Source organism: Mycobacterium shunyiense (genome assembly GCF_058270075.1).
Map to the genome: position 1 here is coordinate 1 of NZ_JBZDPU010000027.1, position 57,671 is coordinate 57,671.

44 protein-coding genes, 2 tRNA genes and 2 pseudogenes (1 of these 48 running past the window's edge) are annotated in these 57,671 nt (G+C 65.2%); 20 read left to right on the top strand and 28 right to left on the bottom strand.

Going from position 1 to position 57,671, the window contains the following annotated elements:
- The coding region (locus tag AC4ELH_RS27205) for an IS110 family transposase (RefSeq protein ID WP_498887898.1) at positions 1-169 on the bottom strand (169 nt) is incomplete at its 3' end.
- A 307-nt stretch (positions 170-476) separates the two neighbouring features.
- Between AC4ELH_RS27205 and AC4ELH_RS27210 the strand changes: the two genes are divergently transcribed.
- Positions 477-815 carry an HNH endonuclease gene (locus tag AC4ELH_RS27210; RefSeq protein WP_064885557.1) on the top strand — a complete coding sequence of 113 codons (339 nt, stop codon included), beginning with the start codon at positions 477-479 and terminating at the stop codon, positions 813-815.
- A gap of 86 nt (positions 816-901) precedes the next feature.
- Here AC4ELH_RS27210 and AC4ELH_RS27215 read toward each other — a convergent pair whose 3' ends face one another.
- Genes AC4ELH_RS27215 through AC4ELH_RS27225 form a run of 3 tightly spaced genes read right to left on the bottom strand, consistent with a single transcriptional unit; the run spans position 902 to position 2,296 of the window.
- Entirely contained in the window at positions 902-1,372 is a 471-nt protein-coding gene (locus AC4ELH_RS27215; protein ID WP_055115660.1) for a DUF5130 domain-containing protein, read from the bottom strand.
- Positions 1,359-1,592 carry an aa3-type cytochrome oxidase subunit CtaJ gene (gene ctaJ / locus AC4ELH_RS27220; RefSeq protein ID WP_055115662.1) on the bottom strand — a complete coding sequence of 78 codons (234 nt, stop codon included), beginning with the start codon at positions 1,590-1,592 and terminating at the stop codon, positions 1,359-1,361. The genes AC4ELH_RS27215 and ctaJ overlap by 14 nt, the downstream gene beginning before the upstream one ends.
- 59 nt (positions 1,593-1,651) lie before the next feature.
- The gene (locus tag AC4ELH_RS27225) at positions 1,652-2,296 is read right to left on the bottom strand and encodes an HNH endonuclease (RefSeq protein WP_064930599.1); all 645 of its coding nucleotides are present in this window, start codon (positions 2,294-2,296) and stop codon (positions 1,652-1,654) included.
- A gap of 162 nt (positions 2,297-2,458) precedes the next feature.
- On the opposite strand from AC4ELH_RS27225, the gene AC4ELH_RS27230 reads away from it, so the two are divergent.
- The 4 genes and pseudogenes from AC4ELH_RS27230 (at position 2,459) to AC4ELH_RS27245 (ending at position 5,377) form a co-directional block, all read left to right on the top strand.
- The gene (locus AC4ELH_RS27230) at positions 2,459-2,845 is read left to right on the top strand and encodes a globin (RefSeq protein ID WP_169618815.1); all 387 of its coding nucleotides are present in this window, start codon (positions 2,459-2,461) and stop codon (positions 2,843-2,845) included.
- A 1-nt stretch (position 2,846) separates the two neighbouring features.
- Positions 2,847-4,407 (top strand): annotated as a pseudogene (locus tag AC4ELH_RS27235) (glycoside hydrolase family 13 protein).
- A gap of 98 nt (positions 4,408-4,505) precedes the next feature.
- On the top strand, positions 4,506-4,850 hold the full coding sequence (locus AC4ELH_RS27240) for a hypothetical protein (RefSeq protein WP_064880412.1): 345 nt from the start codon (positions 4,506-4,508) through the stop codon (positions 4,848-4,850).
- Positions 4,851-4,906: 56 nt separating this feature from the next.
- Entirely contained in the window at positions 4,907-5,377 is a 471-nt protein-coding gene (locus AC4ELH_RS27245) for an AbfB domain-containing protein (RefSeq protein WP_064880414.1), read from the top strand.
- Positions 5,378-5,384: 7 nt separating this feature from the next.
- Here the strand turns inward: AC4ELH_RS27245 and AC4ELH_RS27250 are convergent, their stop codons facing one another.
- The 9 genes from AC4ELH_RS27250 to AC4ELH_RS27290 form a co-directional block, all read right to left on the bottom strand.
- Complete coding sequence (locus tag AC4ELH_RS27250) at positions 5,385-6,044, bottom strand: DUF8185 domain-containing protein (protein ID WP_498887829.1); 660 nt, start codon at positions 6,042-6,044, stop codon at positions 5,385-5,387.
- Positions 6,041-6,448: an acyl-CoA thioesterase gene (locus AC4ELH_RS27255; RefSeq protein ID WP_082449025.1), complete on the bottom strand. Its 408-nt coding sequence runs from the start codon at positions 6,446-6,448 to the stop codon at positions 6,041-6,043. The genes AC4ELH_RS27250 and AC4ELH_RS27255 overlap by 4 nt, the downstream gene beginning before the upstream one ends.
- Positions 6,445-11,286, bottom strand: a complete 4,842-nt coding sequence (locus AC4ELH_RS27260; protein WP_448448268.1) for an NAD-glutamate dehydrogenase — start codon at positions 11,284-11,286, stop codon at positions 6,445-6,447. The genes AC4ELH_RS27255 and AC4ELH_RS27260 overlap by 4 nt, the downstream gene beginning before the upstream one ends.
- 99 nt (positions 11,287-11,385) lie before the next feature.
- A complete protein-coding gene (ettA, locus tag AC4ELH_RS27265; protein WP_064880420.1) occupies positions 11,386-13,059 on the bottom strand; it encodes an energy-dependent translational throttle protein EttA in 1,674 nt (557 codons plus the stop codon).
- 110 nt (positions 13,060-13,169) lie between these two features.
- Positions 13,170-13,619, bottom strand: coding sequence for a single-stranded DNA-binding protein (locus AC4ELH_RS27270; RefSeq protein ID WP_064880422.1), 450 nt, complete (start codon positions 13,617-13,619; stop codon positions 13,170-13,172).
- A 164-nt stretch (positions 13,620-13,783) separates the two neighbouring features.
- The gene (locus tag AC4ELH_RS27275) at positions 13,784-15,820 is read right to left on the bottom strand and encodes a bifunctional copper resistance protein CopD/cytochrome c oxidase assembly protein (RefSeq protein ID WP_064957430.1); all 2,037 of its coding nucleotides are present in this window, start codon (positions 15,818-15,820) and stop codon (positions 13,784-13,786) included.
- A gap of 64 nt (positions 15,821-15,884) precedes the next feature.
- Positions 15,885-18,260: a glycerol-3-phosphate 1-O-acyltransferase gene (locus tag AC4ELH_RS27280; protein ID WP_498887833.1), complete on the bottom strand. Its 2,376-nt coding sequence runs from the start codon at positions 18,258-18,260 to the stop codon at positions 15,885-15,887.
- The gene (locus AC4ELH_RS27285) at positions 18,257-19,888 is read right to left on the bottom strand and encodes an HAD-IB family hydrolase (RefSeq protein ID WP_498887900.1); all 1,632 of its coding nucleotides are present in this window, start codon (positions 19,886-19,888) and stop codon (positions 18,257-18,259) included. The genes AC4ELH_RS27280 and AC4ELH_RS27285 overlap by 4 nt, the downstream gene beginning before the upstream one ends.
- 41 nt (positions 19,889-19,929) lie before the next feature.
- Positions 19,930-21,399, bottom strand: coding sequence for a wax ester/triacylglycerol synthase family O-acyltransferase (locus AC4ELH_RS27290; RefSeq protein ID WP_498887835.1), 1,470 nt, complete (start codon positions 21,397-21,399; stop codon positions 19,930-19,932).
- Between the two features lie 136 nt (positions 21,400-21,535).
- Between AC4ELH_RS27290 and AC4ELH_RS27295 the strand changes: the two genes are divergently transcribed.
- Positions 21,536-21,609 (top strand) — tRNA-Arg (locus AC4ELH_RS27295).
- Positions 21,610-21,730: 121 nt separating this feature from the next.
- Positions 21,731-22,131 (top strand): annotated as a pseudogene (locus AC4ELH_RS27300) (helix-turn-helix domain-containing protein); the annotation flags it as partial.
- A gap of 49 nt (positions 22,132-22,180) precedes the next feature.
- On the opposite strand, the gene AC4ELH_RS27305 reads toward AC4ELH_RS27300, so the two are convergent.
- Entirely contained in the window at positions 22,181-26,380 is a 4,200-nt protein-coding gene (locus AC4ELH_RS27305) for an NACHT domain-containing protein (protein WP_418025014.1), read from the bottom strand.
- 281 nt (positions 26,381-26,661) lie between these two features.
- Entirely contained in the window at positions 26,662-27,807 is a 1,146-nt protein-coding gene (locus AC4ELH_RS27310) for a Fic family protein (protein WP_418010332.1), read from the bottom strand.
- 231 nt (positions 27,808-28,038) lie between these two features.
- Here AC4ELH_RS27310 and AC4ELH_RS27315 point away from each other — a divergent pair.
- Positions 28,039-28,113, top strand: a tRNA-Arg gene (locus tag AC4ELH_RS27315).
- Positions 28,114-28,253: 140 nt separating this feature from the next.
- Positions 28,254-28,742, top strand: a complete 489-nt coding sequence (locus AC4ELH_RS27320) for a universal stress protein (RefSeq protein WP_418010331.1) — start codon at positions 28,254-28,256, stop codon at positions 28,740-28,742.
- 10 nt (positions 28,743-28,752) lie between these two features.
- Here AC4ELH_RS27320 and AC4ELH_RS27325 read toward each other — a convergent pair whose 3' ends face one another.
- Positions 28,753-29,586 carry an MBL fold metallo-hydrolase gene (locus AC4ELH_RS27325; RefSeq protein WP_498887838.1) on the bottom strand — a complete coding sequence of 278 codons (834 nt, stop codon included), beginning with the start codon at positions 29,584-29,586 and terminating at the stop codon, positions 28,753-28,755.
- 83 nt (positions 29,587-29,669) lie between these two features.
- Here AC4ELH_RS27325 and AC4ELH_RS27330 point away from each other — a divergent pair, with 83 nt between their 5' ends.
- The 8 genes from AC4ELH_RS27330 (at position 29,670) to AC4ELH_RS27365 (ending at position 39,333) form a co-directional block, all read left to right on the top strand.
- A complete protein-coding gene (locus tag AC4ELH_RS27330) occupies positions 29,670-30,452 on the top strand; it encodes a FadR/GntR family transcriptional regulator (RefSeq protein WP_418025013.1) in 783 nt (260 codons plus the stop codon).
- A 57-nt stretch (positions 30,453-30,509) separates the two neighbouring features.
- Positions 30,510-32,108: a class I adenylate-forming enzyme family protein gene (locus tag AC4ELH_RS27335; protein WP_498887840.1), complete on the top strand. Its 1,599-nt coding sequence runs from the start codon at positions 30,510-30,512 to the stop codon at positions 32,106-32,108.
- Positions 32,095-32,868 (top strand): class II aldolase/adducin family protein, encoded by a 774-nt coding sequence (locus AC4ELH_RS27340; RefSeq protein ID WP_498887842.1) that lies wholly within the window; start codon positions 32,095-32,097, stop codon positions 32,866-32,868. Before AC4ELH_RS27335 ends, AC4ELH_RS27340 begins: the two co-directional genes overlap by 14 nt.
- Before the next feature lie 21 nt (positions 32,869-32,889).
- Positions 32,890-34,158, top strand: coding sequence for an amidohydrolase family protein (locus AC4ELH_RS27345; RefSeq protein WP_498887844.1), 1,269 nt, complete (start codon positions 32,890-32,892; stop codon positions 34,156-34,158).
- 3 nt (positions 34,159-34,161) lie between these two features.
- On the top strand, positions 34,162-35,121 hold the full coding sequence (locus tag AC4ELH_RS27350; protein ID WP_498887846.1) for a D-2-hydroxyacid dehydrogenase family protein: 960 nt from the start codon (positions 34,162-34,164) through the stop codon (positions 35,119-35,121).
- 306 nt (positions 35,122-35,427) lie between these two features.
- Positions 35,428-35,868, top strand: a complete 441-nt coding sequence (locus AC4ELH_RS27355; RefSeq protein ID WP_498887848.1) for an MmpS family transport accessory protein — start codon at positions 35,428-35,430, stop codon at positions 35,866-35,868.
- Positions 35,868-38,744, top strand: a complete 2,877-nt coding sequence (locus tag AC4ELH_RS27360) for an MMPL/RND family transporter (protein WP_498887850.1) — start codon at positions 35,868-35,870, stop codon at positions 38,742-38,744. The genes AC4ELH_RS27355 and AC4ELH_RS27360 overlap by 1 nt, the downstream gene beginning before the upstream one ends.
- Before the next feature lie 22 nt (positions 38,745-38,766).
- The gene (locus AC4ELH_RS27365) at positions 38,767-39,333 is read left to right on the top strand and encodes a TetR/AcrR family transcriptional regulator (protein WP_082941552.1); all 567 of its coding nucleotides are present in this window, start codon (positions 38,767-38,769) and stop codon (positions 39,331-39,333) included.
- Between the two features lies 1 nt (position 39,334).
- Here the strand turns inward: AC4ELH_RS27365 and AC4ELH_RS27370 are convergent, their stop codons facing one another.
- The 11 genes from AC4ELH_RS27370 to prpD all read right to left on the bottom strand — a co-directional run bounded on the left by AC4ELH_RS27370 (position 39,335) and on the right by prpD (position 52,894).
- Complete coding sequence (locus AC4ELH_RS27370; RefSeq protein WP_448448265.1) at positions 39,335-40,198, bottom strand: alpha/beta fold hydrolase; 864 nt, start codon at positions 40,196-40,198, stop codon at positions 39,335-39,337.
- A gap of 100 nt (positions 40,199-40,298) precedes the next feature.
- On the bottom strand, positions 40,299-40,949 hold the full coding sequence (locus tag AC4ELH_RS27375; RefSeq protein WP_418010324.1) for a dihydrofolate reductase family protein: 651 nt from the start codon (positions 40,947-40,949) through the stop codon (positions 40,299-40,301).
- 78 nt (positions 40,950-41,027) lie between these two features.
- Complete coding sequence (mbtM, locus tag AC4ELH_RS27380) at positions 41,028-42,593, bottom strand: long-chain-fatty acid--ACP ligase MbtM (protein ID WP_448448264.1); 1,566 nt, start codon at positions 42,591-42,593, stop codon at positions 41,028-41,030.
- Entirely contained in the window at positions 42,590-42,889 is a 300-nt protein-coding gene (locus AC4ELH_RS27385; RefSeq protein ID WP_269085837.1) for an acyl carrier protein, read from the bottom strand. The genes mbtM and AC4ELH_RS27385 overlap by 4 nt, the downstream gene beginning before the upstream one ends.
- A 45-nt stretch (positions 42,890-42,934) precedes the next feature.
- Positions 42,935-43,558, bottom strand: a complete 624-nt coding sequence (locus tag AC4ELH_RS27390; RefSeq protein ID WP_418010969.1) for a GNAT family N-acetyltransferase — start codon at positions 43,556-43,558, stop codon at positions 42,935-42,937.
- 559 nt (positions 43,559-44,117) lie between these two features.
- Entirely contained in the window at positions 44,118-44,903 is a 786-nt protein-coding gene (gene folP / locus AC4ELH_RS27395; RefSeq protein ID WP_418010322.1) for a dihydropteroate synthase, read from the bottom strand.
- Between the two features lie 10 nt (positions 44,904-44,913).
- Positions 44,914-45,804 (bottom strand): mycobacterial-type methylenetetrahydrofolate reductase, encoded by an 891-nt coding sequence (locus AC4ELH_RS27400; RefSeq protein WP_413784896.1) that lies wholly within the window; start codon positions 45,802-45,804, stop codon positions 44,914-44,916.
- A gap of 12 nt (positions 45,805-45,816) precedes the next feature.
- On the bottom strand, positions 45,817-49,212 hold the full coding sequence (locus AC4ELH_RS27405) for a pyruvate carboxylase (RefSeq protein WP_448448263.1): 3,396 nt from the start codon (positions 49,210-49,212) through the stop codon (positions 45,817-45,819).
- A 93-nt stretch (positions 49,213-49,305) separates the two neighbouring features.
- Positions 49,306-50,439, bottom strand: coding sequence for a bifunctional 2-methylcitrate synthase/citrate synthase (locus AC4ELH_RS27410; protein WP_498887855.1), 1,134 nt, complete (start codon positions 50,437-50,439; stop codon positions 49,306-49,308).
- The gene (gene prpB, locus AC4ELH_RS27415; RefSeq protein WP_498887903.1) at positions 50,436-51,359 is read right to left on the bottom strand and encodes a methylisocitrate lyase; all 924 of its coding nucleotides are present in this window, start codon (positions 51,357-51,359) and stop codon (positions 50,436-50,438) included. Before prpB ends, AC4ELH_RS27410 begins: the two co-directional genes overlap by 4 nt.
- Positions 51,360-51,388: 29 nt before the next feature.
- The gene (gene prpD / locus AC4ELH_RS27420; RefSeq protein WP_064880029.1) at positions 51,389-52,894 is read right to left on the bottom strand and encodes a 2-methylcitrate dehydratase PrpD; all 1,506 of its coding nucleotides are present in this window, start codon (positions 52,892-52,894) and stop codon (positions 51,389-51,391) included.
- Between the two features lie 120 nt (positions 52,895-53,014).
- On the opposite strand from prpD, the gene AC4ELH_RS27425 reads away from it, so the two are divergent.
- Both AC4ELH_RS27425 and AC4ELH_RS27430 read left to right on the top strand, forming a co-directional pair.
- Positions 53,015-54,424: a short-chain fatty acyl-CoA regulator family protein gene (locus AC4ELH_RS27425; RefSeq protein ID WP_448448260.1), complete on the top strand. Its 1,410-nt coding sequence runs from the start codon at positions 53,015-53,017 to the stop codon at positions 54,422-54,424.
- Positions 54,425-54,508: 84 nt separating this feature from the next.
- Positions 54,509-55,207, top strand: coding sequence for a zf-HC2 domain-containing protein (locus tag AC4ELH_RS27430; RefSeq protein ID WP_498887858.1), 699 nt, complete (start codon positions 54,509-54,511; stop codon positions 55,205-55,207).
- Between the two features lie 5 nt (positions 55,208-55,212).
- On the opposite strand, the gene AC4ELH_RS27435 is transcribed toward AC4ELH_RS27430, so the two are convergent.
- Positions 55,213-55,851: a DUF5134 domain-containing protein gene (locus tag AC4ELH_RS27435; protein ID WP_498887859.1), complete on the bottom strand. Its 639-nt coding sequence runs from the start codon at positions 55,849-55,851 to the stop codon at positions 55,213-55,215.
- A gap of 171 nt (positions 55,852-56,022) precedes the next feature.
- On the opposite strand from AC4ELH_RS27435, the gene AC4ELH_RS27440 reads away from it, so the two are divergent.
- Positions 56,023-57,671: the 5' portion of a cytochrome c oxidase assembly protein gene (locus AC4ELH_RS27440; protein WP_498887861.1), read on the top strand. Its footprint extends 292 nt past the window's final position; the window shows 1,649 of its 1,941 coding nt (coding positions 1-1,649); it begins with the start codon at positions 56,023-56,025; the stop codon falls past the right edge of the window.

Below are 57,671 nucleotides of genomic sequence, written 5' to 3' on the forward strand. Positions count from 1 at the left end.
CGATGCCCCAGAGCAGGTCGTCGCCGAACTGACGGCGTGCCCACTGCAACGCTGTGTGGTGCCCGTCTGGGGTCGCGGGGACGACTTTTTCACCCAATTTGGCGCCCGCTTCGTTGACCGCAACGAAGGTGTGGGTGCGCTTGTGCACATCGGTGCCAACAATCACCATGGACAGTGCCTTCTTTCATCAAGAGGTGGATGAGTGAAGGTTGGGCCGGCCGGCGGACACATCTCAGTGGGGGCGGTGCCACGCTCCTATCAAGTCACGCCGGTCGGTCCTTCCCACCTGATGTCGGCAGAATGCTCGAATGCCAACCCACAGAGGTGGCAGTGCGTATCTGAGCCAAACACCAGGTGAAAAGAACCCAACCACCGCAACAGCGGCATCACCACATTCACACTGAGTGCGTGTCTGCTGCCCGACACACCGGGTCTGGACAGCATTCTGCGCACGCTCGCGGTCATACGCTGTGGCGATGGCGGTCAGTCGAACCCGCGCGGCACGGGCCGCCCGCAAACGCAAGCGACGGATGGACCTCGTCGAGCACGACCTCACCGACGAACAATGGGAAGCCATCAAGTCGGCGTGGGACGGGTGCGCCTACTGCCGCAGCACCACGGGCCCGTTCCAGAAGGACTGCGTCATGGCCATCTCACGTGGCGGGCGCTACACCGTGGACAACGTCGTGCCGGCGTGCGGTTCATGCAATGCCAGCAAGTGCAACTTCGAGGTCAGCACCTGGATGCGGCGCAAGCGGCTGGACGAGCGTGCGTTCCTGACGCGCTATGTGGAGATCCGTGCCGGTCTGACCTGACGCTCGCCAGTCCGCGACCGTGCGGAAAAAGCACACCGCGAGCGGCGTGTCCGACAGCAGACACGCACGCTCGCGGTGTGAAAGAACTAGGCGGGAGAAACGCCGGCCGACAGCACGCGTACGGCGCTGATCAGACCGTCGATCAAGTTGCCTTCCTTGAAGGAGGCGGCGGCCGCCGAGACGCCCAGCGGGGCAGCCTCTTCGATGCCACGGCCCTTGACGTCGGCGCCGTAGACCACCTCGATCGCATGCTGATCGGGTGAGACCGCGAGCAGCACCGCGTTGTCGGGGGTCGGCACCTTGGCCAGGATCGTGCGCGCCGTGGCCGCGGTGTCCGCGCCCAAGTCACCGATGTAGATCGCGAACCGGGCCTTGGCCGCCCGCGAACCGTACTTCAGCGCGTCGTCGAGGACGACGAGATCCATCGTCGGGAACGGGTAGTGCACCGACAGCTCACCGGGCTCGGTAACTCCCGAGATCCGACCGCTGTAGGTCAGGGCGTAGCCGTAGGGCAGGTCCAGGTCCTGCGTGGCAGTCGCCAGTTCACCACTTGCCACTTGCGCCGCCTCCGATCGTCACGCCGTGTGAATCATGCCCGCCGTGCCCGTGATCCTGTGGCTCCTCGGCAGCCCACAGGATCGGCTCGTGGGTCCACGGCTCGGACATCTTGTAGGTAGCCGGGTGCGGTCCCTTGCGGGTCATGAAGATCAACGCCAGGACCACGAACAACAACAGCGGAACCCCTCCGAGGAGGGAATGGGTAAGTGCTGTGCTCACGCGCAAACCGTATCAGCCGCGATGCGCCGGCGCGCCGAGTGTGCCCAGCAAGTCGGGCATCATGCCGCGCCCTCGCCGAGATAGCGCACCCAGGCCGGGTCCAGCTCCTTGATCGTCGACAGCAACCGCCAGTGCTGTCCCTTCGGCGGCATCGGCGCACACCGCAGTGACCAGCCCAGTTCGGCCAGCAGCCGGTCGGCCTTGCGGTGGTTGCACGGCCCGCAGGCCGCCACGCAGTTCTCCCAGGAGTGCTCGCCACCGCGACTGCGCGGGATGACGTGGTCGACCGTGTCGGCCCGGCCACCGCAGTACGCGCAGCGGAAGCGGTCGCGGTGCATGAGTGCCGCGCGGGTCATCGGGACGCGGGCCCGGTACGGCACCCGGACGAAGGTGCGCAGCCGGATCACCGAGGGCACCACGATGGTGCGGGTGGCCGAGTGAATGACGGGCCCCGAGGGGTCGTCGTGTACGACGTCGGCTTTGCCGCACATCACCATGATCACCGCGCGCCGCAGCGGAAGCGCGGTCAGCGGTTCATAGGTGGAGTTGAGGAGCAGGACGCGACGGCGGCCCCACAGGGACGCATCGGGCGCGGCGGAGGGAAGGACCTCGACGCTGTGGAGGGGGCGATTTGGCACATGGGGTCCCGATGGGCCGGGAATGTGGCCGGTCCGTCGTATATGGCCTTTTTTGCTGTGCGCCATGGAGCCTCCGAGGAGACAGTCCACCACGGATCCCGGCAATACGCACGAAAATTCTTCGGGTGTTCGCAGGTCAGTCCAATGAACATGAGGTGACCAGACCTCCGTGACCGGCCCCGACGGCCTCTCGGGTCACAATGGACCACAATGAGTGACGTGACGGCTGTGCAGCGATCTTTCTACGACGAAGTCGGGGGCCACGAGACATTCGCAGCGATCGTGTCGCGGTTCTACCAACTGGTGCGCGAGGACGAGATCCTGCTGCCGTTGTATCCCGAGGACGACATCGACGGCGCCGAGGAGCGGCTGCGGATGTTCCTTGAGCAGTACTGGGGCGGGCCAAGGACGTACTCCGACCAGCGCGGCCACCCCCGGCTACGGATGCGGCACGCCCCGTTCCGGATCGGGTACCTCGAGCGGGACGCCTGGCTGCGCTGCATGCACACCGCGGTGGCCTCGATCGATTCGGAGACGCTCGACGAACCGCACCGCCGCGCGCTGCTGGACTACTTGAACATGGCCGCTGACTCGATGGTCAATTCGGCGTTCTGACATGCGCCGGTGGTGGGCGGACGCGGTTTTCTACCAGGTCTATCCCCGCTCGTTCGCCGACAGCAATGGCGACGGGGTCGGCGATCTCGACGGGGTGAGCGCCGGGCTCGATTACCTCGCGGCACTCGGCGTCGACGCCCTGTGGCTCAACCCGGTCATGGTCTCGCCGATGGCCGACCATGGCTACGACGTCGCCGACCCGCGCGATGTCGACCCCCTGTTCGGTGGTCTCGATGCTTTGGACCGCCTGCTCGATGCCGCTCACGGCCGCGGCATCCGGGTCACCATGGACCTGGTGCCCAACCACACCAGCTCGGCGCACCCGTGGTTCGTCGAGGCGCTGGCGGATCCGCGGCGGCGCGAGCGCTACATCTTCCGCGACGGCCGCGGCCTCGGTGGTGACGCACCGCCCAACAACTGGGTGTCGGTGTTCGGCGGGCCGGCCTGGACCCGCGTCACCGAGCCCGACGGCACACCGGGTCAGTGGTATCTGCACCTGTTCGATCCGGCCCAGCCCGACCTGAACTGGAACCACCCCGAGGTGTTCGAGGATCTGGAGAAGACACTGCGGTTCTGGCTCGACCGCGGAGTCGACGGGTTCCGCATCGATGTGGCCCACGGCATGGCCAAACCACCCGAACTGCCCGACATGGCGGTCACCGACACAGCGCTACTACGCAACAGTGAGGACGACCCGCGATTCGACAACGACAGCGTGCATGACATCCACCGGTTCATCCGCACGGTGTTGGACGACTATCCCGACGCCGTGGCCATCGGCGAGGTGTGGGTGCACGGCAACGAACGCTTCGCCAGGTATCTGCGCCCCGATGAGTTGCACCTGGGCTTCAATTTCCGTCTGGTGCAAGCCGATTTCGACGCCCGCGACGTACACGACGCGATCGACAACGCGATGGCAGCGGCCAACCTCGCCGGGGCGACACCGACGTGGACACTGTCCAACCACGACGTCGAACGCGAGGTCACCCGATACGGCGGCGGTGCCCGCGGGTTGGCGCGGGTTGGCGCGGGCCCGGGCAATGGCCCTGGTGATGCTGGCCCTGCCGGGCGCGGTGTTCGTCTACAACGGCGAGGAACTCGGGCTGCCCAATGTCGATCTGCCCGATGACGTGCTCCAGGATCCGGTGTGGGAGCGCTCCGGTCACACCGAACGGGGACGTGACGGGTGCCGGGTGCCGATGCCGTGGTCGGGTGACACACCGCCGTTCGGGTTCTCCTCCAGCGCCGACACTTGGCTGCCGATGCCTGACGAGTGGACACCGTTGACGGTGGAGTGCCAGCAGGCCGATCCGGCGTCGACGCTGGAGTTCTACCGGCAGGCCATCCAATTACGTTCCAGCCGTGCGGAATTCACCGACGGAATCGGGCTGACTACCGCCGATGGCCTGCTGACATTGCGGCGCGAAGGTGGCTTGACATGCGTGCTCAACACGGGCACCGCTGCGGCGCCATTGCCACCTGGTGAAGTTCTGCTGAGCAGCGCAGAGTTGATCGCCGGCAGCCTGCCGCCGGACGCCGCCGTCTGGATTTCCGGGAGCTGACCGAAAGTCGAGTAGCGAACTACTCATGTGCAGCGCCACGTCGTCATCGCAGTATCGAGACAGTCACCGAACCGAACTCGATACCTCCGGAGGACGACATGGGCGATGCCAACTACGCCAAAATGCTGTGGCTGCAGGCGAACACGGTGCGGGACCACGACGGCGCCGACGAAATTCAAGTCAGCAGGGCCGACGGCGTCATCTTCGAACGGCTCCGGATGAGGCCCGGTGACGTCTATTCGTTCGACGATGACCGCCTGCTGCCATTCAACAGATCCCAGGCTCCCATCGACATCGAACTGTTCGAGGTGGATGAGACCGGACCGGACGACCGCAGAATCGGGGCGGCGAGGATCACCGCCGCCGAGCTGGGCCGGGGCGAGCGCACTCAGCGAATCGCCGGCGCCGGATCCGTGTACTCCCTCACCTACAAGGTGATCTGACGTCCGGTCCACGACCGGATCAGAATCAAAACACAAGTACAACAGAAGGATTCATCATGCCTTTACTCTCGCTGTATTCCAACAATCTTCCTGACTTCTACATCGTCGAACGGAGCGGGCTCGCCGATATCGCCAAGATAGAGACCGACACCGACCGCGGCGACGCGACCTTCGAATGGACCGGGCCCCATCTGCGCATCGGCGAAACCGGCCAACTACGCCGGGCCGCCGCACCTCTCGGCTTCGTCCTGCAGATCGCGACGTTCGACGACTACCGCATTCACGGCAAGTACTTCGACGGCATCATCGACCCTGACGTCGCGGCAGAGGTCCGGGAGGATTCGACGTTCGTGCTGGAGAAGGGCGTCATCGATCCCAATCAGTTCTCGTTCCGGTCGGTGAAGTTCCCGGACCTTTACATCCGGCACCAGAACTTCCAGCTGTTCGCGACACCTGTCAACACCCCGGCCGAACTGCAGGCCGCGACGTTCCGGCCCGCGGCACCGTTGCAACCGGCCAACCCCTAGGGCGCGCTCAGCCCAGGATCAGGGCGGCATTCCCGCGGCGGCGGTACACCGAACCGAACCGGGCGTCGATGCGCAGCCACGACGGGTGTGCGCGGACCCGGACGATCTCCTCTTCGCTCACCTCGTTGCCGGTCTGCGGCAGAAAACCCATGGCGGTCAATGCGAATACACATCGCATGGGCACTCCGACAGCCTCGTCACCGGAGCTGACCGCGATGACCTCCTGGTCCATCAGGGACGCCGGCGGCCCGTGTGCACTGCCGTGTTCGCGGGCCAGCGCACCACCTTGCTGAGCCAGGTCGAGCATCACCCGCGCCGGGACGTCGTCGAGGTGGACGAATCCGTCCTCGGGCGGCAGACCACCGCGCCAGGCCGAGTCCATCGGGAAGCCTGGGTCCACGTATCCGTCTGCGGCAGAGGACAACCCGGCCACCAGAGCGTCGGCTCCCGCGGACAGATCCGACGGCCGCACCTGACCGGTCACCACCCGGCTGGCCAGCACCTCCAGCCCGGTGGCCACCCAGGCCACGGCCGCATGGGTACCGGATCGCTCCCGCAATCGGACCACCGCGGCATCGTCCAACCGCAGGGCACGGTCGAGGAACGTCGCGAGATCCTCACGGTCACGCGGATCGTCGATCCACAGACCGCGCTCGGGTGCGGTCATCGCAGGTGGCTCTCCAGATAGCTGCGCTGCTCGGGCGTCAGGCGCTCCAGCCGTTGCTCGGCGATGTGCACCGCGGCCAGCTGGGTCTCGCCGATCACCGACGGCTTGGAGTCAGGGGCGGCGTGCAGCGAGCGCACCTCGTAGCCGATGGTGAAATCCACGGCCCGCACCCGTTTGGACCACATGGTCACCTGCAGGGGTGAGTCCACGAGCCGCAACTGGCCCTTATAGGCGATGCTGACGTCGGCGATCAGCAGGCCGATGGTCTCGATCGTGGCGCCGAACGGTTCACGCAGAAACGGAATCCGGGCCTCTTCGAGCAGCGTCACCATCGTGGCGTGATTGATGTGCTGGTACATGTCGATGTCCGACCAGCGCACGTGCACCGGCGTTGTAAAACTCACGCAGTCGTTCCCGTTCCACTCGTTCGTGTCATGCTGCGGATCTGCCGCGCCGCCACAGACAGCGTCGCCAGGTCCTGCTCACCATCTTCGTATATCTCGGCCAGCGTGCGACGAGCGCGGGTCACCCGGGAGCTGTTGGTCAGCTCCCACTCGGCGATCTTCTCCTCACCGGTCTCGTTGGGTTCGCCGACGGCGAGCACATCGAAGCACAGGGCCCGCAGTGAACCGTAGATGTCGTCACGAATAGCCAGCCGCGCCAACGAATGCCAGCGATCGTCGCGGCTCAGCCGGGAGACCGCAGTGAGCAGCCCGTCGGAGCTGAGGTGGTCCATCAACGCGAAGTAGGTGTCGGCCACTTCGGTGGGCTCACGGTCCACGATGTCGGAGATGTCGATCACGTCGAGCAGGCTGTACTGGTAGAGCCCGGTCGCCACCGCATAGGCCAAGTCGTTGGGCACGCCCTGTGCGGCGAACTCGCCGGCTTCTTTGGCCACGATCGCCTTGTCATCCCCGCGCAGCCACTGCGCCATGTCGGGACGCAGAGCGGCCACCTTCGCGGCGAACCGGTTGATCTCGGCGCCGACGGCCAACGGCTGCGGCCGGTAGTTCAGCAGCCAGCGCCCGGCCCGGTCGACCAGGCGGCGCAGATCCAGGGTCATCCGGTCGGTGACGGACACCGGCACCCCGGCTTCTCCGGCAGCCTGGATCTGGCGCCACACGTTGCCGATCCCGAAGATGGCGTCGGTGGCGACATAGCTGCGCACCGCGTCGACCGGACCGACGCCGACGTCCTCGGTGATTCGGTAGGCGTAGCTGATCCCGCTCGTGTCGACGAGATCGTTGACCAGCATGGTGGTGGTGATCTCCCGCCGCAGCTGGTGCGACCGGATCTCGCCGGGGAACTGTTCGCGCAGCTTCTCCGGGAAGTACTGCGGCAGCCGGGCGGCGAACACCTCCTGATCGGGCAGATCACTGGCCAGCACGTCGGCTTTGAGCTCGAGCTTGACGTGCGCCATCAGCGTGGCCAATTCCGGTGAGGTCAAACCGATTCCGGCGTCGGCTCGGCGTCGGATCTCCTTCTCCGAGGGCAACGCCTCCAGCTCGCGGTTGAGCCCGCGGTTGGCCACGAACTCCTTGATCATCCGGGCGTGCACCGAAAGCATGCTCGCGGCGTTGGCCCGGCTGGTGCCCATCAGATCGTTCTGGTGCTTGTTGTCGGTCAGCACCAGCGCGCCGACCTCGTCGGTCATCGACAGCAACAGACCCGTTCGTTCCTGCGCACTGACCTTCTCGGCGGTCACCAGTGAGTCGATCAGGATCTTGATGTTGACCTCGTGGTCCGAGCAGTCGACGCCCGCGGAGTTGTCCAACGCATCGGTGTTGATCCGTCCGCCGGCCAGATCGAATTCGATCCGCCCCAGCGATGTCACGCCGAGGTTGCCGCCCTCGCCGATCACCTTGGCGCGCACCTCGTTACCGCACACCCGGATCTGGTCATTGGCACGATCACCGACGTCGGCCTCGGTCTCGGCTTTCACATACGTGCCGATGCCGCCGTTCCACAGCAGGTCCACCGGAGCCTTGAGGATGGACTTCATCAGCGCTGGCGGCGTGAGTTCCTCGATGTCGTCGTCGATCCCGAGTGCCGCCCGGGCCTGCGGGCTGATCGGGATGGACTTCTGCTGACGGCTGTAGACACCGCCGCCCTCGCTGATCAGCGTGGCGTCGTAGTCTTCCCAGCTGGATCGCGGCAGTTCGAACAGGCGCTTGCGTTCCACCCAGGATGCGGCGGCGTCAGGGTTGGGATCGACGAAGATGTGCCGGTGGTCGAAGGCCGCGATCAGCCGGATGTGCTTCGAGAGCAGCATGCCGTTGCCGAACACATCGCCGCTCATGTCGCCGACGCCGACGACGGTGAAGTCCTGGCTCTGGGTGTCCACCCCCATCTCGCGGAAGTGCCGTTTCACCGACTCCCAGGCGCCCTTGGCGGTGATGCCCATGGCCTTGTGGTCGTAGCCGATGGACCCGCCGGAGGCGAACGCGTCACCCAGCCAGAACCCGTAGGACTTGGCGACTTCGTTGGCGATGTCGGAGAACGTGGCCGTGCCCTTGTCGGCCGCCACCACCAGATAGGCGTCCTCCCCGTCGCGGCGCACCACCTGCGGTGGGGTGACGACGGCGCCGGTTCCCTTGTCGACGTTGTCTGTCACGTCGAGCAGCCCGGAGATGAAAAGTTGGTAGCAGGCAACGCCTTCGGCGCGGGTGGCTTCGCGGTCGACGGCGGCGTCGCCGGTCGGCTCGGGCGGCCGTTTGACCACGAACCCGCCCTTGGCGCCGACCGGCACGATGACGGCGTTCTTCACGGCCTGCGCCTTGACCAGGCCGAGGATCTCGGTGCGGAAGTCTTCGCGACGGTCCGACCAGCGCAACCCGCCGCGTGCCACGAACCCGAACCGCAGGTGCACGCCCTCCACCCGGGGCGAGTAGACAAAGATCTCGAACTTGGGCCGTGGCAGCGGCAGTTCGTTGATCAGGCCGGGGTTGAGCTTCATCGCCACGACCCCGCGTTGCCGCGCTGACTTCGGGTCCTGCACAAAATAGTTGGTGCGCAGCGTGGCCTGGATGAGGGTCGCGAAGGCACGCAGTACCCGGTCGGTGTCCAGACTCACCAGGGCATCGATGTCTTCGGCCACCGCCGCGGCGGCTCCCTGTGCGTCGCGAGTTCCCGAGGTGTCCTCGGACGGGTCGAACAGCGCCTCGAACAGCTGCAGCAGCGACTGTGTGGTGTGCGGATTCTCGTTGACCACCGATTCGATGTGCGACTGGCTGTACGGGAAACCGGCCTGCCGTAGGTATTTCGCGTAGGCGCGCAGGATCACGACCTGCTGCCAGGTCAGGCCCGCGCGCAACACCAGTTCGTTGAACCGGTCGACTTCGACCCATCCGTGCCAGATCGCGGTCACCGCGTCGGCGAACCGTTGGGCGGTGGCCTCCCGCGACGCCGCGTCGGGCGCGTCGGGGATGCTGCGCTGGCGGACGACCTTGAACTGGTAGATCCAGACCGGCAGGCCGTCGGCCCTGGTCACCGTGTAGGGGCGTTCTTCGAGCACCACCACGCCCATCGACTGCAGCATCGGCAGGAGTTCGCTCAGCGACGCCGACTGGCCGCCCAGGTACCAGGTGAGCTGGGCGAGGCCGTCGTCCTGACCTTCCCTGAACACCAGCTTTACTGAATTGTCCTGCAGCGCTTCGATGATCGCGATGTCGGCGATGGCATCCGCTGGAGCCACGGCTTGCTTGTAGTCCTCCGGAAAGGCCGAGGCATAGTGCTCGACGGCTGCCGGGGTGAGCTCCGCGTTTGCTGCCGCACTGGTCATGCGGTCACCCCAGTTGCGAGTGGCCTCAGTCAGCAGGTTCTGGATCCGGTTCTCGTTCTCCGTGGAGGTGTCCACGGCGTGCGAGACCGCACCGTCGGGCAGGCGCACGATGAAATGGACTACTGCCCAAGGTGATTCACTGACCCTGGCCGAGTAGTCGATGCTCTCCCCGCCGAGTTCGCGCACCAGGATGTCCTGCATCTCCAGCCGCACCGCGGTGGTGTAGCGGTCGCGGGGCAGGTACACCAGGCAGGATACGAAGTGCGCCAACTGATCCGCGCGCAGAAACAGCAGGGTACGGCGGCGCGACCCGAGGTCCACCACGGTCAGCGCCATGTCCAACAGCTGTTTGGAACTCAACGCGAACAGTTCTGGGCGCGGGATGGTCTGGACGATGTCACGCAGCAGCTGCGCCGGGTGGCTGGGGTCGCGCCGGGCCATGGCCAACGCCTCCTCGACACGCCGCGAGATCAACGGGATCTCCAGCACGTTGGCGTTCATCGCGGCCACGGTGAACAGGCCGACAAACCGGTGCTCGATGACCTGCTCGCCGCTGTCGCGGACCACGACGATGTACGGGTTGGCGCCGTAGCGCACATAGCTCGGCATGGTGGCCTGAGCCAGCACCATCAGATCGTCGGAGGCGGTCAGCGGCGGCAGCACATCCTCGCGTAGCTTGAGCACACCGAGGCGACTCGACGGATCGACCGTGGCCTGCCCGTCGCCGATCGCGCACTGCTGGTAACCCAGCAGCACGAAATGCCCGTCGGAGAGCCAGCGCAACAGCGCGGCGACGTCCTTGCGGTCGGTGTTGGGAAACCGGCCCTCGACATCGGTGGCGACGTCGTTGGCCAGGGCGTGCAGCGCGGCGCCCATGGCAGCGGCGTCCAGACCGATCTGTCGCGCCTGGGCCAGGACATCCGGTACCAGGCCGACCACTTCGGTCAGTGCCGGACCGTCAGCCGCGCCGTGGACCGGCACCAGGATCCAGCACTCGTCGACGCCGTCGACGCCGGTGGCCTCGGCGGCGGGTTGGAAATCCTGCAGTACCCCGTCCGCGTCGCGGTGCACCCGGAAGACCGGGTTCATGATGGCCGGATACGCGATGCCGTGCCGGTGCAACAACACCGTCACCGAATCGACCAGCATCGCCGCCTGCTCGGTGACGATCTGCAGGGCCGGACCGGAGTCGCTGTCTCCCGGGTAGACCATGACCTTGGTCTCCCCCGGCGCCCGCTGACCGCCCAACGCGTAGTGGGCGGCCACCGTGGCATCGGAAACGAGGCGCTCGGCCACCGCGGCCTGAGGGCCGGTGGCGGCCACTCCCGGCGCGCCGGCCTGCGGAGCCCGGTAGGTGGACAGGAAGGCTTTCGCGAGCCGGTGGATCACCTCAGGCGGCGCCTGTGAGCGATCCCGGTCGCTAATTCCCTGTCCCCGAAGAGCTCCCGGTTCGGCCGTCATACGGATCACTCCCTACTCACGCCCACGCACCGGCATTGGTGCATAGCTGCGACATTAGTGGCGCCACCGAGCCCGCTGCGCTGTTTATCCCGTCACGGGTCAGTCCCGGGTCAGTCTCCGGTGGGTCACCCGGTGCGGACGTGCCGCTTCGGCACCGAGACGTTGGATCTTGTTCTCCTCGTAGGCACCGAAGTTGCCCTCGAACCAGAACCACTTGGCCTCGTTGTCGTCGTCGCCCTCCCACGCCAGGATGTGCGTGCAGGTGCGATCCAGGAACCAGCGGTCGTGGCTGATCACCACGGCGCAGCCGGGGAACTGCTCCAGCGCGTTCTCCAGTGAGGACAGCGTCTCGACGTCGAGGTCGTTGGTCGGCTCGTCGAGCAGGATCAGGTTGCCGCCCTCTTTGAGGGTCAGGGCGAGGTTGAGCCGGTTGCGCTCACCGCCGGACAGCACGCCCGCCGGCTTCTGCTGATCCGGTCCCTTGAACCCGAACGCGGACACGTAGGCCCGCGACGGGATCTCGTTCTGGCCGACCTCGATGTAGTCGAGCTTGTCGGAGACGACCTCCCAGACCGTCTTCTTGGGGTCGATGCCGGCACGGCTCTGGTCGACATAGGACAGCTTGACCGTGTCGCCGACCTTGACGGTGCCGCTGTCGGGCTGTTCCAGCCCGACGATGGTCTTGAACAGTGTCGTCTTGCCGACGCCGTTGGGGCCGATGACGCCGACGATGCCGTTGCGCGGCAGCGTGAAGGAGAGGTCCTTGATCAGCGTGCGGCCTTCGAAACCCTTGTCGAGGTGCTCGACCTCGACAACCACGTTGCCCAGCCGCGGCGGGGTCGGGATCTGGATCTCCTCGAAGTCGAGCTTCCGGGTCTTCTCGGCTTCGGCGACCATCTCCTCGTAGCGGCCGAGGCGGGCCTTGTTCTTGGCCTGCCGGGCCTTGGCCCCCGAGCGGACCCAGGCCAGCTCGTCCTTGAGCCGCTTCTGCAGCTTCTGGTCCTTCTTGCCCTGGACTTCGAGGCGCTCGGCCTTCTTCTCCAGGTAGGTCGAGTAGTTGCCCTCGTACGGGTAGGCGCGGCCGCGGTCGAGTTCGAGGATCCACTCGGCGACGTTGTCCAGGAAGTACCGGTCGTGGGTGACGGCCAGGATGGCGCCCTTGTAGCTGGCCAGGTGCTGCTCCAGCCACAGCACGCTCTCGGCGTCGAGGTGGTTGGTGGGCTCGTCGAGCAGCAGCAGGTCAGGCTTGGACAGCAGCAGCTTGCACAGGGCCACGCGGCGACGCTCACCACCCGAGAGGTGGGTGACCGGTTCGTCCGGCGGCGGGCAGCGCAGCGCGTCCATGGCCTGCTCGAGCTGGGAGTCGATGTCCCACGCGTCGGCCGCGTCCAGTTCTTCCTGCAGATGGCCCATTTCCTCCATGAGCTCATCGGAGTAGTCGGTGGCCATCAACTCGGCGACCTCGTTGTACCGGTTGAGCTTGCCCTTGATGGCCACGCCGGCCTCGACGTTCTCGCGGACGGTCTTGGTCTCGTCGAGCTGCGGCTCCTGCATCAGGATGCCGACGGAGGCGCCGGGTGCGAGCAGCGCGTCGCCGTTGTTGGCATGGTCGATGCCGGCCATGATCTTCAGCACACTCGACTTACCAGCCCCGTTGGGACCGACGACGCCGATCTTCGCGCCGGGCAGGAAGTTCAGGCTGACGTCGTCAAGGATGACCTTGTCGCCGTGCGCCTTGCGAACCTTGCGCATCGTGTAGATGAATTCGGCCATGCCGTGATGTGCCTTTCTGAAACTCTTCGGGGATATCGGATGGGCGCTCGCGCGAAAGGTTGCGTCAAGCCCAACTCACTCGCGCCCATCCTATGCGCGCCCGAAACCCGCTAAGCCGACAGTGGCAGCTCACCCTCGTCGGGCTCGGTTTCCGCGTCGTGGGAGTCGACGGATTCGGGCTCGGGCGCCGGGCCGGCCGCAGGTTTGGGCAGGGGCGCGACCCTGGCGGTGCAGCGGGACAGGTCGGGCCCGACCGCGGTGGCACGCACCTCGACCGACGACCTGCGTACACCCTCTTTGTCCTCGTACTCGTCGGTGTGGACATGCCCCACCACGATCACTGCGTCGCCCTTCATCAGAGAGGCGCTGGTACCCGTGGCGAGATTTCCCCAGCAGTTGACCGTGACGTAGAGCGAGTTGCCGTGCTCCCAGTTGCCCTCGGGCGTGCGGCGCCGCGAATTGCTGGCCACCCGGAACTTGTACAGCTCCTGATCGCCGAATCGCCGCCGGACCGGGTCGGTGATGATGTTGCCCACGATCGTGAACGGGGTCTCGAACATTTCTGATTCCTTTCGCTTCATCCATTCCGGTGGCCGACACCGAGCAGCGCGGCCGCCTTACGCAGCCATTGACCGCCAGAACCCCGACGCGCGGCCGGTATGCGGACCCGACGACGCCGTCGGCTGTGGATGAAACGCGGGCTGGGGATGAATCCCCGAAAGTCCTATCCGGAAGGGTGGTCGCGACGCGCCATCTCGGCCAGCATCGCGTTGTAGGCCGCCAGATCGGCGTCGTCATCGCGATCCGCGGCCCGGTCCAACCGCTTGGCGGTGCGTTGATCGCTGCGCCGCCACTGGATCAGCAGCGCCAGCATCACGATCACCAGCGGGACTTCCCCGGCCGCCCAGGCGATGCCGCCGCCGAGGTGCTGGTCTCCGATCAGGTCGGTATGCCACGGCAACTGCAGTGACCGGTAGAAGCTTTCGCCCAGCACGGTCTGCATGCCCATCATCACCACACCGAAGAATGCGTGCAGCGGCAGCGAGGCGAACACCATCCCGATCTTGACCAGGTGCGGGACCGGCCTCGGGGTGGGGTCTACGCCGATGACCACCCAGTAGAAGAGGTAGCCCGACAGCAGGAAGTGCACGTTCATCAGGATGTGCGCGGCATGGTTGCTGACCGCGGCGTCGAAGATGCCGCCGAAGTACAGACCGTAGAACCCCGCCACGAACAGCACGGTCGCGACGATGGGCTGGGTCAGGAACTGCGACACCCTGGAATGCAGCGCCGCGAGCAGCCATTCCCGCGGGCCTGGCGGCGATCCTCGGCCCACCGCGGGTAGCGCCCGTAGCGCCAGGGTCACCGGGGCGCCGAGCACCAGCAGAACGGGCACCAGCATCGACAGCAGCATGTGGGCGATCATGTGCATGCTGAACATCGCCGGCATGTAGCGACCGAGCCCCGACGAGGTGGTGAACAGCAGCGCCGCACAGCCCAGCAGCCAGGCGAACGTGCGGCCCACCGGCCAGGCGTCACCGCGTCTCCGCAGCCGGTACACCGCGGCCAGGTACGCCGCCGCAGCGATGATCGCCGCGGTCCCGAACAGCAGGTCGAACCGCCAGTCGAACAACACCCGGGCGACCGTCGGCGGCCCGGCGAAGTCGTATCCGATCGCGACCTCGGTGGGGCTCGGGATCCGCGGTTCCGGCGGCGGTGGGGTACGGCCCAGGCCGACGGCGATACCGAACGTGACGCCGAACAGCGCAGCCTCGGTCAGAGCCAACCGGATCAACGGTGTGCGTGCACCGGGATCGCCGGCCAGGGCGGTCAGGCTGACCCGGCGCTGTCGCCAACCCAGCACACCGAGCAGGCTCAGCGCGATGACCTTGCCGACCAGCAGCCAGCCGTAGTTCGTGCGCACCAGATCGGGAAGCTGGATCCGCACCAGGGCGTTGAGCACCCCGCTGATGGCCATCGCGACGAAACACCACAGCGCCAGTGCCGAGAAGCGTCGCGCGGCCAGGGCGGTGTTGGCGCCGTCAGAGGCGCCCCCGCCCCCGGCCCGGATGGCGTGAGCCAACAACGCCAGCAGTCCGCCGGCCCACAGCGCCGCCGCCACCAGATGGATGAAGAGGCTGTTGGTGGCCAGATCGTGAGCTCCGCCGGCCGACGAGTGTCCGGTCAGGACCAGCGGCATCAGTGTGAGCAGTGATCCGGCCAGCAGCACCGGCGTCCACCCCCACCGGAGCACCGGCAGGCTCGCGATGGTGACACCGGCGGCCAGGATCGCCGTCCAGCGCCAGGCCGCCGAGACCTCGACCAGGCTCGCAGCCGACCACACGTCCACCGGGCCGAGATGATCGAGCAGCGGCTGGCCGGACACGTCGGAGATCGTCAGCGGGACCAGCAGCGCGGCGCACACCGTCCACACGCCCGAGGCGGCCGTACCGAGCCGCAGTGCCCGGTATCCGGCCACGTCGAGCACGCCGTTGGTCTGGGGTGCCACCAGGAACGCGGCGAACAGGAAGGACCCGACTGCGACGACGGCGGCGATCTCGCCGGCGGCCCGGACGAACGGCAGGCCGTAGGTGGTCACGGGGCCGGGGTCGGGCAGTCCGGTGGCGGTCAGGGCGTCGGCCAGCGACAACGCCCCGATGCCTGCGGCCACTGCCCCCGCCAGCAGCCCCACGCCCACCAGCACAGGCCACACCACGCTGCTGCGCACGCTGGACGCGGTCACCTGGCCGGCAGAAGTCATGGTCCAAGGGTATGGCGTGGGCGCCACCACATCCCGGCTGCCAGACGAAAGGTGAGTCCGGCGGCTAGTCCGACTGGTCCGACTCGGCGCGGCGCTGCTTGTCCCGGTAGTAGAACTGCTCGCGTGCGATCTCGTCGACCTTGTCCATATCGGCGACGATCCCGCGCAGTTCATCGCGGAAAGCGTTGCGACGCTCTTGCAGATCCGGACCGCTGACCAGCAGGTTCTGATCGGCTGCCACCTGTCGCGCCGTGGCGAACAGCAACGCCGACACGGACTCGTTGCTGCCCACCCGGCCCTGGGCGACGTACTGCCGTCCCACGCCCAGCGCCCGCTTGGTCAGATCTCGCTCACTGATCTCGGCCGGTGCGTCGCGCAGCACGTCGGCGACGATCCCGTAGGCCTCGAAGAACGGACGGAGCATCGCGCCCACCAACAGCGGTCGCTTGCTGCGCAACATCTGATAGATCTCGTCGCCCCCGGCGGAGACCTTCGCTTCCCAGCCTCCGGCCGCCTGCCCTTCGGGCGTGCGGTCGTACCACGACAGCTCCTCGGCGACGTTGTCGCGGAAGGCCGCCGAATCGGCGAAGTAGAAATCGAACTTGAGCAGGTCACGCAGCCGCATCACCTGGTCCCAGAACGCCTGCAGCGGATCGGTCGCCGCACGGGCGGAATACGCCAGGGCCAGCTCCACGATCGAGGTCTCCTGGAAGGCGTGGATCAGGGAGTTGCGGTAGAACGCCGCCTCCAGTTCATCCTCGGGGGCGATCCGCCACACGGGCTCGCGCCCGCTGTCCACCAGCGTCACCGGGTGCCCGCCGGAGAGCGCATCGACGGCCGAACGCACGCCCTCGGCGGTCCGTAGCCGCAGCGCACTGTTGGTCATCGGGGTGTTCTTACGCTCCAGGTAGTCCAGCGAGTCCTGCAGAGTGTGGTGCAGTTGATCGAGCGTCAGGGCGACGCCACGGGCGCCCAGCAGCAACGCCGAGACCAGGTTGGTCGCGTTGACCGGGGTGACCCGCAGGATCCGCCAGGCCACCTCGAAGGCCATCTTCTGCATCGCCAGGCGTTTGGCTGCCTCGTCGTGGGCCATCTCACCGTTCGGCTCACCGAGATGTTCGCGCATCGAAACCGCTTCTGGGAAGCGGACATAGATCTTGCCGTAGTTGCGTTCGCCCTGCGCTTTGATGAAGTTGTACAGCCAGCTCAGACCCTCCGGGGTCTTCTCGCCACCCCGGGCGTACGCGGCGTACTCGGCGGTCTCGTGCAGCTGGTCGAAGCTGATCGACACCGGCTGCAGCAGGATGTCCTCACTGCGGCCGTCGAGATAGGCGTTGGCGACGTAGGCGAGCAAACCGAGCTTGGGCGGCAACATCTTTCCGGTCCGGGACCGGGTGCCCTCGATGGACCAGTTCAGGTTGAACCGCTTCTCCACGATGTAGCCGACGTACTGCCGCAGCACGTACTTGTACAGCGGGTCGTCAAGCTTGCGGCGCAGGAAGATGACACCGGAATGCCGGAACAACGGACCCATCAGGCCGAACGAGAGGTTTATCCCGGCGAACGTGTACACCGGGGGAAGTCGGTTCTCCTGCATGGCCACCGGGACGATGACCCCGTCGAGATAGGACCGGTGGGAGAACAGCAACACCGCCGGATGCCGTTCCAGGGCATGGCGCATCGACTCGATCTCGGAGCGGTCGTAGTCGATACGCGGATCGAAGCCACGACTGAAGATGGCCCGGCCCATTGTGGGGATCAGGTCCACCGAGAACCGGCTCCACCCCGTGGAGAGCTCGTCGAGCATCTCCCCGGCCTTCTCCACCGTCGCCCCCGGAATCTGCTCCAGGCCTTGGCGGAATCGTGCCGAGTCCAACATCTCCGGCTTGACCAGCCGCGGCGACTTGTACTCGGGGCCCAGCAGCCGAAGCTCCACCCGCTCGATGGCCAGTACCGCCCGCCGAAGGACGAATCGGGCGAATTCCCTGGGGTTTTCCGCGACCGTGGTCTCACTCCACTGCTTGCGCAGTTCCGATACCTTGGCCGGTTCACCGGCAACGATCCGGGCGCGTGACGGGTCCTTGCGCAGGATGCGTCGCTGCAGGATCTCCGGCGGCCGGTAGGTGTCGCGGCCGGAGATCAACCCCACCACTTTCAATCGGGTGGGTAACCCGCCGGGCACCCAGAACACCCGGACCGGAACGACCAGCCGGTCCTCGTCCGATTCCAGTTCCTCGACCAACCGGGCCACCGCCCCGGGGGCGGGTTCGTCGGTGGCCGGCAGCTGCAGTACCTCGACGGTCGTGTCGGGATGTTCACGCCGCTGCGTCTTGAGCCAGTCGTTGAGCAGTTCGAGCTCGGCCGGTGACGAGGCCGATGCGAGCACCAGCGCGTCGTCGGTGGTGCTGAAGCTGGGGTAATCGTCGATACCTGTGGTCACGGTCGGCCCTTGGGAGTCGACCGCGAGGACGAGCCGGAGGGCGCGGTATTCGTCTCGGGGGCAGCCTTTTTCGCCGGGACTTTCTTCGCGGGTGCCTTCTTGGCGAGTGCTTTCTTCGCAGGCGCCTTCTTGGCCGCCCGGCGCGGAGCGGCCTGCTCCGCCGGCGCCCGGGTGTAGATGTCGAAGGTGGGCAACTCGTCCTCCGGCCAGGATCTCAGGGTGTCGAGATAGATCTGGCGGACCTCGGCGATGCGGTCGGAGATGTTCTCGACGGTCCAGTCGTCCACCGAAATCGGTGGATACACCGCGATGTCCACCTTGCCCGGGTTGAACGTGCTGGAATCGCGGGCCGCGATCACCTCGGCGTTGCGGATCACGATCGGCACGATCGGCACACCTGCGGCCATGGCGATGCGGAACGGCCCCTTCTTGAACGGTCCCACCTCGGTGGTGTCCAGCCGGGTGCCCTCGGGGGCGATCAGGATCGAGAGACCCTTGCGGGCAAGCTCTTCCACGCGGTGCAGGCTTTCGACGGCCTTTTCCGGGTCATCGCGGTCGATGAATGCCGCATCCATGACCTTCCCGAGCGGACCCATCAGCGGGTTGCGCTCCAGCTCCTTCTTCCCGACGCCGGTGAAGTCCACCCCGACCAACCGGCCCGCGATCATCGGGTCGGCCTGATTGCGGTGATTGAAGATGAAGACCGCGGGGCGTTGCGCGGTCAGATTCTCCTCGCCGAGGACGTTGAGCTCGATGCCCGTCGTGAGCATGAGCAGCTTGCTCCAGTTCGAGGTGAAGAAGTTGACCCCGGTGCGCTTGTTGCGGGTCAGCAACCCGAGGCCGATCGCGCCGGCGGCGACGGTCGGGATGGTGGCCAGGCTGGCCAGCGTACGCAGTTGCGAGACCGGGCTGCTGCCGCTGCGGCTGCTGAACTTCAGCACCGGCCAGCCACGCTTGGCGGCGACGGCGGCCAGCTTGCCCGCCGGATTCGTCGGCCGCGGATGGCCCACCAGGTACATCAGGGCGACGTCCTCGTCGCCGTCGGCGTAGAAATAACTCTTGGCCAGGTCCACCCCGTTGGCGGACGAGAAGTTCTGCACCGCACGGGCTTTGCCGGCGCCCCAGATGACCGGTCTCTCGACTTCGCCGGTGATCAGGCCGTCCTCGTCCGTCTCGAACTTGTTGCACAGCACGTTGTCGATGCCGAGAAAGCGGGCTACCGGCTCGACTTGAACCGTCAGCGCCGAGGAACTCAGCACCACGGTGTGGCCGCGGGCCATGTGCGCACGCACCATGGCCCGCATCTCCGGGTACATGCGTCCCTGCACATGCTGGACGAACAACCGCTCGCCGAGCTCGTCGAGATCGCTGAGCGAGTTGCCCCGCAGCATCCGGGCGCCCTTACCGATCAGGTCCTCGAACTCCGAACGCCCCAACTGGTGGTTGAGCCCGGCCTGCACCATCCCGATGAACTCGCCGACACCCATCTGACCGCGACGCAACCGGTCCCGGGTCATGATCACTCCGGTGAAGCCGGCCACCAGGGTCCCGTCCAGGTCGAAGAACGCGCCGATCTCCGGGCCCTCGGGGCTGCCCTCGATCTCGGCTAGGGTGCCGGGCAGCCGCATCTGTCTGGTGCCGCGGGGTTTCGGGGACGGGTCTTTCGAAGTCACTGTGCAGCACTCCCGTTCGTCGCCGAAGTGTCATCGCTGAACGAGGCCGGCTCCGCGTGGCCGTCGCCACCGAGCGCCAGCACCTCGTCGAATCCCGCGAGCAGACACCGGGCGAACAGCTGATCGTCGGTGATGGCGGCGCGGTCGTAGCGGGTGGTGACCGTGATGTATCCCGATCTCGAGATCAACACCACCATCATCGCGACGCCGGGCAACGGACCTATTCCGTAGTGGCGCAATATCTTTGCCCCGGCGATGAAGGTGTCCCCCGGCCAGACCGGGACATTGCTGGCCTGCACGTCGGAGTTCACCACCGAACCGGCCACCGTCTCCAGTACGGCATCGGGCAGCAGGCTCAGCACGGGCGCGATCGAGCCGACCACGTCGATGGCGCGCTCCTCGCGCTTGCTCGTCATCTGCGACCGGACGGCCTTGATCCGGGTCTCCGGGTCGACGATTCCGACGGGCGCGGCGAGATTGATCCCGGCGAAGCGGTTGCCGCCGGCCGGGTCGTCCTGTGAGCGCAGGTTGACCGGTACGGCCATGGGCAACGTCTCGATCGAGATGCCTTTGGCTTCGTGGTAGAGCCGCAGGGCGCCGCACAGCCCGGCCAGGTACGCATCGTTGATCGAACCGCCGGCGGCCTTGGCTGCCCGGTGCAGGTCGGCGAACGGAATGTCGATCGCCTCCGTGCGCGACGACAGGCTTCGACGGCGCAGCAGCGGCGAGGGGTGCGCAGCCGGACCCATCACCCGGGCACCGGACATCGCGTAGTCGACCACCCCGCTGACCGCCGACACAGGGTCGCGCACCACCTTGGTCACTGTCCGGGCCGCCTGTCCGAGCGCACCCAGCACGCCGCCGGCAATCGATCCGGGGAGCCGGTTGATGCCCTCCCGCATCAGGTCGTTGGGCGAGAGGTCCTGCGGGATGGGTAACGGTGCAGCGGCGGCCGGTTCGGGATCACGCTCGAGGTCGTAGATGTTGGCGAACATCTCGACCATCCCGACGCCGTCGGAGACCGCATGGCTCAGATGGAGAATGGTCGCCGCCCGGCCGTCGGCCAGCCCCTCGACCAAGGTGGCGTTCCACAACGGCCGGTTGATGTCCATCGGCGACTGCAGCGCGACCTCGGCCAGATCAAACACGTCGCGCAACGTGCCGGGCGCAGGAACCCGCACCCGTCGCACGTGGTAGTCGAGATTGAAGTCGGGGTCGACGACCCAACGCGGAGCTGCCGTCGGCAGGGTGGGCATGACGACCTTCTGGCGCAGACGCAGAACCTTGCGCGACGCGTGATCGAGACGGGCCCGGAATCGGTCCCAATCCGGTGTGGTGTCGAGGATCTCGACGCCGAGGATCCCGGACCGGGTGCGCGGGTTTGCCTCTCCCCGATGCAACAGCTGATCGACTGCGCTCAGTTCTTCGGGCAGTCCCGCCGCGTCCAACTCCGGCACGTCGCTCATCGCGTGGTCCCTCTCCCCTCCCCCTGGCCGCCAGTGCAGCGTCCACGCTAGTCCGCCACCGGCCCCTCGGGTCCGCTTTGCCGCTGACACGGTTTGCGTGGTGTTGGGCACAGGCAAGATAGACTGTCCGCGCGTTGCCTCCGTAGCTCAGTTGGATAGAGCAAGAGCCTTCTAATCTCTAGGTCGCAGGTTCGATTCCTGCCGGGGGCGCTCTTGTTTGTATGACGTCGAGTGATGCTTGACGTTTGTCTCCGGTTGATGGGTGACGTTTCGGCTGATGCTTAACAGCTACTTCGGTTGATCCTTGACACTCCCTGTATGAGGGACTTGCTTGAGCGTGGTCGAGCAGAGGTATCAGGCCGTGCTGGCGGTGGTCAGTAACGGTCTGTCGGTATCGCACGTGCCGGCAAAGTTGGGGTGTCGCGGCAGACGCTGCATGCCTGGTTGACTCGGTATGAGGCCCAGGGTCTGGAGGGTTTGGCGGATCGATCGCATCGGCCGGTGTTGTGTCCGCATCAGATGCTTGCGCAGGTGGAAGCGGTGGCGCTGGAGCTACGGCGGCCTCGGCCGTACTACGGGCCGCGGCGATTGGTGTTCGAACTGGCCAAACGCCGGGTGGCCCCGGTGCCCTCGGCCTCGGCAGTGTGTCGAGCGTTGTTGCGGGCCGGGTTGATCGATCCGACGGTGCGGGACCGGCGTTATCGCAAGTGGCAACACTGGGAACGCGGCGCGGTACGAACCGACCCAGACGAGGATCAGCAGTGTTGCCCCATACATGCGCTTAGCCCGTTTGACGGACATCCCATTCGACGGGTTTAGGATCCCCACCGGGATAACGTCGGCACTTCCACGCGTTTGCCGAAATTTGTTCAACTGTCTCAATGGTCATCAGATACGACGCACTGGCACTCATCCACTTGTAGTTCGGTCCAGGTGCGCTGAAGGTGTGATCGTGCCGGAGCTTGTTGAGCAGCACTGTCCAGAAGAGGGTGTAGCCCGCCTCGCCGAGTCGGTGGCCTAAGTCCCGGCGCATAACCAGCGTTGAGGCCTCGTCCATGCCAGCGGTGGGATCTTGGACGGCCAACCCTTCGGCATCGATCCATCGGAAATCATCCTCACGACGTAGGTCAAGGAGGTCGATCAACATCCGGCTGGGGACATAGCCTGTTGGTTCGTCGATGCCAGCGCGCCCACGCGAGGTGCCAGTCCCGCCGTACCACGCGATTGGCTGGTAAAAATTTGCTGGCAACTCCTCATCGAGAGGCCCACGCGGCTCGGCATTGCCGTCGGCCCAGTCCCAATCCGGCGATCTCGGGTGCGCGGCAAGCAATCTGTTGTGTACCTCGGCGTTTTCAGGCATCCAACGACCGTCCCAGTTCTTCCCTACCGCCCAGGTTCGAATCGCTTCTGCTTTCGCTACAGGTATTAGGTAACCGCGGACTTGCATCCATGCATGGAGGCTGGGCGCGTCGAGCGCAGCTATCTCGGGCGGAAGCTCCTGGGTCCAGCCTGCGTGCCGTATGAGCGACAGCCACTCGATGCCGTCTGGCGACTTCAGGCTGATAAGGTCCAGCGGGTCTGGCACGCCGTCAAGATCAACGGGGTAATCCGCCGGCGCATCGGGGAAGATTGCTTGAACCGGGGCGAACCAAGCCCTTTCTTCACCCTTGGGATCCTCGACCCCACCCGGTACCAGAACACATGGGTCGATATCCCTGTACACGAGTTGCTCGGCATACTCGTAAGTGAAGGGCTCGTCATCACCCCATCGATCTCGCAGGTCGAGGTTGTCAGCGATGCGGCCAAGAGTCTCGTAGAGGCCGATCCATTGATACTTCTTGCCGTAGCGCTCAACTGCGCCATCGTTGCCCCGCCGCCCACGTTCGATGCGCTTGAATCGTTCAGGTGTCCAGCCAAGCTCGAGTACACGGGCGAAGATGACTCGCTCGGCCAACGCACGGAGCTTTTGATGGTCTGAATGCTCGAAATGATCTAAGGCCGGCTCAAGCACATAACGGCCGAAGTCGCCCGTCATGCCGTTCAGCGAGAACCAAATCGATGAATAGTCGTAATCCGGCGGCTTGACCATGCCTTCAATGGTTTTGACGGACAGAGCTTTTATGGGCCACTTCGCCCCGTATGGAGGCTGCCAGGCAGGTCCACTCCAGCCGCGTTGACGCGCCACTGCAGACGTGCGCCGCAGACAGTCACGCGTCAACAAATGCAGGGGCCACCCGTCAGCGACCAATTCGACAGCAGCATCCGCAATTTCGAGTATTACAGCGGCGTCGGAAGCGCGAAGGGCAACGGCGCAAAGTGCGGCCGAAAGCCGTTCCACGACATAGGGATCGTCACAGCCTCGGAATAGCTTCACGCCAGATGTGAAGCCTTCCGGTCCACGTTCTCCGATGCTTACGAGCGCCTTCGTGGCACGGTCACGCACACGGCGGTCCGGGGTGGTTAGCATCCATCCCAGCACCAGGGTAGCCAGGTGAGCAACGTCCGGCGACAGCGGCGAGGTATCTCGGGCTCTTCGGCGAGGGTTCCAGCCCCAGTCGAGTAGAGCCATAATAGCGTTGTCATTCTCATATGCGGTAGACCTGACGAGCCACTCAGACCAGCTGATTTCTCGGTCCGGCAACGCTTTCGACGACAGCCGCCGATGGATCCACTCTGCGTTGACCGCGTGCCCGGGTATGCAGGACACGCGAATAAGGTTCTCCCATAGGTCGTCAGTCCAGTCTTCGTAGTTGGCGAGCTGCTCAACGATGCGAATGGTCCGATCACTCGTGTGATTTGGAGCTCGTAACGCGATGCTCTGCACGAAAGCGTCGATCACCGCGCGGTCAACGCGATTCTCGTCGTCCTTGAACAGATCAATGATCTCGATGCCCAATTTCTCGGGTGCAACGACAGCGAGTGCACCGATAGTGCCAGCTTCTTCCCAGCAGTCATCGCCAAGTGCCGCATACCACCCGGTGAGATCCTTGCAAGACTGCTCCGCGAGGAGGACAGCACGCAGAACGTCCCCAAGGCGTTGATATCCGAATGCGATTTGGGTGTCGTAGGTCTGTATCAGGACGCCCTCGCGGAACAGCCCAAGCAGGAGGCTTGTGGACCAAGGCCGGCCTGGTAGTAGCAGCTCAGAAATCCTGTCAACATCGGCGCGTTCGTAGGGGCCTGGGCCGAGGATTGCGAGTTCACGCGCTAATCGCTGCACCAGGTTCGACGTCTCGTCGTAGTCGCAACGCGTTGGCGCGCTGAGGCGCTTATTGACCGTGTCCATAAATGCGTTACACACGGTAGCGAGTCCTGCAGTTCCCAAGATGAAGCGATCCTCGCCTAGGGTGGCGAGTGCCTCGCAGGCGAGTTTGAGAAAGAGTGGATTTTCAAACTCGGGATTGAGTGTGGGAAATGTCAATCGCTCGAGGTTGTATTCGCTTGTATAGCGGTCGATCGCATCGCTCGTGGCTTCGGCGAACCCGTAATGCTCGACTTGGGGGAACCTGGTTGCATTACCGACCACAGGCCCGACGAATTCGGTTCGGCAAGACACCACCAGACCAACGTTCGGGTATCGATCGACTGCTGCGGCAAGAGCTGGTAGCTCATCGATCCATCGCTCAGCGTTAGTGCCCTCATTAAGAGCATCGAGCATCAATAGCGCAAGGTGACCTGATGCCTCACCTGCCGCGTTGAGAAGTGCGAGGACCTCGTCAAGTGAGCCGTCGACCTCGACAAGCTGCCCGATCTGAAGTTGCAGATTCCTCGCGTCAAAGTCCTGCCCGAGTGCGATGAGTGTCGGCAAGCCGTCCTCGATCCGCCGCTTTGCGATGTCGCAGAACAGATGTGTTTTCCCAACACCAGCTCGACCCGTCATGAGAAGTCGACCCGAGTCGGCGGCTTGCGCCGCCGGGGAACGAAGCAGCGAACGAGCACGGTACAGTGCTTCGCGCGCTTTTTGAACGTTACTGTGCAAAGTTCCAGAATTTCCGATGTAATACCGGTAGTCGGGCTCGTCGCCATTACCGTGGCTAGCCTTCAGGTGGCGCTCCCGCAATAGTTCGCCAATTGCATCAAGGCCGGCCTCAGGACTCCTGAGATCGTCGACAATCGTCGGCAGGTCGCTAGTTGTCCGGACCGCTTCTAAGTACCTCTGAACGGCGACTTCAGCCTGCATCAACTTCTCGACCGAGGCTTCGATAGAAGCCCTGAATGTAGCCTCATCGCCCTCGGGTGCAGGCCACCAGCTGCATCGGGCCTTCCGAATTTCAGCGAGAGTTACCTGGACTTTGCGAACGTATTCCGAAGTACGCCCGAGCCCCTGCAATGCGCTCACGGCATCGACTTCTACATGCAGGGAAGGACTATATCGACGACCAGCTTTAGCGATGACGTCGTCGAGTCGACGCTTGAGATCGTCAGGCGAAAGAGCCGAGGCGTTGAACCAGTACCGCACCCGACCCGCATGCTGCGGCTTCGTCAACTCGCTTGTAAGGTCGTGTAGGCCCACGTAGACAAATTCAACCGTCATGCCCTTATCGGCTGCGGCGCTCTCCCATTCAATCTTCTTCTCTGCCCACTTCGTAGACGCGGACCTCCTAGGTCTCGGACCGCTGGTATCGCCGGCCGGCAGATCGTAGGGCAGCGCGATGAAATACCGCTTCAAGTTCGGCTCAGTTTCAAGGACACGCATGACTGACTCTTGAATCTGGCCAATCTCGTTGTCGCGAAACGCAAACAAATACTTTGCCTGCCATGCCCACACATCGCCGTTTGGCAGGATGCCCTTTCCCTCTCTTCCGCCATCAGGATTTCCGAACCTGAGGAAGGCGACGCCTTCGGGCCATTCGACCAATTGATCCCGCATGAGCAGCGACGCCAGTTCTTCGAACGCATCCGCTCGGGATGGCGGCGATCCGTAAGGCCGAATCTGATGGAAGTCGATATCAGGCAGTGCGCGGTGAGCGCTTCGCGTCATCCAGAAACTCCGATCCTGTTCAATATGTGCCGGCTCAAATCAAGCTAGCCCTGCGCTCCTCGAGTTGTGTCGGCGTTGGATTTCTTTGTTCCACCATCCTGCTGTCAGCCCAATCTCGCGCCTGTGAGTTGAGCCTCCCGCTGGGTCGTGGCCGGATCAACAGTCAGCCGATGTCAACAACCGCGTCGAGTAGATCGCAGACTTTGGCAACCGCCCCCGCCCAATCTCCGGCTGCCGGGATGGGCCTGTGGGCTCCGCCCGACGGTGGCGGCAAGCTGAACTCAGCTTCGCCGCCCGGCGCGTTCGGCGAAAGCATCAAGCGCAGCAAGCACTTCAGGTGCGCGCCAGGCGCGATTTCGCGACTGGTCTGTGAATTCGACGATGATCCCTGCCTTGATCAATGGGTCCAGATAGCGGTAGACGTTGCTCATCGGGATGTTCAGTTCACGGGTCAATAGTTTTGCGTTGATGACAGGACGTTTGATCAGCAGGTCGGCAATACGGTGTACAGCGGAATCCCGGCGAGCGGTGATTTTGGATGCCCAGAATTCCCTGATGGTTCGTAAGTCGCTCACGAGGTGGCGGCCGTTGTCGACTGCGAGTATCGATGCAGCAGAGAGCCTTTCGACGATCGGGGTAGGGTCACCCTCGCGGTATGCGGTCAGCGCTTGGAAATAGGAATCGGTATCAGTAAGCAGGCCCGCCGAGACTGGGACCGTGACCTGACGAGTCAGCCGCTTGTTGCGCAACATCGCCTGGATGAGCGCTCTGCCGGTGCGGCCATTTCCGTCCGGAAACGGGTGAATAGTCTCGAACTGCGCGTGCGCGATAGCGATCTGAGGAAGAACGGGGATATCGTCGCGCCCGGCGAACCGGATCAAGTCGTCGATGGCGCCTGGGACCCGACTGTGCTGCGGTGCGATGAAGTCTGCGCCACGCGGACCGAAGTCGCCGCCACCAATCCATACCTGCTCGGTTCGCCACCTGCCGGCGATGTCCGGATTGCTGGCGTTCATTAGCGCAGCATGCATCGCAAGGATGGCGGTACCGTCGATGCGATCGGCTAGTGCGACGGCGGCCTGCATGGCCTCGGTGTTTGCGACGATCACCGAGGCATTGCGACGGCGGGAATGTCCGAGAGTCTCGGCTTCGGCGATGGCGCGCGCTGAAGCGGTCAGATTCTCGATCTTGGAGCTGGCAGCCGATTCTGACCGGAGCAGCACCGAGGCGAAGGGTGCAATCTCGTCACCGAGTTCCGCGTCGAAGCGGGCGATCTCCTGGCTGGCCTCCTCTGCATCGGCAAGGATGCGAGAGGGAAGGGAGACTTCAAGATTTTCGACCTCGGCAGGAATCGCTGCCTGGTAATCACCAGACTGCCGCAGCGCTGCCCGCACATTCTGGCGCCCGTATCCAGCCTCGGTCGGCATACCCCATGTCAGGGTCTCGTACCCGACGGCGGTTGTAGCGCCATGTGATGACACCCGATCAGAGTATCATCACTTAGATTATTAACTGATAATAAGGAGATCTTTGTTATCACTTCGCGTGGCCCTCACCCGTCAGCCCGCAACGTATCGCTGCAGCCATGGAAGCGTCGTAGGTGGCGACGTTCGCGTGCTGCTTATTCGCCGCTTACGACCACGAATCGACCGGATTCGGCCAGCTTGAGGCTGGAAACAGCCAGGAGCCGATTCCTAATCCCTCGGTCGCAGGTTCGATTCCTGCCGAGGGCGCTTTCCGTGTCAGACGTCGGGCGATGCTTCACACCTGTGTCGGTTGATCCTTGACGCGGCACGAAGCCCAATCTCCACAAGCTGAAGATTGACGTGCATTAAGGTCTGTCTGTCCTGGTACCCGACAGTTCGGAGACAACATGAGCACCTATCGGACGATCGTTGTCGGGACCGACGGCTCCGACTCGTCGCTACGCGCCGTCCACCGTGCCGCCGAGATCGCCGCGCAGGAGAACGCGAAGCTGATCATCGCGAGCGCTCATCAACCCGTGGCCGAAAAGGGCGGCTGGTCGCGACCACCGTCGCCCGATCATGTGGTCGATACCCGTGCAGAGGACAGCCTCAAGAGCGAGGGCTACCGGATGCACGGCGCTGCCCCGGTCTACGAGATCCTCCAGGTGGCGCGCGACCGGGCGAAGGCCGCCGGTGCCGGGGATATCGTCGAGCGGGCGGTCGAGGGTGCGCCGGTCGACGCCCTGGTGAAACTCGCCAAAGATGTCGATGCGGATCTGATCGTCGTCGGCGACATCGGGCTGGACTCGGTCGCCGGGCGCCTGTTGGGCTCGGTGCCTGCGACCATCGCCCGTCGAGTGAAGATCGACATTCTCATCGTCCACACCGCGAACTAGGACGCCCCGCCTACATCGCCACCCACATCAGCTGGCCGTCGTCGGCGACAACGGTGCCTGCGGTCGGGGCGGCGAAGTGGGTGCCGAGCAGCAGGGCCTGTTCGCCGGCGACGCTCTGCAGCAGCCGGGCGCGGGTCACCGCAGCCGCGTCCGGATCGTCGTCGGGCAGCGCCTGTACGTCCGGATGGGTGATCTGCAGCGGATGGTGAATGACATCCCCGCTGATCACCGCCACCTCGCCGCCGGACTCGAGCCGCACCGCGGTGTGCCCCGGGGTGTGACCGGGCGTCGCGATCAGCCGGATCTCGTCGGTGATCGCGTGGTCCATCTCGGTGAGCCGCAGAACATCATGTGCGACAAGCGGTTCGACGGTCTCGTCGGCCGCGCGGTTCGGCGCCGAGGACTGCCGCCACGACGTGTACTCGTCGGCGGTGAGCAGGTAGGTCGCGTTCGGATAGGTGGGGACCCAGGCGCCGTCGCGCCGGGTCGTGTGGCGTCCGGCATGGTCGAGGTGCAGATGGGTGCAGACGACGGTGGTCACGTCGTCGGGGGTGAATCCGGCTGCGGCCAGCGACTGTCGGTACTGGTCGGGGTCCATGGGGATTTGGTACGGCAGGTCGTGCCCTTCGCCGAAGCAGCAGTCGACCACGACGAGATCCTCACCGGATTCGATGAAGAACGACTGGATGGCCACCAGCAGATTGCCGGCGTCATCGACGTAGTGCGGATACAACCAGCGCGGAAGCTCCGACGGCAGCCCGCGAAACACCCGGTCAGGCCGGGTCGGCACCACCGTCTCCAGGACGGAATGAACTGTCAGCGTGCCGATGGTCCACTTCTGCATGGCTCACCGTATGAGACAAATCATTTGGATACAAGGCTCGGCGTGACCTCCTGAACCGTCGGCCATCTGGCACACTCGGATGCGTGGCGCAGCCAAACGTCCGGTTCCAGCGACTCGCCGAACAGGTCGCCGACCAGTTACGGCGCCAGATCCTCACCGGGGAACTACCCGACGGCAGCATCCTGCCCAAGGAGGACGAACTTCTGGTCGAGTACCCGATCAGCAAGCCGTCCCTGCGCGAGGCGATGCGCATCCTCGAGGCCGAGGGGCTGCTGACAGTACGACGCGGCAAGCTCGGCGGCGCAGTGGTTCACCGACCCGATTCCGCAAACCTCGCCTACACCATGGGACTGGTGCTGGGCGCCGGGCAGGTCGGACTCGCCGACGTGGGTACCGCGCTGCTGCAGGTCGAGCCGGCCTGCGCCGCACTCTGCGCCCAACGCGCCGACCGCAAACGCACCGTCGTCCCGATTCTGCGTGAGCTACACGAAGAATCGGTCCGGTCCGTATCGGATCTGCTGCAGGCCACCTCGGCAAGTCGGCGGTATCACGAGGCGCTGGTGCGCCACTGCGGCAACGAGACGATGATCATCCTCGCCGGCGCGCTGGAGGCATTGTGGTCCGCCCACGAGCAAAACTGGTCGGCCCAGGTGACGGATCACTCGACCGTGCCGGTCGAGGAACGCAGAGCGGTCCTGGAAGATCACCGTCAGGTGATCGACGCGATCGACATGGGCGACGCCCAACGGGCCCGCGATCTGGCCGCGGCGCATCTGGTCAGTGCCCAGCAGTACCCCGGCGTCGACGGCATAGTCGACCCGACCATGGTGCGCAGCTGGGCACAGTCGAGCCCACGGCGACCGTGAACGGGGGCGCCTCGATGCGACCGTTGACAGCGGTTCTTATTTTCATATGATTTGGTGATGAAGGCTGGCGACGCCGCCCATGCTGCCGACGCAGCCCACTACCGCACAGCCGGATGGTGGTCGGACCGCACACTCTCGCAGACCGTGCGCGAACACGCCCTCGCCCAACCCGACAAGCCGGCCTATGTCGACTACCCCAACACCACGTTCACCTGGCGCGAATTCGACCGTGCCGCATCGCTACTCGCTGCCCAACTGGCAGGCCTTGGCGTCACGATCGGTGATCGCGTCGCGGTCTGGCACGGCGACACCACAGCCATCCATGTGTTGTTCGTGGCGATCGAACGGTGCGGCGCGGTCGTCGTGGGGATCGGCGCCCGCGCCGGGACCCGCGAGGCCACCCAGATCCTGCGGACCACCGAGCCGCGTGTGCTGATCAGTGACGCGGCGCGGCACCCGTCGGCCCAAACCACCGTGTCCGGACTGACCGACGAGATCAGCGCGCTGGTGTTGGACGGTTTGTCCCTCGCCACTGACACCCCGTCGCGACCACCGGCCGCGGGTGTCGGCGCCGACGAGGTATTCCTGATCAACTCCACCTCGGGGACCACGGGCCTACCCAAATGCGTTGTGCATACCCAGAACCGGTGGCACTACTTTCACCAGCGGGCGGTCGCCAACGGCGCGCTGACGTCGGATGACATCTTCCTGCCCGTCATCCCAGCACCGTTCGGGTTCGGCATCTGGACCGCCCACACCACCCCGATCTACCTCGGTGCCACCACGATCCTGCTGGAAAAGTTCGACGCGAAGGCCGCATGTGAGGCGATCGCACGCCACCGGGTCAGCGTGTTGTGCTGTGTCAGTACCCAATTGATGATGATCATGGCCGACCGGGCGTCACGCGAGAACGACCTGAGCTCGCTGCGCGTGGTCTTCACCGGCGGCGAGGCTCTGCCGTACCGGCGCGCCGCCGACTTCGAGGAACTCACCGGCGCCACCATCCTGCAGTTCTACGGCTCCAACGAAACCGGTCTGCTGAGCGGGACGACTCTGCAGGATTCCCGGGAACGCAGGCTGCGCACCGCCGGCCGACTGGTGCCCGAGATGGCGGTGCGCCTGTTCGACGGCGACGACGACGTGACCTCGACCGGGCGTGGGCAACCGGCGTGCCGCGGACCGGCCACCAGCCTCGGTTATCTGGGCGGGGTGGACCACGACAAGCTCTACACCCCGGACGGCTGGATGCGGATGGGCGACATCTGTGAGGTCGACGCCGAAGGCTACCTGTCGGTCACCGGCCGCACCTCGGATTTCATCGTGCGCGGCGGCAAGAACATCAGTGCGGGTGAAGTCGAGGATGCGGTGACGACGCATCCCGCCGTGGCAGTCGCAGCCGCGGTGGCCATGCCCGACCCGGTCTTCGGCGAGAAGGTCTGCATCTACATAGAACCGGTAGCGCGCTCCAAAGGCCAAACGATCGATCTCCCTGGACTCGTCGAGCACCTCCTGGCCGAGGGCATGTCGAAAGAACTGCTTCCCGAGCAGCTCATCGTGCTCGATGAGCTGCCCCGGTCATCGGGCGGAAAGATCGCCAAAGGACAACTGCGCGAAGATATCCGGACGCGGTTGGGAGACGGCTATGAGCGTCGGTGAGATGCGCGAGGGCGGGCTGAAAGTATGGTCTCCGTCGGTGACCCCGCCGATCGGGGTCGACCTGACCGAGGAGCAGACGCTGGCCGTGGCGTTCCGGCACCTTGCCGGCATCGGATTCGCCGAGAACATGGCAGGCCACATCACCTGGCAGCCCGAAGAGCGCACCGAGATGCTGGTCAATCCATGGGGCCTATGGTGGCAGGAGCTCACCGCATCCGACATCTGCGTCGTCGACGAGGATGCGCACGTGGTGCGGGGACGCTGGGATGTCACCCCGGCCATCCACATCCACACCGAACTGCACCGCAGACGCGACGACGCCCGCGTCGTCATCCACAACCATCCCTATTACGTGAGCCTCATCGCCGCTTTGGGCAAGCTGCCGGACCTGGTGCACCAGACCGGCTCGCTGTTCCTCGACGACATGTGTCTGGTCGAAACCTATGACGGTGAGGTCGATTCGGCACCGCGGGCCAGTGAACTCGCCGAGCGGATCGGCGCGGCCAACCTCACCATCCTGGCCAACCACGGCGTCATCACCACGGGAGGCACCGTGGCCGAGGCGGTGTACCGGGCCGCATCGATCGATCGGGTGTGCAAGCTGGCCTACCAGGTGATGCTGACCGGCCGCCAGCCCACCGCGATGAATCGCTCCGACATGTACGGCATGCAGGCCTCGCTCATCGAGCGGGCCGCCGACGTGTACTGGGCTGGAGCGGCCCGCATGACCATCAAGGCCGACCCAGAAGTCCTGACCTGAGGCAGCAAGGAGATTCAGCCCATGAAGTCCATCGACGAACTCGCAGGCAATCTCGACTTCACCACCGCCCAGAAGGGTGCCGAGCGCACGGTCACATTTCTTCCGGAACCCGAACGGGCCGAACGCCTCTACACCGTGATCTCGGTCGACGATCACATCGTCGAGCCGCCCGACACCTTCACCGGCCGCGTGCCCCGCAAGTTCGCCGACCGTGCCCCGAAGGTGGTCGATACCGAGAACGGGGGGCAGACCTGGATGTACGACGGGCAGTCGCTGCCCAACGTGGGATTCAACGCCGTTGTAGGACGGCCCGTGGACGAATACGGTTTCGAGCCCGCCCGTTTCGACGAGATGCGCCGCGGCGCCTGGGACATTCACGAACGCGTCAGGGACATGGACCTCAACGGCGTGTACGCCTCGCTCAACTTCCCGTCGTTCCTGCCCGGGTTCGCCGGCCAACGGCTGCAGCAGGTGACCAAGGACCGGGACCTGGCGATGGCGGCCGTGCGGGCCTGGAACGACTGGCACCTCGAAGCGTGGGCGGGGGCATATCCCGAGCGGATCATCCCGTGCCAGCTACCGTGGCTGCTCGACCCCGAGGTCGGCGCGCAGATGATCTACGAGAACGCCGAACGCGGCTTCCACGCCGTGACCTTCAGCGAGAACCCAGCCATGCTCGGCCTGCCGACCATCCACTCCGGGTACTGGGAACCGATGATGGCGGCGTGCGCCGAGACGGGCACCGTGGTCAACCTGCACATCGGCTCCTCCGGTTCGGCGCCGTCCACCACCGACGACGCCCCACCGGACGTGCAGGGTGTGCTGTTCTTCGCCTACGCCATCACCGCCGCGGTGGACTGGTTGTACTCAGGTCTGCCCAGCCGGTACCCCGATCTCAAGATCTGCCTGTCGGAGGGCGGAATCGGCTGGGTCGCAGGGCTACTCGACCGGCTCGACCACATGCTCAGCTACCACCAGATGTACGGAACATGGAAAGCGCTGGGCGAAACCCTCTCCCCCGCCGAGGTGTTCACCAGGAACTTCTGGTTCTGCGCGGTCGAGGACCAGTCGTCGTTCATCCAGCACGAACGGATCGGCACCGGCAACATCCTGCTCGAAGCCGACTACCCGCACTGTGATTCAACCTGGCCACACACCCAACGCATCATCCACGAACAGATCCAGGGCCTGCCCGCCGAGGTGATCCGGAAGATCACCTGGGAGAACGCCTCCCAGCTCTACCAGCATCCGGTGCCGTCGGCCGTGCAGAACGATCCGAACGCCTACTGATCCATGACCGAACCGCTGCGCGTCGCCGTCCTCGACGACTACCAGGGCATCGCCGACACCGTCGACTGGTCACCGATACCTGGTCCCGTGCAGATCACCGCCCTCAGGGAACACATCGCACCCGGTCCGGCACTGGTCGAGACCCTGGCCGGACACGAGGTCGTCGTCGCGATGCGGGAACGCACCCCGCTCGACGGAGCACTGCTCGCCGAGCTGCCCGCGCTGAAACTGCTCGTGACGACCGGGCCCTTCAACGCCGCCATCGACGTCGCCGCGGCACAGCGCCTCGGCATCACCGTCTCGGGCACCGGCGGTGCCGTCACTCCGACCGTCGAACACACCTGGGCGCTGATCCTGGGGCTGCAGCGCCACCTGACCACCGAGGATCAGCGCATCCGTGACGGGCGGTGGCAGAGCACCATCGGCACCGACCTGCACGGGGCCACCCTCGGCCTGGTCGGGGTGGGCCGGATCGGCAGCCGGGTCGCCGCGATCGGCAAGGCCTTCGGCATGGACGTCATCGCATGGAGCCCCAACCTCACCGACGAGCGCGCCGCCAAGGCCGGTGTCGCGCGGGTGGATCGCGACACCCTGTTCACCGGCGCCGACGTAGTGTCGCTGCACATGGTGCTGGCCGATTCGACGCGTGGACTGGTGGGCAGCGCCGAGCTGGCCACGATGAAGCCGACGGCGATCCTGGTGAACACCTCGCGAGGCGGCCTCATCGATGAGCCGGCCCTCGTCGAAGCCCTGCGCAGCAACCAGATTCGCGGTGCGGCGCTCGACGTCTACCAGCACGAGCCACTGCCGGCGGGCAACCCACTGGCATCCCTGCCCAACACGCTGCTGACACCGCACCTCGGCTACGTCACCCAGACCGTCATGTCCATCTTCTACCGCGACATCGTCGAGGACATCGCCGCCTACTGTGCCGGCGCACCGGTGCGCCTGGTCACCGCGTAGGGGTAGCACAGGTCCGAGGCGGCTCTCGATTGCGGTGGCAAACCGCGAACAGTGTCGACGTGTTCCCGGGGCCGCAGACTTCGATGCCCAAACTTGTTCGCTGGAGCCAGATCCCAGTGGCCGTGTGCGCTGCACACTGACTCGCGGGGAGCTAAAAATTCCGTTTGGGAAGTAACTGTGAGGAAGATCAACATTCCTTAATGGAACGTTGTCGATCCACTAAGGGCCTGTTACGTTCAGCCGATCAAACGCGGTCGGATGGGGTTTTCCGTCGGCATGCGCCGAACCGGAGAGGTGGATTTTGCCGTGGCTAAGCTGTTTCGGCTCGCCAAACGCTTCTGGATTCCTTTGGTGTTGGTGGCGGCGCTTGCCGTCAGCGGCTTCGCGATGAACCGGATGCACGGCATCTTCGGGACCCACATCAACACCGATCCGGGCCAGTCGGCCGGGGACGACATCGTCGAGTTCAACCCCAAGCGCGTCGTCTATGAGATCGAGGGGCCCAGCGGCACCAGCGGTCATGTCAGCTACCTCGACGCCGACGCCCAGCCGCACACCGAGAGCTTCACGTCGCTGCCATGGCGACACGAGGTTGTCACCACCCTGCCGACGGTGTTCGCCAATGTCGTTGCCCAAGGAGATAGCGAAGTGATCAGCTGCCGGATCGTCGTCAACGGCGAAGTCCGAGACGAGCAGACCGTGAACCAGCATGACGCGCAGGCCTTCTGCCTGGACAAGGCCGCCTGATGGGCAACCACGAGCACAACGGCTCCGAACTCAAGGACACCAACCACAAGGGAGTCGCCCGCGTCATCCGCGTGGCTGCGATCCCCATCATCCTGGCGTGGATCATCCTCGTCGTCGTCCTGAACGCACTGGTCCCCCAGCTCGAGGTCGTCGGACACGAGCACGCCGTGTCGCTTTCGCCACAGGACGCACCGGCGTTGGTGGCGATGAAGAAGATCGGCGAGCGCTTCGACCAATTCGACTCGGACACCATCGCGATGGTGGTGCTGGAGGGCGACCAGCCGCTGGGCACCGAAGCCCATCACTACTACGATGAGCTGGTCCGCACGCTTCAGGCCGATACCGAACACGTTCAGCACGTACAGAACTACTGGGGCGACCTGATCACCGCTGCCGGCTCGCAGAGCACCGACGGCAAGGCCGCCTACGTCCAGGTCAACCTCGCCGGCAACCAGGGTGAGACGCTGGCCAACGAATCGGTGGCTGCAGTACGCAAGATCATCGACGACTCGCACCCGCCTGCGGGGGTGAAAGCCTATGTCACCGGCCAAGGTCCGCTCACCACGGACATGAACGAGGCCGGCGACAAGAGCATGGTCAAGATCACCTTCGTCACCATCGCAGTGATCGCGGTGATGCTGATCGTCGTCTACCGGTCGTTCGCCACCATGCTGCTGATGCTGATCGTGGTGCTGTTGGAGATGTCCGCCGCGCGTGGTGTGGTGGCCGCGATCGGCCACGCCGGGATGCTCGGTTTGTCGACGTTCTCGGTGAGCTTGCTGACCTCGTTGGCCATCGCGGCGGGAACCGACTACGCCATCTTCCTCGTCGGCCGTTATCAGGAGGCCAGACAAAAGGGCCAAGAGCGAGAAAATGCCTATTACACGGCATTTCACGGTGTCGGCCATGTCATCCTCGGTTCCGGTCTCACCGTTGCCGGCGCCATGCTCTGCCTGCACTTCACCCGCTTGAACTACTTCAGCTCCATGGGTGTCCCCAGCGCCATCGGCATGTCCGTGGTGGTGCTGGCTTCTCTCACGCTCGCGCCGGCGATGCTGGTGGTCGGTAGCCGGTTCGGCTTGCTCGACGCCAAGCGCGAGATCCGCTCGCGGGGTTGGCGCAGGCTCGGCACCTCGGTGGTGCGCTGGCCGGTGCCGATCCTCGCCGCCGCCATCGCCGTGGCGCTCGTCGGGCTGCTGGCGCTGCCCGGCTACAAGACGTCCTACAACGAGCGGCTCTACATCCCCAAGGATCTGCCGTCCAACGTCGGATATGCCGCCGCGGAACGCCATTTCACGGCTGCCCGGATGAATCCAGATCTGCTGCTCGTCGATGCGGGACGGGACCTGCGCAACCCAGCCGACATGATCGTGCTGGACAAGATCGCCCGTGAGCTGATCCGCGTACCCGGCGTCGCCCGCGTGCAGAGCATCACCCGGCCGCTGGGCCGTCCCATCGCGCACAGCTCGGTGCCCTTCCAGGTGAGCATGCAATCGGTGTCGATGACCGAGAACCTGCAGTTCCTCCGCGAGCGCATGGGCGACATGAACACGCTGACCGATGATCTCGGCCGGATGATCGTGATCATGGAGAACATGCTGGGTCTGATGAACCGGATGACCGGTATCACCCACGAACTCACCGCGAGCATGAACGACATGCAGGCCAGCACCAACGAAATGCGGGATCACATGGCTGATTTCGATGATTTCATGCGGCCGATGCGGAACTACCTGTACTGGGAACCGCACTGCTACGACATCCCGATGTGCCAATCCATGCGCTCACTGTTCGACGGGCTCGACGGCATCGACACCATGACCGAGACCCTCTCGGAATCGGTGAAGAACATGAACGAGATGGACCAGCTGATGCCTCAGCTGGTGGCGCAGCTACCACCGATGATCGCCATCTCGAAGTCCATGCAGGGCACCATGAAGACGATGTTCAGCACGTTCAACGGGCTGGTCGACCAGATCGGCAAGATGACCGACACGGCATCGGTGATGGGCCAGGCATTCGACGACGCACGCAACGACGATTCGTTCTACCTGCCGCCCGAGGCGTTCGACAACCCGGACTTCAAGCGCGGGCTTGACCTGATGGTCTCGCCGGATGGTCAGGCCGCGCAGTTCATCATCACCCACGACGTGGATCCGGCCACCTCCGAAGGAATTTCGCACGTCGACCCGATCCTGAAGACGGCGCGCGAGGCGATCAAGACGACGCCGCTGGCCGACGCCAAGATCTACCTCGGCGGCACCGCGGCCACCTACAAGGACATCCAGGTCGGCGCCCAGTGGGATCTGCTGATCTCGGCCTGCGGCGCAATCACGTTGATCTTCATCGTGATGCTGTTGATCACCCGCGCCCTGATCGCGTCATTCGTGATCGTCGGCACCGTGATCCTTTCTCTGGCAGCATCGTTCGGCCTGTCGGTCCTGGTGTGGCAGTACCTCCTCGGAATCGACCTGCACTGGATGACGCTGGCGTTCTCGGTCATCATCCTGCTGGCGGTCGGATCCGACTACAACTTGCTGGTGGTCTCACGGATGAAGGAAGAGGTCAGCGCTGGCATCAACACCGGCATCATCCGGGCCATGGGAGCCACGGGTGGCGTGGTCACCGCGGCCGGCCTCGTGTTCGCCTTCACGATGGCTTCGATGGCCACCAGTGATCTGATCGCGATCGGCCAGGGCGGCACCACCATCGGCCTGGGCCTGCTGTTCGACACCCTCGTCGTTCGCTCGCTGATGACTCCCACAATTGCCGCGATCCTGGGCCGCTGGTTCTGGTGGCCGCTACCGATACGCCAGCGGCCGGCGCGTTTTCTCTCCGATCGGACCACACCGATACCGGTGGCGAGAATGTCGTGACCCGCGTCGATACCATCGACGCATGAGCACAGGCGAGCTCTCGGCCACCCAGGCGCGCACCCGTGGTGCGATCATCGAGGCCGCCGCCGCGGTCCTAGCTGACGACCGGACCGCGACGTTGCCCGATATCGCCAACGCGGCCGGGGTCGGCCGCACCACCGTGCACCGCTACTTTCCCGACCGGGAATCTCTGATCAACGCGACGATTGTCGACTCGGTACAGGTCGTGACCAACGCTGTGGCCGCTGCCGCACCCGAGGACGGCTGCGCGGTCGAGGCCATGCGGCGCGTCATCAACGCGATGATCTCGGTCGGCAACCGACTGCTGTTCCTGTTCGACGACCCGAATGTTCTCCGCGGCCTGCCACCCGAGGCGGTGCCGGACAACAGATATCTCACCAGCCTGATCGAACGCGGCCAGGCCGAGGGCGTGTTCGATCCGGAGTCGAGCACCCAGTGGCTCGAACACGCGCTCTACGGTCTGGTGATGTGGGCCTGTCAGGACTCCAAGGACGGCCTCATGCCACAACACGCGGCCGCACCCGCCGTCATCCGCACCTTCGAGCGCGGCGTGCGTTGCCGCGACTGACTCAGCGCACCCCTCGATGCGCCCCGAACTCCTCGGCGAGGAACGACAGCAGCACGTCGTTGAACTCTCCGGCATGGCTGATCGGGATTCCGTGGGGCCCACCGGCGATGACGTGCAGGCGGCTGTCGCGCAATGCCTCGTGGGTGCGTAGCCCGGCCCCCTCGAACGGCACAGTTGTGTCGGCATCCCCGTGAATCACCAGACTGGGCACCGTGACTCGTGGCAGGTCCTCGCGGAAGTCGGTATTGCCGAAGGCGGTGAGACAGGCGAGCGCGGCGTGCTTGTTGGCCTGACCGCACATCGCCAGCGTCTGCCGGCGTTGATCCTCGCTGATCACCAGTTCTCCGTTGACCGAGAAGACGTCGGTCATCAACTGGTCGTAGAAGGCATCCTGGTTCTTCGTCAATGACATCGCCATCTGGGCCGCCTCCGCCTTACCCAGCGGCCCGGCAGGATTGTCGCGAGAATGCAGCATGTAGGGAGTCACCGACGACGCAAATACCGCACTGCGGACCCGTGCGGTGCCTTTGCGGGCGCAATAGCTGGCCACTTCTCCCCCACCCATCGAGAAGCCGACCAGTGTCGCATCATGCAGGTCCATTTCCTCCATCAGTGCCGACAGGTCATCCGATAGGGATTCGTAGGTGTATCCCACCAACGATGTGTCGCTGCGACCGAAACCTCGGCGGTCATAGGTGATCACCCGGTAGCCGGCCGCTGCCAGCGCCTCGACCTGTGGAGCCCAGGACTCCCCGGTGAGCGGCCAGCCATGGATCAACACCACAGGCCGGCCGTCACCGCCGGTGTCCTCGACGTGCAGGTCGATCGATCGAAGCAGACCGCGATATGCGGTGATCGCCGTCATGGGCAGCATCCCTCCAGCCGTCTCGGTATCCGGTCAGCTCAGTGCATTACCCGATCGCCGCCGGCCGAAACCTGCTCGGACTACCGGCTTCGCTGAGCGGTCACCGCCGCCAGAACAGATGATGGGTGACCGCGCCGCCGGGGCTCGGCACCACGTCATGGTGGAACCGGTCGTTCAGCTCATCGGGCGACTCCCACAGCCGCGACCCGCTGCCCAACTCGATCGGCGACACCGCCACATGCAGGGTGTCGATCAGGTCGGCGTCGAGGAACTCCCGGATGGTGCTCGCTCCCCCGCCCAACCGGACGTCCTTACCCTGCGCGGCGCTGCGGGCCTGTTCCAGAACCGTCGCCGGATCCGCGTCGACGAAATGGAAGGTGGTGTCGGACAGGGTCAACGACGGCCGCTCGTAGTGGGTCATGACGAACACCGGAGTGTGGAACGGCGGCTCCTCGCCCCACCAGCCCTGCCAGTCGGCGTGATCCTCCCACGGACCGCGGTACGGACTGAACTTGTTGCGGCCCATGATCTCGGCACCGATGTTGTGGTGGAAGTCCCGAGTGAGGTAGTCGTCGAGACCGCGACTCCCGCCCGGCTCAGTCCGGTTGGGCCAGCTTGCCGTGGCACCGGCCCAGGCGAACATCTCGCCCGGTTCGGCATGACCGAACGGTCGCTCGAAACTCTGGTTCTCGCCGGCGCCGAACCCGTCGCCGGAGACGTTGAAGTTCTGGACCTTGAGCAGCTGGGCCACGCGTTCTCTCCCGTTCAGTCAACAATGGATGCTGATTGGACTTGAGTAGAGAGTAGAACTCATCGCACGCGGCGGACGCTACCGCGTGGCCTCCAGTTGACGACGGACTTCGAGGCGGCGCAGTTTCCCCGACGAGGTGCGTGGCAACGACCCCGGTGACATCAACACCACGTCTGCGGGCGTGACACCGCACACGGACACCACGCGCCGGATCACGGCGCTGCGGGTGGTGTCCTGTTCGGTCCCGATGAACTCCGCTGCCACCAGCAGACGCGATTGCGCGGCGCCGGATTCCGTGCCGACGGCGACGACTGCCCCTTCGCGGACACCGTCCACCTCACCGACGACCTGTTCGATCTCGGTGGGAAAAATGTTGCGCCCGGCGATCGTGATGACCTCCTTGGAGCGTCCACAGATCACCAATGCGCCGTCTACGAGATAGCCGATGTCGCCGGTCGGGAACCACTGACCACTGCTCCCGGCATCGACCGGCGTGTTTCCCAAGTAGGACGCCATCATCGACGAACCACGAATCTCCACCTCACCCGATGCGCCGGACTCATCGTGCGAAGACGGGACGATGCGGATCTCCATGCCCGGCACCGGGCGTCCCAGCAACGCGTAGCGCCGGCCCGTGTCCTGCGCGTCCGGAATGTCGATCCGCAGGCCTTCTCCGGGCGTGGGAATGGTCACCGCACAGGTTGCCTCGGCCATCCCGTACGCGGGCGCCATGGCTCGCGCGTCGAATCCGAACCTGCTCATTCCGACGGCAAACCGATCGACACCGGCACAGTCGACGGGCTCACCACCGTTGATCGCGATGCGCACCGCACCGAGGTCGACGTCGGAGACGCGGTTGGCGAAACGGCCGAGTACCGAGTAGCCGAAGTTCGGCCCGGCGGTGAACGTCGCGCACGATTCGGACAGCCATTCGGCCCACCGCAGTGGCGCAGCCGAGAAGGCGCCCGTGGGCGCCAGCCACAGCGGCATACCCGACATCGTCGACGCCAACACCATTGCCAGGCCCATGTCGTGATAGACCGGCAGCCAGGAACATCCGACATCGTTGCGGCTCAACGACAATCGCTGCGTGACGGCCAGAATGTTGTTGAGCACCGCCTCGGGCGCCAGCATCGCAGTCCGCGGCGTGCCGGTGGACCCGGCTGTGCCCTGCAGGATCGCCACCTCCGCGTTATCTGGATACCGAAGCTGTCTCGATGTCGATGTCCGTGCGGCATCGGCGACATCGCACACGGTCAGCTGTGAGCCGGCATCCCGCAACAGCTGCAGGGTGGTGCCGTAACTGAACACCGTCGTCACGCCGATGCTGCTGAACCGGGACATCGTGGCTCGTGCCCACTCGGACGGTTCGGCACCACGCTGGGGACGGGGCAGCAGCGATACACCCGAACCCGCCAGCCACGAGCCCTGTATGGCGGCAATCAATTCCACCGTCGGTTCGCCCACGAGACCAACCGCGCCCGGCTGGTCACGGCCCAGCAGGTAGGCCGCAATGTGCTCGGCGAGCCCGTGTACTTCGGGCCAGGGGCGGCGCTGCCAGGTATCGGTGTCGCGATCCAGGACCACCAGATCATGCGGTGAGCCGACCATCGCCTCCCGCAGAGCACCTGCGAGCGGGTTCACGCTGCACTCCTCTGGTCGATCACCGACTGCAGATCGCCCACGGTGCTGCAGGTGATGAGGTCCTCCTCGCTGAGCTGCACACCGAACTTCTCCTCGATGGTCACCAGTCCCACCGCGAAAGAAACCGAATCCATGCCGAGGTCGTCGACGAGACGCGTACTGGCACTAAGTGTTTGACATGGGAGTTCGAGATCGTCGCGCAGAATCGAGACCAGCCCGTCGGATACGGCGGTCGATGCGGATGAATCGGTAGTGGTCATGTGTGATACCCGGCCGGCCGAAGCGGCCGGCCTCACCTTTCGTTTGCGTACTGGAGCGGTAGATTCGGATGGAATCGACTGTCAGTCAGTCGGTTTGACAAAACTCGGTGCGGGCCAGCGCGTGCGGGCAGTGTCCCGGTCAAGTTGGTAGAGCGCCATCCTGCGGTTGGACATCTCGTGTTCTCCGAGGAACCGACAACCGGCGAACTCGCACAACCCACGCACGGTGGTGTTGCGGTGGTCAGGGTCGAACATGATCCGCTCACAATCGGGATCGGCGGCCAGGACACTGGTGACAATCTTGGGCAGCAGCATCGGGCCGAGGCCCCGGTTGACAAGCTCTTCGTCGGCTATCGCCCCGTGCAGGCCGAGATCGTGCGGTTCACTATCATATCGGTCGGCAATGGAATCCTTGGCAGCACGATAGATTTCGAGGTATCCACGCGCCACGCCGCCGATGCTCAGGACGAGCGGCAGTGAATAATCGCCCTCTAGTTGGGCTTTCAGATGTTTACGCCAGCGCTGCACCGGCCAGTCATATTCCCAGGTCTTCGCCAGGTGCGGACGGTTCATCCACTCTGCGATCATTCCGGCATCGTCACCGGTAGCTACCCGAATCTTGCTCGGTGGCAACAGCCGCGGAACCGGCGGTCCCGGTGCGCGCCGCACCGCCTCGGAAACATTCTTGAGTTCCCTTGGCAGCACCGGGTAGTCATCCAGCCGCGACGCGTTGGTCACGCCGTTCGCCGTGGCCGAGTCAATGAAATACCAGTTGCGCTGTGCTGCAGCACTTCATCACACGTCAAAGCCCATCCCCCTGTCTCGGGCGCAGGTCGGGGGCGCCACGTCAGTGGGGCGCCACGCTCAAACCCGCAGCCTCCTTCGATCAGCGAGGCGAGCCTAACCAATGAATTTCCTATGATGGGGCCTCCCCTTTTCGGAGCGTGCACCCCCTCATCGGCGGCCTGAAACAGCCGTCAATATTCGGCGCGAACTTCAAAAGTGCCGAGCAACAGTATTTTTCGCGCTCTCAGCAACCGGTGCACTGCCTCCAGGCGCGGCGAGTAATTTGACGTTGACGATACGGGCCGCTGCGACCCGATCGGTCCGTCACGGCGAACAGCGCTGCCACGTGGCCGGAGTGGTTATGGTCGACTTTCCTCATCGCCGGGCTCATCGCAGCCAAGTCTGCGCGTCGCCGGCCAGCACCGAACACAGCCGAAATCCAGAAAACAACCGTTGTGGGCCCGTTCGGTGGCGGCGGTCAACCCCAGATCGCCTGCAGCATCGTGATGGTGTCCAGTGTCTCGACGACGTCGTGCACCCGGATGACATCGACGCCGGCGGCCCAGGCCGGCGCGATCACGGCCAGCGAGCCGGCCAGCCGATCAACGACTTCGCGGCTGGTGACGCGGCCGATGAATGTTTTTCGACTGACACCGAGCAGCACCGGAAATCCGTAGGTGCACAGTTCAGGGAGCCGCCGCAGCAATTCCAGACTGTGCTCGGTCGATTTCCCGAATCCGATGCCCGGGTCGATCCACACCGGCCCGGCACCACCGGCGGTGGCCGTTTGTGCGACCCCGGTGACCAGGCTCGCCACCTCACTGACCACATCCTCATACTCGGGGAACACTCCGGCGAGGACGGGCACCGTGTGCGAGTGCATGCTCACGTACCCGACGCCGAGCCTCCCGGCAAGGTCATAGAGTTTGCCCGAGACGTCGTTGATGATGCCTGCCCCCGCCCGCACCGCTGCCTCGGCCACTTCACGATTGCGGGTGTCCACCGACACCGTGCCCAGATCCGACAACCCGGCGACGACGGGCAGCACACGAGCGAGTTCCTCGTCGACTGAAACCGGCACCGCACCCGGTCTCGTCGATTCACCCCCGACATCCACCGCCCACGCACCGGCTTCGAACATGCGCCGTCCGGCCGCCACCGCGAGTGCGGAGACATCGAATCTGCTGTCGACCCAGAATGAATCGGGCGTGGCATTCAAGACGCCCATCACCCGCATCGAGGTGGGACAGGATCGTGCGTTCATCCCGGTCTGCTCAGGAGGACTGCCTGGGCGACCAGTAAGCCAGCATCTCAGCGAACGTTTCAAACGCGGGTCTCGAAACGCCGTATGGCGCTTCGAAATGCAGACTCACCGGGTAACCCAGGTCGACCACTCCATCGATGACCCGCTTGTAGAGGTCAACCAATTGTCGCCGTTTGGCTGCGGGTTCACCGGCTGCCAACGATCTGACGAAGTCCTGTTCCTGCGCGACGGCTTCATTGCCCGGGTCCTGGATCAGCCAGTCGATGAGGCCGACTCTGGTCTCGACCTTCGGCACGAAACCGAACGACAACAGCACCTCTGGCCGGTGATCGCTCGACCGCGCGAAATCGCCGAGGAAACCGACCACCGCGTCCGAGTACAGCAACTGGGTCATGGCGAAGGTGGCGCCCTTGTCGCATTTGAACGAGAACCGGCTCTCTTCGCCGGCGCGGGTGGGGATGAGGATCACGCCACGGTTGGCGACCAGGCCGTCGAATTTGGCCAAGGCGTCGGCCGGTGCGACACCCGTGCCGTCGCCGTCGTTCATGGAGCGGGGCACGCCGACGAAGATCACGCCGTCGAACCCGGACTCGTCGAGGCCGGTCAACCGCTGACGTAGCGCCGTTTCGTCGGAGAACGAGGTGACCTGCGTGCACAGGCCACGGACACCCGGCAGCTCGGGTTGCAGGATCGACCAGTAGTCGAGGACGTCCATCTTGGGTTTCATCTCGATGGGTCGGTCGTCGTCTTCGGCGATCATTCCCGGGATCATGACGTGACCAAGACGTCCTCCCATGCCGAACTCGGCGGAGAGCCGCGCCACCTTCTGCGCTTCGGCTACGGCATCGCCCGTTGCCCGATCGAGATTGGGTGGCACCAACTCGAGCGCGACGGTTCTCATGGACACAAGTACCTACTGACCCACGACGACCAGGAGGTCGCCGCCTTCGACTTGCGCGGTCGGGGCGACCGCGATTCTGGTGACGGTGCCGGATTCCGGTGCCGTGATCGCCGCTTCCATCTTCATCGCCTCGATGGTGGCGATGGACTGGCCGGCCTCGACCGCGTCCCCTTCGGTGACCTTGACTGTGACCACCCCGGCGAACGGCGCACCGATGTGGGCCGGGTTGGCCCGATCGACCTTCTCGGCTACCGGGACCTCGCTGGCAATACTGCGGTCCCGCACCACAATCGGTCGTAATTGTCCGTTGAGGATGCACATCACTGTCCGCATTCCTCGCTCATCGGGTTCGGAGATCGCCTCCAGCCCGATCAGCAGTTCGACGCCGGGTTCGAGTTTGACCCGGTGCTCCTCACCGTGACGCAGACCGTAGAAGAACTGGTTGGCGCTCAGTCGTGAGGTATCGCCGTACTCGTCGCGATGCGCCTCGAACTCCGCTGTAGGGCCCGGGAACAGCAGCCGATTCAAGGCGGCCTGACGCTTCGGCCCCGGCGCAGCCAGCACCGTTTCGTCCTCGGCGGACAATTCCTGGATCGACTTGGCCGGGCTCCGGCCGTTCAGCGCCTTGGTCCTCAGCGGTTCCGGCCAGCCGCCCGGGGGCTCTCCGAGTTCGCCTCGCAGAAAACCGATCACGCTGTCCGGGATGTCGTATCGAGCCGGGTCGGCGGCGAAGTCGTCGGCGTCGATACCCGCGCCCACCATCGCCAGTGCCAAATCGCCCACGACCTTGCTCGATGGGGTGACCTTCACCAGCCGTCCCAACATTCGGTCCGCGGCGGCGTAGTTCGCCTCGATGTCCTCGAAGCGGCCGCCCAGACCGAGCGCGATGGCCTGCTGACGGAGATTGCTCAACTGTCCGCCCGGGATCTCGTGCGTATACACCCGGCCCGTCGGAGAAGGAGGGCCCGAGGCCGCGACATCAAATGGCGCATATACCTTCCGCAACGCCTCCCAGTAGGGCTCCAGGTCGCACACTGCGTCGAGCGAGACGCCGGTGTCGTACTCGGTGTGCGCGGCGGCGGCCACGATCGAGGACAACGCCGGCTGACTTGTCGTGCCCGCCAATGGAGCTGCGGCACCGTCGACAGCATCGGCGCCGGCCATCCAGGCCGCCACATAGGTGGCCAACTGCCCACCCGGACTGTCGTGGGTGTGTACGTGCACCGGAAGGTCGAACCGCGATTTCAGAGCCGACACCAGCGTCGCGGCCGCCGGCGCCCGCAGCAAGCCCGCCATGTCCTTGATGGCCAGAACGTGCGCGCCGGCCTCGACGATCTGCTCGGCCAGACGCAGGTAGTAATCCAAGGTGTACAGCGACTCACGCGGATCGGACAGGTCGCCGGTGTAGGACATCGCAACTTCGGCGACCGTGGTTCCGGTGTTGCGGACCGCGTCGATGGCCGGACGCATCGAGTCCAGGTTGTTCAGCGCGTCGAAGATCCGGAAGATGTCCACCCCGGTGGCGGCCGCCTCATCGATGAACGCACGCGTCACGGTCTCCGGGTACGGCGTGTACCCCACGGTGTTTCGGCCCCGCAACAACATCTGCAGACAAATGTTGGGCAGCGCTTCGCGCAGCGCCGCCAGCCGCTCCCACGGATCCTGCTTGAGGAACCGGAGTGAGACGTCATAGGTGGCACCGCCCCAGCACTCGACGGACAGCAGCTGCGGCATGGTCCGGGCGATGTACGGCGCGACCCGCAGCAGGCCGCTGGTGCGCACCCGGGTCGCCAGCAGCGATTGATGGGCATCGCGAAAGGTGGTGTCGGTGATGCCGACAGCACGACTGTCGCGCAGCCAGGAGGCGAACCCTTCCGGCCCCAGCTCGGTCAGGCGCTGCTTGGATCCCGACGGCGGGGCCACGCTCAAATCACACGCGGGGAGCTTGTCGCGCGGATACACCGCCGAGGGTCGCGGACCGTGAGGCTGGTTGACCGTCACATCGGCCAGATAGTTGAGGATCCTGGTGCCCCGGTCGGCACTGCCGCGTGCAGTCAGCAGTTCGGGTCGTTCCTCGATGAAGGACGTCGTCACCCGCCCGGCCACGAAGTCGGGGTCCTCCAGGACCGCGGCCAGTAACGGGATGTTGGTCGATACTCCACGAATCCGGAACTCCGCGACCGCGCGTCGGGCCCGCGCCACTGCCGTCGAAAAGTCTCGTCCCCGACAGGTCAGCTTCACCAGCATGGAATCGAAATGCGCGGCGACCTCAGCGCCGAGGTTGGTGCCGCCATCCAACCGGACGCCGGCGCCGCCCGGTGAGCGGTATCCGGTGATGCGTCCGGTGTCAGGACGAAAACCGTTCGAGGGGTCTTCGGTGGTGATCCTGCACTGCAGGGCCGCACCGCGAATCTTCAACGCGTCCTGAGTGAGTCCGAGATCAGCCAGGGACTCCCCGCCCGCGATGCGCAGCTGACTCGACACCAGGTCGACATCGGTGATCTCCTCGGTCACCGTGTGCTCGACCTGAATCCGGGGATTGCACTCGATGAACACGTGGCGCCCCTGCTCATCGAGCAGGAATTCCACCGTACCGGCGCACGAGTACCCGATCTGACGAGCGAACGCCACCGCGTCGGCACAGATCCTTTCCCGCAGTTCGGGATCCAGATTTGGGGCGGGCGCCAGCTCGATGACTTTCTGGTGACGCCGTTGCACACTGCAGTCACGCTCGAAGAGGTGGATCACGTTGCCCTGCGTGTCGGCCAGGATCTGTACCTCGATGTGGCGCGGGTTGATCACCGCCTGCTCGAGGAACACCGTGGGATCCCCGAACGCCGACTGTGCCTCCCGGCTCGCGGCCTCGATCGCGTCCTTCAGGTCGGCCGGGTCGTTGACCTTCCGCATCCCCCGGCCCCCGCCACCGGCAACCGCTTTGACAAACACCGGGAAACTCATCGATTCGGCGGCTGCCAGCAGTTCCGAGATCGAACTCGACGGCGCAGACGACGCCAGCACCGGGAGTCCGGCCCTGCGGGCCTCGGCGATGGCCCGGGCCTTGTTGCCAGTCAGCTCCAGCACGTCGGCCGAAGGCCCCACGAACGCGATACCGGCCTGATCGCATGCCCGGGCCAGCTCAGGGTTCTCAGAGAGAAACCCATAGCCGGGATAGATCGCATCGGCGCCCGCATGGAGAGCGACCCGGATGACCTCATCGACCGAAAGATAGGCCCGGACCGGATGTCCTTCCTCGCCTATCTGATACGACTCGTCGGCTTTCAGCCGGTGCTGAGAATTACGGTCCTCGTACGGATAGACCGCGACCGTTGCGAGACCGAGCTCATAGGCCGCGCGAAACGCACGGATCGCGATCTCTCCCCGGTTGGCGACCAGAACCTTGTCGACCACTGTTTCCTTTCCTATCCCGCGAGCAGACGTGTAGGTACCCGTAGGGAGTGCTTTCCGGGTACCTACACGTCTGCTCGCCGGAAAACGGGCGAACTAAGCCAGAGCCCGTTGCGGGTGCCCGCTGTATTCGCTGAGGGGCCGGATGAGCGCGTTGGAGCCCGCCTGTTCCATGATGTGGGCCGTCCAACCCGTGATCCGGCTCATCACGAAAAGCGGTGTGAAGCTGGGAATGTCGAACCCCATCAGGTAGTACGCCGGGCCGGTCGGGAAGTCCAGGTTGGGCTTGATCCCAGTGGCGGCGAGCATGTTCTGCTCCAGGCGCTCGTAGAGGTCGAGCCAACGCTGACCGTCGCGCACCGCAGCGACCTGCTGGAGTGCGGCCTTCATGGTCGGTACCCGGGAATCGCCGTTCTTGTAGACCCGGTGCCCGAATCCCATCACCTTGTCCTTGCGGGACAGCTTGCCGTGCAACCATTCCGCGGCGTTCTCGGCGCCGCCGATCTCCAGCATGTCGTGCATGACAGCCTCGTTGGCCCCGCCGTGCAATGAGCCCTTCAGCGCACCGATCGCCGCTGTCACCGCGCTGTAGATATCGGACTGCGTCGAGGTGACCACCCGCGCCGCGAACGTCGAGGCGTTGAAACTGTGCTCGGCGTAGAGGACCATCGACTGCTCGAACGCCTTGACGATCACCGGATCCGGCACCTCGCCGAAGCACATGTTGAGGAAGTTCTCCGAGTAGTCCATGTGGCTGTGCGGGGCAATCGGTTCCAGGCCGCGACGCCGGCGCATATCGGCGGCGACGATGGTTGGCAGCACCGCGAACATCCGCAACGACTTCGCGAAGTTGGCCGAAGGGGCGCTGTCGTCCTCCTCCGGGTCTTCCGCACCGAGATAGCTGATCGCGGTCCGGACCACGTCCATCGGATGGCAGGTGTCGGGAATCTTGGCGAGCAGCGACTGCATCGAGCGGTCGATGCGGCGCGAGGCCCGTTCACGCTGGGAGAACAGGGCCAGCTCCTGATCCGTGGGGAGTTCACCGTGCCACAGCAGGTAGGCGACCTGCTCGAAGCTGCAGTGCGCGGCAAGATCCTGCACGGCGTAGCCCCGGTAGGTCAGGGAGTTGGTTTCCGGGACCACCTTGGAGATCGCGGTGGTGTCGACTACCACGCCGGCCAGGCCCTTGTGGATGTTCGGCTTGACTGTGTCGTTCGCGGTAGCGGTCATCGTGTCGCCCCTTGCAGCGAGAAGTTGTAGATATCCGAGTCGAACTGGTTGTAGTCGTTGTAACGCAGGAGCTCGTAGAGCCGGCTCCGATGCTGCATCTGGTCGAGAAGTCCGGATTGTGTTCCTGCCGAGTCGATCTCGCGCAACCCGACCTCGACGGCCTGCATCGCCAGGCGCAGCGTGGTAACCGGGTAGATCACCATGTTGTAACCGATCTCCGACAGCTGCCGAGTAGTCAGCAGTTCGGACTTGCCGAACTCGGTCATGTTGGCCAGCAGTGGAACGTCCACTGCCTCACGGAACTGTTCGAAATCCGCCGGGGTGTGCAGAGCCTCGGTGAAGATCAGGTCGGCGCCGGCGTCGGCGTAGGCCTTGGCCCGGTCGATCGCCGCGGGAATCCCCTCGATCCCCGCGGCGTCGGTACGGGCACAGACGATGAAGTTGGGATCGCGCCGTGCCGAGACGGCAGCACGCAACCGCTTGACCATCTCCGCGGTCTCCACCACGGCCTTGCCGTCGAGGTGTCCGCACCGCTTCGGGTTCACCTGGTCTTCCAGGTGCAGCCCGGCCAGGCCCGCATCTTCGAGCAGTGTCACGGTGCGGGCCGCGCTCATCGGTTCCCCGAAGCCGGTGTCGGCATCGATGAGCGTCGGAAGGTCGGTGGCCGAAGCGATCTGGGCACCACGGCCTGTCACCTCGGTCAGCGTCGTCAACCCGATGTCGGGCAGGCCCAGGTCTGCGGACAAGACCGCGCCGGAGACATAGACGCCGTCGAAGCCGATCTCGGCGACGAGCTTGGCCGCCAGCGGCGAGAATGCCCCCGGAAAGCGCAGGAGCCGACCCGATTCCAACCCGCGGCGGAACTTTCGGCGCTTCTCCGAGGCAGGGACCGCAGAGCCGAGCAGCCCGCCCGCGCTCATCTCAAGCCCGCTACTCTCCGCGCAAGCGCTCATCGGAAAATCCCCGAGGGAATCGTCGGCGCCTTGTCCAACACCCGTGGATCGACGCGGACATTCAGGGCACCGAGTCCACCGGACTTGGTCGCCGAGACATTCTCGACGGCAGACAGGAAGCGCTTCTGCTCCTCGGCTTCGACGACGCCCTCCGCCAATTCGGCGAACTTGGCGACGTACTGCTCGCGCTCGAACGGCCGTGCGCCGAGCGGGTGGGCATCGGCGACCGCGAGCTCGTCGACGATGGTCTCGCCGCTCTTGAGCGTGACGACGGCCTTGGCGCCGAATGCCTTCTCGGCCGGATCGTTGGAGTGATAACGCCGGGTCCACTCCGGGTCTTCGACCGTGGAGATCTTGCGCCACAACTCGATGGTGTCGGGCCGGTGCGCGCGCTCGGGGGCGTAGGACCGCTCGTGGTGCCAGGTACCGTCCTGCAGCGCGACCGCGAAGATGTACATCACCGAGTGGTCGAGCGTTTCCCGCGACGCGTCGGGGTCGAACTTCTGCGGATCATTGGAGCCGGTGCCGATCACGACGTGAGTGTGGTTGCTGGTGTGCAGCACGATCGTGGCGATCTGATCCAAATCGCCGATGCGCTCGCGCATCCGGCGGGCCAGGTCGATCGGCGCCTGGCTCTGATACTCCGCCGAATGCTCCTTGGTGTAGGTGTCCAGGATGGCGCGCTTGGGTTCGCCCGGGCCGGGCAGCGGAACCTGGTAGGTGTGGTTCGGGCCGGACAGCATCCAGGCGATCACACCGTCCTCGCCCTCCCAGATCGGGGCGGGCGAGCCCTCGCCGCGCATCGCCCGGTCCACGGCCTCGACCGCGACCTTGCCGGCCCACGCCGGTGCGTAGGCCTTCCAGCTGGAGATCAGCCCCTTGCGGGACTGGCGGGTGGCAGTGGTGAGATGTAGCGCCTGACCAATTGCGGCGTAGATGGTTTCGGGATCGAGTCGCAACATGGTGCCCAGGCCGGCGGCGACCGACGGGCCCAGATGCGCGACATGATCGATCTTGTGCTGGTGCAGGCAGATGCCCTTGACCAGGTCGACCTGCACCTCGTAGGCCGTGGCGATCCCGCGGATCAGGTCCGATCCGCCCACGCCGAGCTGCTGTGCCACCGCGACCAGAGCCGGGATGTTGTCGCCTGGGTGCGAGTATTCGGCGGCCAGGAAAGTGTCGTGGAAGTCCAGCTCGCGAACGGCGACGCCGTTGGCCCACGCGGCCCACTCGGGCGAAACCGTGCCGTCGACTCCGAACACCGTGGCTCCCCGCGGGGTCTTGTGGGCGAGTGCCTGCGCACGGGCCACGGTCACCGGCCGGCGGATCACCGACGCGGCCGATACCGCGGCGTTGTCGATGATGCGGTTGATCACCATCGCCTCGGTCTCAGGCAGTACGTCCACCGGGTCTGCCGCGATCTCGGCGATCTTCCAAGCCAAGTGCTCGGTGCGGGGGAAGTCCTCGGCGCTGCGTCGGGTTCTGACGTCGTGTTCAAGCATGTTCCGCACGGTACGCAGAGGCGATGACCAGCGGAAGTACCTGTAAATGCGTACTTCTGTGTCCTTGGATGACCATTTTTGCGAACGTTGCGAAACCCGATCGGGGTAGCCTCGGCAGCGGTGACGAAGACATTCGCCGGCGCCCGTCTGCGACGGCTACGCGACGAGAGGGGCCTGACACAGGTCGCGCTGGCGCGTGCGCTGGGACTGTCGACGAGCTACGTCAACCAACTCGAGAACGATCAGCGTCCGATCACGGTCCCGGTGTTGCTCGCCCTGGCTGACCGCTTTGACCTGCCGACTCAGTACTTCACCCCCGATGCCGACGCCCGGCTGGTGTCGGATCTGCGCGAGATTCTGGCCGACGGCCCGACGACCTCGGCCCAGATCGAAGAGCTCGTCGCGCGCATGCCCGAGGTGGGCCAGGCAATGGTCACCATGCACCGCCGGTTGCACGACGCCACCGCCGAGCTGGAGGCCGTCCACGGCCGGACCAACTTGGATGCGCAAACCGGTACCCAACAGCCGATGCCGTTCGAAGAGGTACGTGATTTCTTCTACGACCGGCGCAATTACATCGATGCGCTCGACCGCGCCGCCGAAGACCTGTTCACCCGTCACCGTCTCCAGATCGGCGGCCTCGACCGGCAACTGGCCGATCTGTTGTCCACGGAGTTCGGCATCTCGGTGATCGTGGACAACGGAGATGTCCTGGGGTCCAGCGTCAAACGCCGGTACCAGCCCGAAGCCGGCACACTCCACGTGGCGCGATGGCTGCTGCCGGGCCAGCGCGCATTCCAGCTCGCTACCCAGATTGCCTTGCTGCTGCACTCTGAGCTGATCAATTCGATCGTGGCCACCGATGACCAGTTGAGCTCGGAAGCAAGGGATGTCGCGCGGATCGGGCTGGCCAACTACTTCGCCGGCGCCCTGTTACTCCCCTACCGGATGTTCCTGTCCGCCGCCGAGGATCTGCGTTACGACATCGATCAGCTCGCCCGGCGGTTCGAGATGGGATTCGAGACGATCTGTCATCGGCTGTCCACCCTTCAGCGGCCCGATGCGCGTGGCGTGCCGTTCATCTTCGTTCGCACCGACAGCGCAGGAAACATCTCGAAGCGGCAGTCCGCCACCGCTTTTCACTTCTCCCGGGTGGGCGGAAACTGTCCGCTCTGGGTGGTGCACCAAGCTTTCTCCCGTCCCGGCGAGTTCTTGACCCAGGTCGCTCAGATGCCTGACGGCCGGAGCTACTTCTGGATCGCGAGAACGTCGGCGTCGGCACCGAGCCGATATCTGGGTACACCCAAGAGTTTCGCGATCGGCCTCGGCTGCGATCTGAGCCATGCCGACAAGCTCGTCTATTCGGCGGGCATCGATCTGAGCGATCCCGAGGCCACGGTGCCCATCGGCGCGGGTTGCCGGATCTGCGACCGCCCGGCCTGCCCGCAACGGGCGTTCCCCTATGTGGGAAGACCGGTGCACGTCGACCCGCAGACCAGCAGCAACCTTCCCTACTCGCCGACAGTGTGACCGGCGCTGTCGACGTTCGGGGTGGTGGGGCCGGCAGGTGTGCAATCCGCGAGGTCAATGCGGGAGAATGGCCGGGTGGAATGCGTGGTGGCACGAGAGGCGCTTTCGGCGCGCCTGGATGGGGAGCGTGAGCCGGTCCCCTCTGCGCGCGTCGACGAGCATCTGCGTGGCTGCCAGGAGTGTGCCAACTGGTACGACCGGGCCGGAGCGCTGGGGCTGCAATTGCGCGACCTGGCCGACACCGGACTGATCGGCGCAGTCAGCGGACGCCCGGACCGCGGGGCCGGCGCGCTCAGCGGACTCTGGCAGCGGCTGAGCCCACACCTGCTGACCACCGCGATCATCACCATCGGGATCGTCCAGCTGGGCTTGGCGGTCGCGCAGGCGGCAGGCATCAATTTCGGGATGGTTGCCGCCCACCATGGCTCGGCCAGCGGAGCCCACCTGCTGAACGAGTCCACGGCGTGGTCCGCTGCGCTGGGAATCGCGACGATTGCGATGGCCTTCCGCCGTCGAATCGCGCCCGGTCTGGCCTGCGTGCTGGTGATCTACTGCGGATTCCTCACCTATTACGTGGTGTCGGATGCGCTGGCGGGACTCGTCACCCCGGTCCGGGTCCTGAGTCATGTCCCGGTGGCTCTGGCGGCGATCGTCTCGATGTGGGCGTCGCGCACCAAGCGACCGAACGACCCGTCGCCCAGGGCACACGGTGAAGATGACGAATCGGGCCCGGCCGCACCGACCCGTCGACATCTCCGTGCCGCGGACGACCCGGCCGCCTGAGCCGCTTACACCATCACGCCGAACATGATCGCCATACCGGCGGCCATCATCGTCCGGCACAGTGTGCCGAAATGCGAGAACGGCGAAGTGTCGGACTGCTGACGTGCCGCGAAGTAGCGGTGCAGCCACACCGCGGCGGCAATCGCGAAACCAATGGTCAGCAGCCAGTTGACGGCAGGGATCCAGAGCGGCGGCTGCGCCGAGACGTGTTCCATGGCCATCGTCGTGCTGCCATGGTGTCCGGTCATGTGCATGGCGTGCATGTCCTGACCGCCCGCGGCGACCGTTTCGGTATGGCGCCCAAGCACATTGCCGTTCATGGCGGCGTACATCCAGGCCATCGCCAGCATCATTGCGGCGTGATAGCCGTCGATCACCCGCCCCTGGGTCGTTGCGGACCTCAGCACACCGGCCAGGAACCAGGCCGCGGCGACCAGGAAGAAAAACATCGGGCCGAGTGTGGGCAGTTCGGCCCCTCGCGGCCAGGCCATCACCATCATCGCGACGGCCATCGCCAGATGCAGCAGCTGGCTCATCACAGCGCTCGGCCGGCCACGCGAGCCCACCAACGCGTAGGCGCACTCGACCGCGCTCAACGCGAACAACCCCGTCACAACCCAGCGGAGTGCAAGATCGGCGATCATTCCGGGTCCTGTCTACAAGAGTGTCGGGCGGCTTCGTCTCTTGGTCGCAGACGAGAGTGCCAGAGTTCCCGCACCCATCAGCACTACGACACGTTGTCGTAGAATCGCATGGCCGCGACGTTCGGTTCGTTTCCGCGGCGGAAGGCCGGTTCGACTATGGCGCGAGTGCGCATGTCCACTGCGGCCGGGGTGTGGCGGGAACGCCTGACACTGCTCGGCATCGTCGCAGGTTGCACTGTGGTGTTGTCCATGAGCGGCGCGCACCTGGGCGCGCAGCGGCTGGCCGCTGCAGGCATCGCTGACCCGGGAACGGCCACCAGTGCAGCTCGGCTGCTCGGGCACTGGGCCGGCACTTTGGCTGCTGTGCTTTGCGTCGGAGCACTTGTCTGGATTGTGACGACCGCGACACCTCGCGACGACGGGCGGATCGACGCGGCATCCTTTCCGGTGCATCTGCTTGTCGAACGCATCGCCATTTTCTGGGCCTGCTGCGCCACCGCGATGATCGTCATCTCGGCGTCCGCCGACGCGGGGATTCCCATCGGCCGGCTTGTCGCCGGGCCCGGGCTCGGAAGCACCATCGCGGCCTCCGAGGTCGCCCGCGGCTGGTGCGTGACAGCGATATGTGCGCTGGTGTTGGCGGTCGGCGTGCGGTTCACCCTCCGCTGGATGGGTCATTGCGTGGCACTGCTGCCTGCGTTGATCGGCGTGATCGCGGTACCGGTGACCGGGAATGCCGGGCAGGGACCGGATCACGACATCGCCACGAGCGCCGTCATCGTGTTCTCGGTGGCGATGGCGGTGTGGGCCGGAACGAAGATCGTCTCCGCGGTACTGCAGGACGTCGTGTTCCGACGCCGGATCCAGGCGTTGCAACTGGCGTGCGGTGCGGTCACGATCGTCTACGGCGCCCTCCTGGCCACGCTGATGTTGGGCGGGTTGCCGATCCTGGGGTCGGCCTACGGACGGGCCGTGGTGGTCGCCGGGGTGCTGCTGGTACTGGTGTGGGCCGGCGACGGCGTACTTCTGTTGGCTCGGCGCACGCCGTCGCGACTGGTCAACAGTGTGTCCGCGGCGGCCATGATCATCGTCACCGCCGCGGTGGCGCTCGCCGCGAATAGTGTGCCTCCCCGATTCACGGTCCACGAGTTCACCACGTGGGACGTCTTTTTGGGCTATCAGCTCGATGCGCCGCCGAGTCCGGTCAGCCTGATCACCGAGTGGCGGTTCGACCCCCTGATCGGGACCGCAGCCATCGTGCTTGGGCTCGGCTACCTCGTCGCGGTGGTTCGGCTGCGGCGACGCGGTGACCAGTGGCCGGTGGGACGCACGATCGCCTGGTCTCTGGGTTGCCTCGCCTTGCTGATCACCACGAGTTCCGGAGTGCGGGCCTACGGATCAGCGATGTTCAGCGTGCACATGGGCGAACACATGGCGCTGAACATGTTCGTCCCGGTACTCCTGGTGCTAGGTGCACCTGTCACGCTCGCGCTGCGGGTGCTGCCCTCCGCGCCGAAAGGTGAAACGCCTGGTCCCCGCGAGTGGCTGGTGTGGTTCGTGCACGCCCCGGTGACGCGATTCCTGTCGCACCCCGTGACGGCGTTCCTCCTGTTCGTCGGATCGCTGTACCTCGTGTACTTCACGCCCCTGTTCGACACCTTGATCCGGTATCACTGGGGCCACGAGTTCATGAGCGTGCATTTCCTGCTGACCGGCTACCTGTATTACTGGGGGATCATCGGCATCGACCCCGGTCCGCGGCGACTCCCCTTCCTGGGGCGGCTCGGGTTACTGTTCGCGGTGATGCCGTTCCATGCCTT

Bases quoted from the DNA above. Each gene is read 5' to 3' on its own strand.
- AC4ELH_RS27210 (WP_064885557.1), top strand. From the start codon at position 477: ATGGCGGTCAGTCGAACCCGCGCGGCACGGGCCGCCCGCAAACGCAAG.
- AC4ELH_RS27225 (WP_064930599.1), bottom strand. From the start codon at position 2,296: ATGGCGCACAGCAAAAAAGGCCATATACGACGGACCGGCCACATTCCC.
- AC4ELH_RS27240 (WP_064880412.1), top strand. From the start codon at position 4,506: ATGGGCGATGCCAACTACGCCAAAATGCTGTGGCTGCAGGCGAACACG.
- AC4ELH_RS27245 (WP_064880414.1), top strand. From the start codon at position 4,907: ATGCCTTTACTCTCGCTGTATTCCAACAATCTTCCTGACTTCTACATC.
- AC4ELH_RS27250 (WP_498887829.1), bottom strand. From the start codon at position 6,044: ATGACCGCACCCGAGCGCGGTCTGTGGATCGACGATCCGCGTGACCGT.
- AC4ELH_RS27260 (WP_448448268.1), bottom strand. From the start codon at position 11,286: ATGACGGCCGAACCGGGAGCTCTTCGGGGACAGGGAATTAGCGACCGG.
- ettA (WP_064880420.1), bottom strand. From the start codon at position 13,059: ATGGCCGAATTCATCTACACGATGCGCAAGGTTCGCAAGGCGCACGGC.
- AC4ELH_RS27270 (WP_064880422.1), bottom strand. From the start codon at position 13,619: ATGTTCGAGACCCCGTTCACGATCGTGGGCAACATCATCACCGACCCG.
- AC4ELH_RS27275 (WP_064957430.1), bottom strand. From the start codon at position 15,820: ATGACTTCTGCCGGCCAGGTGACCGCGTCCAGCGTGCGCAGCAGCGTG.
- AC4ELH_RS27285 (WP_498887900.1), bottom strand. From the start codon at position 19,888: ATGCGGCTGCCCGGCACCCTAGCCGAGATCGAGGGCAGCCCCGAGGGC.
- AC4ELH_RS27290 (WP_498887835.1), bottom strand. From the start codon at position 21,399: ATGAGCGACGTGCCGGAGTTGGACGCGGCGGGACTGCCCGAAGAACTG.
- AC4ELH_RS27305 (WP_418025014.1), bottom strand. From the start codon at position 26,380: ATGACGCGAAGCGCTCACCGCGCACTGCCTGATATCGACTTCCATCAG.
- AC4ELH_RS27310 (WP_418010332.1), bottom strand. From the start codon at position 27,807: ATGCCGACCGAGGCTGGATACGGGCGCCAGAATGTGCGGGCAGCGCTG.
- AC4ELH_RS27320 (WP_418010331.1), top strand. From the start codon at position 28,254: ATGAGCACCTATCGGACGATCGTTGTCGGGACCGACGGCTCCGACTCG.
- AC4ELH_RS27325 (WP_498887838.1), bottom strand. From the start codon at position 29,586: ATGCAGAAGTGGACCATCGGCACGCTGACAGTTCATTCCGTCCTGGAG.
- AC4ELH_RS27335 (WP_498887840.1), top strand. From the start codon at position 30,510: ATGAAGGCTGGCGACGCCGCCCATGCTGCCGACGCAGCCCACTACCGC.
- AC4ELH_RS27340 (WP_498887842.1), top strand. From the start codon at position 32,095: ATGAGCGTCGGTGAGATGCGCGAGGGCGGGCTGAAAGTATGGTCTCCG.
- AC4ELH_RS27345 (WP_498887844.1), top strand. From the start codon at position 32,890: ATGAAGTCCATCGACGAACTCGCAGGCAATCTCGACTTCACCACCGCC.
- AC4ELH_RS27350 (WP_498887846.1), top strand. From the start codon at position 34,162: ATGACCGAACCGCTGCGCGTCGCCGTCCTCGACGACTACCAGGGCATC.
- AC4ELH_RS27360 (WP_498887850.1), top strand. From the start codon at position 35,868: ATGGGCAACCACGAGCACAACGGCTCCGAACTCAAGGACACCAACCAC.
- AC4ELH_RS27365 (WP_082941552.1), top strand. From the start codon at position 38,767: ATGAGCACAGGCGAGCTCTCGGCCACCCAGGCGCGCACCCGTGGTGCG.
- AC4ELH_RS27370 (WP_448448265.1), bottom strand. From the start codon at position 40,198: ATGACGGCGATCACCGCATATCGCGGTCTGCTTCGATCGATCGACCTG.
- folP (WP_418010322.1), bottom strand. From the start codon at position 44,903: ATGAACGCACGATCCTGTCCCACCTCGATGCGGGTGATGGGCGTCTTG.
- AC4ELH_RS27400 (WP_413784896.1), bottom strand. From the start codon at position 45,804: ATGAGAACCGTCGCGCTCGAGTTGGTGCCACCCAATCTCGATCGGGCA.
- AC4ELH_RS27410 (WP_498887855.1), bottom strand. From the start codon at position 50,439: ATGACCGCTACCGCGAACGACACAGTCAAGCCGAACATCCACAAGGGC.
- prpB (WP_498887903.1), bottom strand. From the start codon at position 51,359: ATGAGCGCGGGCGGGCTGCTCGGCTCTGCGGTCCCTGCCTCGGAGAAG.
- prpD (WP_064880029.1), bottom strand. From the start codon at position 52,894: ATGCTTGAACACGACGTCAGAACCCGACGCAGCGCCGAGGACTTCCCC.
- AC4ELH_RS27435 (WP_498887859.1), bottom strand. From the start codon at position 55,851: ATGATCGCCGATCTTGCACTCCGCTGGGTTGTGACGGGGTTGTTCGCG.